The sequence below is a fragment of the Gardnerella sp. Marseille-Q9691 genome (genome assembly GCF_046507715.1).
GTDB classification, from domain to species: Bacteria; Actinomycetota; Actinomycetes; order Actinomycetales; family Bifidobacteriaceae; genus Bifidobacterium; species Bifidobacterium greenwoodii.
Genome location: NZ_JBKFXI010000001.1, coordinates 1 through 57671 on the forward strand (window position 1 = coordinate 1; position 57671 = coordinate 57671).

Annotated in this window: 65 protein-coding genes and 3 pseudogenes (1 of these 68 running past the window's edge); 64 read left to right on the forward strand and 4 right to left on the reverse strand. The window is 39.8% G+C overall.

The window, feature by feature from the left end:
- Nucleotides 1-25: 25 nt before the first annotated feature.
- The 3 genes and pseudogenes from ACLD6A_RS00005 to ACLD6A_RS00015 all read left to right on the forward strand — a co-directional run bounded on the left by ACLD6A_RS00005 (nt 26) and on the right by ACLD6A_RS00015 (nt 2691).
- Nucleotides 26-1638: pseudogene (locus tag ACLD6A_RS00005) on the forward strand (MFS transporter).
- Between the two features lie 230 nt (nt 1639-1868).
- On the forward strand, nt 1869-2432 hold the full coding sequence (locus ACLD6A_RS00010; protein ID WP_410313235.1) for a hypothetical protein: 564 nt from the start codon (nt 1869-1871) through the stop codon (nt 2430-2432).
- A gap of 13 nt (nt 2433-2445) precedes the next feature.
- The gene (locus tag ACLD6A_RS00015; RefSeq protein WP_410313236.1) at nt 2446-2691 is read left to right on the forward strand and encodes a hypothetical protein; all 246 of its coding nucleotides are present in this window, start codon (nt 2446-2448) and stop codon (nt 2689-2691) included.
- Between the two features lie 108 nt (nt 2692-2799).
- Here the strand turns inward: ACLD6A_RS00015 and ACLD6A_RS00020 are convergent, their stop codons facing one another.
- The gene (locus ACLD6A_RS00020; protein WP_410313237.1) at nt 2800-2922 is read right to left on the reverse strand and encodes an IS3 family transposase; all 123 of its coding nucleotides are present in this window, start codon (nt 2920-2922) and stop codon (nt 2800-2802) included.
- 183 nt (nt 2923-3105) lie between these two features.
- On the opposite strand from ACLD6A_RS00020, the pseudogene ACLD6A_RS00025 reads away from it, so the two are divergent.
- Nucleotides 3106-3907: pseudogene (locus ACLD6A_RS00025) on the forward strand (transposase); the annotation flags it as partial.
- A 129-nt stretch (nt 3908-4036) separates the two neighbouring features.
- Here the strand turns inward: ACLD6A_RS00025 and ACLD6A_RS00030 are convergent.
- Nucleotides 4037-5479, reverse strand: a complete 1443-nt coding sequence (locus ACLD6A_RS00030) for a hypothetical protein (RefSeq protein WP_410313238.1) — start codon at nt 5477-5479, stop codon at nt 4037-4039.
- 16 nt (nt 5480-5495) lie between these two features.
- A complete protein-coding gene (locus ACLD6A_RS00035) occupies nt 5496-6254 on the reverse strand; it encodes a hypothetical protein (protein ID WP_410313239.1) in 759 nt (252 codons plus the stop codon).
- Nucleotides 6255-7037: 783 nt separating this feature from the next.
- On the opposite strand from ACLD6A_RS00035, the gene ACLD6A_RS00040 reads away from it, so the two are divergent.
- The 52 genes from ACLD6A_RS00040 (at nt 7038) to ACLD6A_RS00295 (ending at nt 51168) form a co-directional block, all read left to right on the forward strand.
- On the forward strand, nt 7038-7682 hold the full coding sequence (locus tag ACLD6A_RS00040; RefSeq protein ID WP_410313240.1) for a sigma-70 family RNA polymerase sigma factor: 645 nt from the start codon (nt 7038-7040) through the stop codon (nt 7680-7682).
- Nucleotides 7683-7731: 49 nt separating this feature from the next.
- The gene (locus ACLD6A_RS00045) at nt 7732-7953 is read left to right on the forward strand and encodes a hypothetical protein (protein WP_016815920.1); all 222 of its coding nucleotides are present in this window, start codon (nt 7732-7734) and stop codon (nt 7951-7953) included.
- 11 nt (nt 7954-7964) lie between these two features.
- Complete coding sequence (locus ACLD6A_RS00050) at nt 7965-8273, forward strand: hypothetical protein (RefSeq protein ID WP_410313241.1); 309 nt, start codon at nt 7965-7967, stop codon at nt 8271-8273.
- On the forward strand, nt 8266-9396 hold the full coding sequence (locus ACLD6A_RS00055; protein ID WP_410313242.1) for a DUF2800 domain-containing protein: 1131 nt from the start codon (nt 8266-8268) through the stop codon (nt 9394-9396). The genes ACLD6A_RS00050 and ACLD6A_RS00055 overlap by 8 nt, the downstream gene beginning before the upstream one ends.
- Before the next feature lie 4 nt (nt 9397-9400).
- Nucleotides 9401-9949 carry a DUF2815 family protein gene (locus tag ACLD6A_RS00060; RefSeq protein ID WP_004105030.1) on the forward strand — a complete coding sequence of 183 codons (549 nt, stop codon included), beginning with the start codon at nt 9401-9403 and terminating at the stop codon, nt 9947-9949.
- Between the two features lie 225 nt (nt 9950-10174).
- The gene (locus tag ACLD6A_RS00065) at nt 10175-10708 is read left to right on the forward strand and encodes an NUMOD4 motif-containing HNH endonuclease (RefSeq protein WP_048730013.1); all 534 of its coding nucleotides are present in this window, start codon (nt 10175-10177) and stop codon (nt 10706-10708) included.
- Entirely contained in the window at nt 10705-13608 is a 2904-nt protein-coding gene (locus ACLD6A_RS00070) for a DNA polymerase (protein ID WP_410313598.1), read from the forward strand. The genes ACLD6A_RS00065 and ACLD6A_RS00070 overlap by 4 nt, the downstream gene beginning before the upstream one ends.
- Before the next feature lie 97 nt (nt 13609-13705).
- Nucleotides 13706-14497, forward strand: coding sequence for a phage antirepressor (locus tag ACLD6A_RS00075; RefSeq protein ID WP_410313243.1), 792 nt, complete (start codon nt 13706-13708; stop codon nt 14495-14497).
- Entirely contained in the window at nt 14490-14858 is a 369-nt protein-coding gene (locus ACLD6A_RS00080; protein ID WP_410313244.1) for a hypothetical protein, read from the forward strand. Before ACLD6A_RS00075 ends, ACLD6A_RS00080 begins: the two co-directional genes overlap by 8 nt.
- Nucleotides 14859-14995: 137 nt before the next feature.
- Nucleotides 14996-17185 (forward strand): VapE domain-containing protein, encoded by a 2190-nt coding sequence (locus ACLD6A_RS00085; protein WP_410313245.1) that lies wholly within the window; start codon nt 14996-14998, stop codon nt 17183-17185.
- A 230-nt stretch (nt 17186-17415) separates the two neighbouring features.
- Nucleotides 17416-17751: a hypothetical protein gene (locus ACLD6A_RS00090; RefSeq protein ID WP_410313246.1), complete on the forward strand. Its 336-nt coding sequence runs from the start codon at nt 17416-17418 to the stop codon at nt 17749-17751.
- Complete coding sequence (locus ACLD6A_RS00095; protein WP_410313247.1) at nt 17723-18013, forward strand: VRR-NUC domain-containing protein; 291 nt, start codon at nt 17723-17725, stop codon at nt 18011-18013. Before ACLD6A_RS00090 ends, ACLD6A_RS00095 begins: the two co-directional genes overlap by 29 nt.
- Entirely contained in the window at nt 17994-19433 is a 1440-nt protein-coding gene (locus ACLD6A_RS00100; protein ID WP_410313248.1) for an SNF2-related protein, read from the forward strand. The genes ACLD6A_RS00095 and ACLD6A_RS00100 overlap by 20 nt, the downstream gene beginning before the upstream one ends.
- The gene (locus tag ACLD6A_RS00105; protein WP_410310515.1) at nt 19393-19821 is read left to right on the forward strand and encodes an RNA polymerase subunit sigma-70; all 429 of its coding nucleotides are present in this window, start codon (nt 19393-19395) and stop codon (nt 19819-19821) included. Before ACLD6A_RS00100 ends, ACLD6A_RS00105 begins: the two co-directional genes overlap by 41 nt.
- 152 nt (nt 19822-19973) lie before the next feature.
- Nucleotides 19974-20333, forward strand: coding sequence for an HNH endonuclease (locus tag ACLD6A_RS00110; RefSeq protein WP_285085396.1), 360 nt, complete (start codon nt 19974-19976; stop codon nt 20331-20333).
- Between the two features lie 160 nt (nt 20334-20493).
- On the forward strand, nt 20494-21045 hold the full coding sequence (locus ACLD6A_RS00115; RefSeq protein WP_410313249.1) for a P27 family phage terminase small subunit: 552 nt from the start codon (nt 20494-20496) through the stop codon (nt 21043-21045).
- An 11-nt stretch (nt 21046-21056) separates the two neighbouring features.
- The gene (locus ACLD6A_RS00120) at nt 21057-21842 is read left to right on the forward strand and encodes an S-adenosylmethionine synthetase N-terminal domain-containing protein (RefSeq protein WP_076002719.1); all 786 of its coding nucleotides are present in this window, start codon (nt 21057-21059) and stop codon (nt 21840-21842) included.
- Nucleotides 21843-21856: 14 nt separating this feature from the next.
- Nucleotides 21857-23092, forward strand: a complete 1236-nt coding sequence (locus ACLD6A_RS00125; RefSeq protein WP_410313250.1) for a site-specific DNA-methyltransferase — start codon at nt 21857-21859, stop codon at nt 23090-23092.
- 98 nt (nt 23093-23190) lie between these two features.
- Nucleotides 23191-23841 (forward strand): hypothetical protein, encoded by a 651-nt coding sequence (locus tag ACLD6A_RS00130; protein ID WP_004125764.1) that lies wholly within the window; start codon nt 23191-23193, stop codon nt 23839-23841.
- A 16-nt stretch (nt 23842-23857) separates the two neighbouring features.
- Entirely contained in the window at nt 23858-23989 is a 132-nt protein-coding gene (locus tag ACLD6A_RS00135) for a hypothetical protein (protein ID WP_410313251.1), read from the forward strand.
- A gap of 164 nt (nt 23990-24153) precedes the next feature.
- On the forward strand, nt 24154-24438 hold the full coding sequence (locus ACLD6A_RS00140) for a transcriptional regulator (protein WP_410313252.1): 285 nt from the start codon (nt 24154-24156) through the stop codon (nt 24436-24438).
- A 151-nt stretch (nt 24439-24589) separates the two neighbouring features.
- Nucleotides 24590-24814, forward strand: a complete 225-nt coding sequence (locus ACLD6A_RS00145; protein ID WP_116712577.1) for a hypothetical protein — start codon at nt 24590-24592, stop codon at nt 24812-24814.
- A 127-nt stretch (nt 24815-24941) separates the two neighbouring features.
- Nucleotides 24942-26534, forward strand: a complete 1593-nt coding sequence (locus ACLD6A_RS00150; RefSeq protein WP_410313253.1) for a terminase large subunit — start codon at nt 24942-24944, stop codon at nt 26532-26534.
- 11 nt (nt 26535-26545) lie between these two features.
- Complete coding sequence (locus ACLD6A_RS00155) at nt 26546-27793, forward strand: phage portal protein (RefSeq protein ID WP_410313254.1); 1248 nt, start codon at nt 26546-26548, stop codon at nt 27791-27793.
- A 338-nt stretch (nt 27794-28131) separates the two neighbouring features.
- Nucleotides 28132-28614: a hypothetical protein gene (locus ACLD6A_RS00160; protein ID WP_016815963.1), complete on the forward strand. Its 483-nt coding sequence runs from the start codon at nt 28132-28134 to the stop codon at nt 28612-28614.
- Nucleotides 28615-28635: 21 nt separating this feature from the next.
- Nucleotides 28636-29403 (forward strand): hypothetical protein, encoded by a 768-nt coding sequence (locus ACLD6A_RS00165; RefSeq protein ID WP_004104990.1) that lies wholly within the window; start codon nt 28636-28638, stop codon nt 29401-29403.
- Between the two features lie 116 nt (nt 29404-29519).
- Nucleotides 29520-30263 carry a head maturation protease, ClpP-related gene (locus ACLD6A_RS00170; protein WP_103084279.1) on the forward strand — a complete coding sequence of 248 codons (744 nt, stop codon included), beginning with the start codon at nt 29520-29522 and terminating at the stop codon, nt 30261-30263.
- A gap of 2 nt (nt 30264-30265) precedes the next feature.
- The gene (locus ACLD6A_RS00175) at nt 30266-31450 is read left to right on the forward strand and encodes a phage major capsid protein (RefSeq protein ID WP_410313255.1); all 1185 of its coding nucleotides are present in this window, start codon (nt 30266-30268) and stop codon (nt 31448-31450) included.
- A 25-nt stretch (nt 31451-31475) separates the two neighbouring features.
- Nucleotides 31476-31754, forward strand: a complete 279-nt coding sequence (locus tag ACLD6A_RS00180; protein ID WP_076002724.1) for a head-tail connector protein — start codon at nt 31476-31478, stop codon at nt 31752-31754.
- Nucleotides 31755-32087: a phage head closure protein gene (locus tag ACLD6A_RS00185; RefSeq protein WP_410313256.1), complete on the forward strand. Its 333-nt coding sequence runs from the start codon at nt 31755-31757 to the stop codon at nt 32085-32087.
- Complete coding sequence (locus tag ACLD6A_RS00190) at nt 32084-32464, forward strand: HK97 gp10 family phage protein (RefSeq protein WP_410313257.1); 381 nt, start codon at nt 32084-32086, stop codon at nt 32462-32464. Before ACLD6A_RS00185 ends, ACLD6A_RS00190 begins: the two co-directional genes overlap by 4 nt.
- On the forward strand, nt 32457-32795 hold the full coding sequence (locus ACLD6A_RS00195; protein ID WP_116691949.1) for a hypothetical protein: 339 nt from the start codon (nt 32457-32459) through the stop codon (nt 32793-32795). The genes ACLD6A_RS00190 and ACLD6A_RS00195 overlap by 8 nt, the downstream gene beginning before the upstream one ends.
- The gene (locus ACLD6A_RS00200; protein WP_076002849.1) at nt 32779-33351 is read left to right on the forward strand and encodes a major tail protein; all 573 of its coding nucleotides are present in this window, start codon (nt 32779-32781) and stop codon (nt 33349-33351) included. Before ACLD6A_RS00195 ends, ACLD6A_RS00200 begins: the two co-directional genes overlap by 17 nt.
- 17 nt (nt 33352-33368) lie before the next feature.
- Nucleotides 33369-33734, forward strand: coding sequence for a hypothetical protein (locus ACLD6A_RS00205; RefSeq protein WP_076002850.1), 366 nt, complete (start codon nt 33369-33371; stop codon nt 33732-33734).
- Complete coding sequence (locus ACLD6A_RS00210) at nt 33731-33895, forward strand: hypothetical protein (RefSeq protein WP_020760689.1); 165 nt, start codon at nt 33731-33733, stop codon at nt 33893-33895. Before ACLD6A_RS00205 ends, ACLD6A_RS00210 begins: the two co-directional genes overlap by 4 nt.
- 127 nt (nt 33896-34022) lie before the next feature.
- A complete protein-coding gene (locus tag ACLD6A_RS00215) occupies nt 34023-34679 on the forward strand; it encodes a hypothetical protein (protein WP_032812428.1) in 657 nt (218 codons plus the stop codon).
- A gap of 491 nt (nt 34680-35170) precedes the next feature.
- On the forward strand, nt 35171-37738 hold the full coding sequence (locus ACLD6A_RS00220) for a hypothetical protein (protein ID WP_410313258.1): 2568 nt from the start codon (nt 35171-35173) through the stop codon (nt 37736-37738).
- 2 nt (nt 37739-37740) lie between these two features.
- Nucleotides 37741-38403, forward strand: a complete 663-nt coding sequence (locus tag ACLD6A_RS00225; RefSeq protein WP_410313599.1) for a hypothetical protein — start codon at nt 37741-37743, stop codon at nt 38401-38403.
- Between the two features lie 12 nt (nt 38404-38415).
- Nucleotides 38416-41223 (forward strand): phage tail spike protein, encoded by a 2808-nt coding sequence (locus tag ACLD6A_RS00230; protein WP_410313600.1) that lies wholly within the window; start codon nt 38416-38418, stop codon nt 41221-41223.
- Nucleotides 41224-41333: 110 nt separating this feature from the next.
- Nucleotides 41334-41516 carry a hypothetical protein gene (locus tag ACLD6A_RS00235; RefSeq protein WP_065189411.1) on the forward strand — a complete coding sequence of 61 codons (183 nt, stop codon included), beginning with the start codon at nt 41334-41336 and terminating at the stop codon, nt 41514-41516.
- Nucleotides 41497-41832, forward strand: coding sequence for a toxin (locus ACLD6A_RS00240; RefSeq protein ID WP_410313259.1), 336 nt, complete (start codon nt 41497-41499; stop codon nt 41830-41832). Before ACLD6A_RS00235 ends, ACLD6A_RS00240 begins: the two co-directional genes overlap by 20 nt.
- Before the next feature lie 176 nt (nt 41833-42008).
- On the forward strand, nt 42009-42428 hold the full coding sequence (locus tag ACLD6A_RS00245) for a holin family protein (RefSeq protein WP_004118368.1): 420 nt from the start codon (nt 42009-42011) through the stop codon (nt 42426-42428).
- Complete coding sequence (locus tag ACLD6A_RS00250) at nt 42421-43341, forward strand: GH25 family lysozyme (RefSeq protein ID WP_410313260.1); 921 nt, start codon at nt 42421-42423, stop codon at nt 43339-43341. Before ACLD6A_RS00245 ends, ACLD6A_RS00250 begins: the two co-directional genes overlap by 8 nt.
- Nucleotides 43342-43488: 147 nt before the next feature.
- Nucleotides 43489-43899, forward strand: a complete 411-nt coding sequence (locus tag ACLD6A_RS00255) for an RNA polymerase subunit sigma-70 (protein ID WP_410313261.1) — start codon at nt 43489-43491, stop codon at nt 43897-43899.
- A complete protein-coding gene (locus ACLD6A_RS00260; protein WP_004117908.1) occupies nt 43886-44098 on the forward strand; it encodes an SHOCT domain-containing protein in 213 nt (70 codons plus the stop codon). The genes ACLD6A_RS00255 and ACLD6A_RS00260 overlap by 14 nt, the downstream gene beginning before the upstream one ends.
- Before the next feature lie 61 nt (nt 44099-44159).
- Nucleotides 44160-45728: a recombinase family protein gene (locus tag ACLD6A_RS00265; RefSeq protein ID WP_410313262.1), complete on the forward strand. Its 1569-nt coding sequence runs from the start codon at nt 44160-44162 to the stop codon at nt 45726-45728.
- On the forward strand, nt 45725-46129 hold the full coding sequence (locus tag ACLD6A_RS00270; protein WP_410313263.1) for a recombinase family protein: 405 nt from the start codon (nt 45725-45727) through the stop codon (nt 46127-46129). Before ACLD6A_RS00265 ends, ACLD6A_RS00270 begins: the two co-directional genes overlap by 4 nt.
- A 1-nt stretch (nt 46130) precedes the next feature.
- Nucleotides 46131-47708, forward strand: a complete 1578-nt coding sequence (locus ACLD6A_RS00275) for a recombinase family protein (protein ID WP_410313264.1) — start codon at nt 46131-46133, stop codon at nt 47706-47708.
- 527 nt (nt 47709-48235) lie between these two features.
- Entirely contained in the window at nt 48236-48538 is a 303-nt protein-coding gene (locus ACLD6A_RS00280; RefSeq protein WP_410313265.1) for an LPXTG cell wall anchor domain-containing protein, read from the forward strand.
- Nucleotides 48539-48683: 145 nt separating this feature from the next.
- Nucleotides 48684-49013 carry a hypothetical protein gene (locus ACLD6A_RS00285; RefSeq protein WP_009993955.1) on the forward strand — a complete coding sequence of 110 codons (330 nt, stop codon included), beginning with the start codon at nt 48684-48686 and terminating at the stop codon, nt 49011-49013.
- A 390-nt stretch (nt 49014-49403) separates the two neighbouring features.
- A complete protein-coding gene (locus tag ACLD6A_RS00290; protein WP_226988337.1) occupies nt 49404-49892 on the forward strand; it encodes a hypothetical protein in 489 nt (162 codons plus the stop codon).
- A complete protein-coding gene (locus ACLD6A_RS00295) occupies nt 49876-51168 on the forward strand; it encodes an MFS transporter (protein WP_009993952.1) in 1293 nt (430 codons plus the stop codon). The genes ACLD6A_RS00290 and ACLD6A_RS00295 overlap by 17 nt, the downstream gene beginning before the upstream one ends.
- A gap of 361 nt (nt 51169-51529) precedes the next feature.
- On the opposite strand, the gene ACLD6A_RS00300 is transcribed toward ACLD6A_RS00295, so the two are convergent.
- Nucleotides 51530-51652, reverse strand: a complete 123-nt coding sequence (locus tag ACLD6A_RS00300) for a hypothetical protein (protein WP_255358933.1) — start codon at nt 51650-51652, stop codon at nt 51530-51532.
- 275 nt (nt 51653-51927) lie between these two features.
- On the opposite strand from ACLD6A_RS00300, the gene ACLD6A_RS00305 reads away from it, so the two are divergent.
- The 8 genes and pseudogenes from ACLD6A_RS00305 to ACLD6A_RS00340 all read left to right on the forward strand — a co-directional run.
- Nucleotides 51928-52398 carry a GNAT family N-acetyltransferase gene (locus ACLD6A_RS00305; RefSeq protein ID WP_004111719.1) on the forward strand — a complete coding sequence of 157 codons (471 nt, stop codon included), beginning with the start codon at nt 51928-51930 and terminating at the stop codon, nt 52396-52398.
- A 183-nt stretch (nt 52399-52581) separates the two neighbouring features.
- On the forward strand, nt 52582-52866 hold the full coding sequence (locus ACLD6A_RS00310) for a hypothetical protein (RefSeq protein ID WP_004114737.1): 285 nt from the start codon (nt 52582-52584) through the stop codon (nt 52864-52866).
- Nucleotides 52867-52973: 107 nt separating this feature from the next.
- On the forward strand, nt 52974-54452 hold the full coding sequence (locus ACLD6A_RS00315; RefSeq protein WP_285067865.1) for an Lsa family ABC-F type ribosomal protection protein: 1479 nt from the start codon (nt 52974-52976) through the stop codon (nt 54450-54452).
- A gap of 460 nt (nt 54453-54912) precedes the next feature.
- The gene (locus tag ACLD6A_RS00320) at nt 54913-55398 is read left to right on the forward strand and encodes an NUDIX hydrolase (RefSeq protein ID WP_020760513.1); all 486 of its coding nucleotides are present in this window, start codon (nt 54913-54915) and stop codon (nt 55396-55398) included.
- 31 nt (nt 55399-55429) lie between these two features.
- A pseudogene (locus tag ACLD6A_RS00325) lies at nt 55430-55546 on the forward strand (conjugal transfer protein TraG); the annotation flags it as partial.
- An 81-nt stretch (nt 55547-55627) separates the two neighbouring features.
- Nucleotides 55628-56065 carry a GNAT family N-acetyltransferase gene (locus ACLD6A_RS00330; RefSeq protein WP_009994773.1) on the forward strand — a complete coding sequence of 146 codons (438 nt, stop codon included), beginning with the start codon at nt 55628-55630 and terminating at the stop codon, nt 56063-56065.
- A 478-nt stretch (nt 56066-56543) separates the two neighbouring features.
- Complete coding sequence (locus tag ACLD6A_RS00335) at nt 56544-56840, forward strand: type II toxin-antitoxin system RelB/DinJ family antitoxin (protein ID WP_217431484.1); 297 nt, start codon at nt 56544-56546, stop codon at nt 56838-56840.
- Nucleotides 56841-56853: 13 nt separating this feature from the next.
- Nucleotides 56854-57671, forward strand: partial view of a hypothetical protein gene (locus tag ACLD6A_RS00340; RefSeq protein WP_004113312.1) — the 5' portion only. 466 nt of this gene lie beyond the right edge of the window; the window shows 818 of its 1284 coding nt (coding positions 1-818); the start codon lies at nt 56854-56856; the stop codon falls past the right edge of the window.

The window sequence follows — 57671 nt, forward strand, 5'->3', positions numbered from 1 at the left end:
AACTCAATAGTGTTTAATAGAACGTATGTTCGATAATATTGTGATGCTTGTTTTAATGGTGGTTGCTATTGTAATCACCGCCATTGTTGTGCTGGCTATTGTTAAGCACAACTCTGGAACGCAAGGCACTAATGGCGTAAACCAACGCGAATTTAACGAATTACGCTCGCAGTATGAACAAGCGCGCGCTCAAGCTCAAGAAAATGGCAATCGGCTATACGGTATCGCACACAAGCATAGCAGCTTGCTGAACGATTGAAATTTGTGGAGTCTGAGCTGTTAAAAGCGCAGCAAGCAGAACAAGTGCGAGTGAATCGCGAAGAACAATTGCGCGCAGAGCGAGAAGAACGCGAACGATTAAATCGTGAAAAAACTTTGAAAGAGCAAGGTAAAGTCTTGGAAGCGCTTGCTCCAGTAAAAGACAATTTTTCTATGCTTGGCAATCAGGCGTATGAAGGCTCGGTTTTGCCTTCGATTATTATTGTGGGTTTGCCGGCTTGGGTGATTGGTTTTCGTAAGACTTTTATGACGGTTGCCGATTTTCTTTCGCCATGCTCTGGTTGGCTTGTTGATAAGCTTGGCGGTTTTCGCGCTCTTGCAATGACTGAAGGCGTAGAAGGCGTTCTCAGTTTGTTGCCGCTTCTTATGTTTGGCTCTCCTGCGTGGAAGTGGTCGCTTGTGGCTCTTTCTTGCGCATTGTTGATTACTGGTCAAGTGATTGATATTGCTAGCGAAGTTTTTGAAGTTGATGCTGCTGGTGGCGATGACGGCATGATTGTAAACTACAGTGGCATTGTGAGCGTTTTGGCGAGTGTTACAGGAACGTTGCTTGGCTCGCCGCTTGGATCTTGGATTGCAAGCTGGTCGATTCCTGCGGTTTTGATTTTCTCGTCTGTGACTTCTTTTGCGGCTTGTGCTACGCGATTTATTATGAAGCAAGACATTGCGCAAGCGTCTAACGAAGTAGAGGAAGCGTTGCAAGATGTAGAGAATGAATCGTCAGAATCGCAAGAAAATCAAGAAAAGCAGACGGAACTGGAAAATAAAGCAGATTCCAAATCTACAGCTAAGCAATCTACGAATCCGTTACTCAAGAGTAAAATCATGCTTCTTTTGGGCTCTCTTTTGGTTGCTTTTATTCCTGCATGTTCTGTTTCTTATATTCTTCTCGGTATCGGTAAGCAATATAGCTCTCAATCTTTAACAATACTGTATATTTTCACTGGTGTAGGAAGCGTGCTTGCGTCCGTTTTATATGCGCATTCGTCTCAAAAACTCGGTTTAAGAAAAGTAGCGATTTTGGGAATTGCTGTGAGTGTGGTTGCTTATTGCTTTATGTTTATTAATCTTTTGCCGATGATGTGGTTTGCATTCTTCCTTGAATCGATTGGTGGAATGCTACTAGTAGAGCCGATTATTGTTGCGCGTCAGATTCTGTTTAAGGGGAGTACTCTCGCTAAGTTTTCTGGTTGGGTGCGCCTTGCGTTTGCGATTGGTGCTACTAGCGGATCTTGGATTGGATTTGTGTTCTCATCTTTGCTTCAATGGCAACTTTTGCCTATACTTGCGCTGATTTTTACTGCCGGTTTGCTTGTTGTTTTGCCACAGTTGCCAAACACTAGCTATGCTACAGACTAGGGATGTAGTTGTGATTTTGAGTATTCTAATTGTAGTCTATTTGCATAATTTAGTATTTTGGGGAATAACCCTATTTCTATTTGTTACAAGTAAAACTTAGAACACCTTATACATTTTATGTGTTATCAAAAATAACAACAACAATTGTATGGCAAAAAATCATGTAATAAGATGAGTACTAAACCTAATGATAGGTCTTTTATATATTGTAATTACAAAGGAGAATTTCTATGAAATGTCATATTTTTAAATCTATTGCTGTAGTTGTTGTAGCATTATCAACCTGTATTTCTCTGGTATCAACTGCTCAAGCTAGTGAGATAGTGGATAACGAACCAAGTGTTGTAGAAAGTAATGTCAGTGATGCGAATATAGATAATTATGCTAAGCGTCTTGAAATTATTTTTTCAAGGTATCTCAAGTTTAATGAAATTAATAAAAAATGGACTATAACACAAGCAGGGGAGTTTTCTCATGTTCCGAAAGAAGTGCTTGAGAATTTAATTCATAAGCTCAATGCAAATGCATCTGTTGATAAGATTTCGTCTAATGATAATCATGCAGTGCGTTCGAAGGATTATGCTAAATGTATAATTAATGCTACTGGGCTAGGCACCCTTGCTGGAATATTTCATGGTGCTTTAACAAGGTTACTTGAAAATCAGCTTTGGAAGCAAGCTGCTATGTATATTTTAAAGGCAGTTGGTCCAGCCGCATTTAGAGGTGGAGCTGTGGGTCTAGCTGCATTCTTAGCAGCTTCTGCTATTTGGTGTGCGACTCCGTGGAGTAAGTGAGGAGGATATTCTTATGTACAAGGTTCTTATGTTCGTGCTGAAGTTGGTTATGTTTACAGCTGTGAATTTTATGTTCCTTTACTTGTCGATGGTGGTATATGGCCATGATTTTGGTGTGATGTTCAAAACGTATGGGAATGCGCTCGGTCCGTTTACGTTCATGCTTGCTTTGATGACAACGATGTCGTTGCCTAATGAAGGAACTATTTTTGAGGGTAAGCGGCAAAAAAGTGTGTCTAAAAACCCGAGTTTTCGTTGAAATACCAAGGAAAACTTGCTGTAGTTAAGCTAAAAAGGCTTAACATTTAGTATTACTTGACATTGAAAACAAAAGGGGCTTAGGACAATTTTTAGACATTTTGTGCAATCATAGCACGATGTTCCATAATTGTCTTTTAAGCCCCATTTTAATTCTGTGGTTGTTGTAAGAATCAATATAAGTATGAATAGCTTGACGTAATTTTTCTGTACTATCCCAGTTATGTTGCAAGAAGGTTTTCTCTTGCCAGAATCAGGCTATCTTCTTGATATTAAAAACCATAAATAGATTCAAAAATGCATGTTTAGACCATTTGAGCCAGTCTGTTTCATTATAATTATTCTCTTTAACTACTCTAATCTTGCGCTCTAAAAGTCCAATACGTTGCTTAAGTGGAATTATTTTGCCAGTTGTTGCATTAGAGAAAATACTGAAGCATATAAGAGTTTACTTAATAATTTATTAGCTCCTACTGTTGTTATTACTGATGGGAACGCTGGCGCGTTGAGCGCTATTAAACAAGTTTGGTCAGAGACTCGAGTACAACGCTGTTTAGTACATGTTAAACGTAATATACGCGTATTAACTACAAGCAAGCCTAGGCTGCAATCACATAAGGCTTTGTGGGGTTTAGTTAAAAAGTTAGTTAAAATCAGAACGTTGAAAGAATCTGATTTATGGGTTAATTTACTACAGAAATCTTATAACCAGTGGAAAGATTGGCTTAATCAAAAAACGTTCCGTAGGAATGTTTCTGAAGAAAATATTCCTTCTTGGGTAAGAAGTAATCAACAATGGTGGTATACGCACCAGACAGCAAGAAAAGCTTATAATCTGCTTCTATACAAGTTAAAAATGGTACACACTATTTACCTTTCTTGATCCTTTACTATTAGAGAAAACGAGCGTTCCTATTCCTAGTACTACTAATGCTTTAGAAGGTGGTATAAATTCACAGATAAATAAATTGGTAAGTGTTCATAAAGGATTATCTGAAGATCACATGCGTAGAGCTATAGAATGGTGGTGTTACTTCAGTCGTGAAAATCCTTCAAATCCTAAACAATTTATAACTGCTGAATGTTTTAAACCAAAAAATAAAAAAATTATTATTGATGATAATCCAATTGGACCAGCTCATTTAGACACTGAATTTGACTTATATAAAGCTGACTATCGTCCAGATATTTCAATCAGAAAAGGGACTATGCGTTAACGACACACCGACTAATAGACACACTTTTTGCCGCTTACCCTTAGTTTCCCCTACACGCACGACAGAATAAATCGGGCTTGACACTGCAAAATCATTCACAAGCATCAAGCCCAATACGTCAATTGCCGATCATTGCAACCATTTTGGATTCACAGCTGGAATTCCCGGATATAAATTCGTATTTTTCTGAGCTGTCAAATAGAGAAAATCTTTATTAACTTTTATTTTTTTCAATAATTTTCCAGTCTTCCTATCAAATCGTTCGATAACAAAATCTTTCAAATCAGAGGTATCGATAATCGATGGTATACGAACTATTTCATGGTTTCCTACCAGCAAACGATAGTTGACGCCCGCTGACGACTCTTGACGCGTAGTTTTATCTAACAATCGGCGAAGAACACCTGTTTGCGTATCAAGAGTAAACACTCGTCCATTCTCGGTATCAACAATATGAAGAAGCTTTTCATCGTATGCCTGTGCGTTTATGTAGCCAGCAATCTCATAAGAGACCGTGGTCGGACCATACAACACTTGACCTTTGCTGTTCTTCAATGGAATTGTTGTTATTTTACCAGTTTTCACATCCCATCGCACAAGAAAATGTTCCTGAATAGCTTTAACATCATCGGCAGAATCGCTGTGTTCTACTGCCATATCCTTTGTGCGAGCAGACGATGGACCATACGAATATAAGAAAGTAATCACACCATTGTTGCATCGTGGGCTATAAGCAGCATCAATTACTCCTGTAGATTCATTTTCTCCTTGATATAATTGCTCGCCCACCATGTCTTTTTCATGGTGCCGCGATACCTCATTTAGGCCAACATTTGCTTCATTGACCATGCGATACAATACAACTTCATGCTTGTCTGTTTGAGCAATTGCATACGCTTGATTGCCACAGGTAGAACAAGTTTTAATAAATAGACTCTCTGAAAATTGTATTGTTTGCTGCTTACTCTCACCTTTAGAAGTCGTAGAAAGAATCTTATATGTTGTTTTACCTCTATGCTTCATCATGCTTTCGTCATACAGATCAACAAAACCGCCATTAGCAAGAGAAAATGCAAAATTCTGACGTTGCACCTTTTCTATAGAGTTTACTGTAGGTTTTTTAGCGTTCACTGGTATGAAATAACTATCATGGGAATCTGTATAGTGAAGCGCCTCAGTATTCCAAATTGGCGTTTGGCCTTCTATATTGCTCACCTTATGCAGCTTAAAACTGCCATCTTCATAAACAATTGACATAAATGCGCTGCCATTGGGAATAAGAGATGTCTGAGGGTTATGCAGCGGGATTGCGACAACCGCATGCTGCAACCGAAGATTTTCAAATTTCTCCGAATGAGCAGATATTGTATATTCTGTCGATAAAGCCCAATGAAAGAGACCTACAGTAACGGCTGCAATTACAGCAATTATACCTATGACCCCGAAAATCCAGACTACTACTCTATGAGTTTTATTCCCAGTTGTGAATGAAGATTGAGGTGCAGCATTACGCACATAATCATCATTCACTCTCTTGTGAGCTTCAGATTCATGAATAAATTTTTTCCACATAATGACCGCACCTCAACTACTGAACATATTGATATTCCCTAACATATCCAGAATTCTTAATATCATATGGCCACACATATTCACCACTACCAGTATCCAAATCAATACCAGCACCATAATAATATGCAGCCCACACTAATTGAGAACAGTTAAGACCTCCCCAATCATTTCTATTAGTATCAGTAATATCTGCATTGTAACCCCTACCAATATAACCAATTGCCCGACGCGCCGCTTTATCGCGGTTTCCCTGGGAAGTTTTTACTTCAAGAATAGAGGCACCGCCGGCTGCAACACTATTTTTCCTTGATACTCGATGAGCATTCTGGAACATCCCTACTGCTTCGACAATATCATCACGATTAACATAAATTCCAGTATGCCCATGCTTCCAAACGAACAATGTTGAATTATTAGAAACAAAAATATCTCCTGTATGACGAGCTCTTGGTAACTGTGTATTCCCACTTCTTACAGAGAACCTCGCAGTATCTAACACTGAATCACGAACCGATTTCTCCACCCTACTAGCAATCGAGTCAGGGCTCTCACCAGTGCGACGCGAGGTCTCCTTTATCTGCTCATCAATTTCTTTTTCACTGAGTGTGTGATTCAGATAAGTTGATATATCCCCCAGTCTTTGCTGATAATTCTCATTATTATCTTGTCCAAATGCCAATGGGGAAAAAGTAAATAAACAAGCAGCAGAAACAACTACAGATAGACTTCGCATTATTATATTTTTCATAATATCTCTTTCTCTATAAGAAGGCATACTATGCATCTTTACAATAGTAAAACACCTTGCTCTTATTGTACGCTTCTATGAAAAAATATGCAATACTCTTTCCCTGCAATCTCGTGTATGCGACCTCGTATATGTGCGTATTTGTCAGGTTTTTTTTGAAGAGCCTTTTTAGCATAATAATAACTTGAACGCTCTATCTGAAGTGTTTTAATCAGCAGCTCTAACGGTAACACTAAAAGTAGTTAGGCCTATAACACTTTTTGCGGAGTGAGGATTTCTGATATTAATACGATTGGGATTATATTAGATTTGTTGGGATTTTATTAGCCACGGTTGGGACTCTATTAGAGCGTGGCTAATGCTCGTTTTGTTTTCTAAAACGAGTGTTGTTTAACGAGAAGGGGGGTGAAAACATTGTTAACGTTTAAACCTCAAAGCACGTAGCTTTCAAGGCAAGTGTGGTTTTTACATGTCAAACTGTTATAAAAACGAGATTATTCCACTCTTTTTTACACTCATGATACGGGTTTTAAGAAAGAGCGGGTAAATGTTATAAGAATTTTTGGAACAATTAACAAGATTGTGGTTAATGATTAATCAATAAGACACTACTAATGAACAGTTAAAGCCTGATTAGCTATAGGGCGATGAGATACGTCAATAGGATCCTCATGGTTTTTTCATGACTCCTATGAAGTACCTCTATTCTACTATGGCTGTTTTTTCAGGTATTAGAGTCGGTGCTTCATAAAGTATCGGCTCTTTTTTGTATGTGTCTTCACCCTACCGCTGCAGGCGGGAAGGGTGAGCATGAGGACTCGCAAAACTAATAGCAACGATCGAGCAACATATAAGTATACAAGTTGTGTTCGTAATGAAGATGGTAGTTATAGTGAAGAAACTATCGAAATCAAGCCAGGCGAGAATGGTGTAACCGTTGCGGATATTAAGATGCTTCACTCAATGGACGACAGTGAGGTTTACTACAACAATAAGAACCTGCGTCCAGGTAGAACTGCTGAAGAAAAAGCTGAAATTAAGGCGTGGAAAGAGAAGTACGTCAAACGTTTCGAAGAAAGACACGGCTACAAACCCAACAAAGACGACGTTGACTACGCTGCTAACGAGCATTTCCTACCCAACTATAATTCCTCGATTGACTTTGATGCAGATGGCGAGCTTGAAGTAGATAAAAGTCATCTTGCTGAAGCTCTCAGTACTACTGATGATTATGGTTTTATTACCAACGATTATGGTTTTGAAATGTCAGAAGAAATGGAGAATGCGTTTTCAACGCTTACTGACAAGCAACGTCAGGTTATTCGTTTGATGTTTATTGAAGGATACACTCAGTCAGAGATTGCAAGCATGCTTGGTATCTCGTCTGCTGGCGTGAAAAAGCATCTCGATAGTGCCATCGTAAATCTTAAAAAAGTTTTACCAGAAAAATTCTAGAAATTTTATTTGGAGGAGGTTAAAAACTCCTCCTTTTTCTTTGCCTGTGATGTGTAAGGAAGAAACCCCTTACAGAAAGGAGGCAAAACTCGTGAAACACAAGATCGTTATTAACGTCACCGGTGAAAACGGTGAGAAGAAACAGGTTCTACGTGGAGCTGTGATGCGATTACCTCAACGGTTTATCCGCTGGCTGTTTGGTGATTACTCGCAAGTCTACCTATTAGATCCCGGGAAAAGCGTTCAGTCAGTTGATGTCAAAGAAGTTTAAGGAGGAAAACCGTGAACAAGGAAATATTGAGAGAAGTCATCAAAGACTTGGAAAACTTAACAGCTCATCTTAAAACGCTGTTTGATGATGCCGGTGCTTCTGGTGTTGGTTGTAAAGAAACAGCTCCTAATAATAAGGAGTCTGTTAAAAAGGTGAGTTTGGAGGATGTGCGAGCGGTTTTAGCAAAACTTAGCCAACATGGTAAAACCGCGGAAGTAAAAGCGCTTATCGTCAAGTTCGGAGCTAACAAGCTTTCAGAACTTGATGAAAGTAAGTACGCTGAGCTTCTTGAAGAGGCGAAAGGTATGACAAGTGACTAAGCATGCTTTACTTTCCCCATCTTCTGCTCACAGGTGGATTAAGTGTACTCCTAGCGCTGTTTTAGAAGAAAAGTTTGAAAACACTACTTCTGTGGCGGCTGAGGAAGGAACGGCGGCACACGCGTGGTGTGAGTACAAGCTGAATAAGCTTCTAAACCGTCCGTGTGAAAAACCGTCAACAGAGTATGACTCAAACGAGATGCAGGAATGCTCGGATGCTTACGTGGATTTCGTGTTGGAAAAGTATGAGCAGGCAAAACTCAACTGTCAAGATCCTATTCTTCTCATCGAACAGAAAGTTGATTTTTCAGCTTACGTGCCGGATGGGTTTGGTACAGCGGACTGCATTATTGTAGGCGAAAAAACGCTGCAGGTTATCGACTTTAAGTACGGTCAAGGCGTGCTGGTTGATGCTTACGAGAATCCTCAGATGAAATGCTACGCGCTTGGAGCTTTAACGCTTTTCGACAGCTTGTACGAGATTCAAAGCGTTGAGATGAGTATTTTTCAGCCAAGACGTGACAACGTATCAACTTTCACACTACCTGTCACAGAGCTTATCTGTTGGGCTGAAAGCGTGCTTAAACCTAAAGCGAAGCTTGCTATTAAAGGCGAAGGTGAATTTGAAGCCGGTGACTGGTGCAGGTTTTGCAGGGCAAAAGCCACGTGCCGTAAACGTGCCGAGGAAAATCTAAAGCTTGCAGAATTTGAGTTCAAACCGCCTTCTGTTTTAACGGATAGTGAGATTGAAGAAGTACTCACGCTTATACCTAAGCTCACGAAGTGGGCTGATGATGTTTTAGCGTACGCCACAGATTCCGCTATTAACCATGGTAAAGAGTGGTCTGGTTTCAAACTCGTGGAAGGACGTTCAGTTCGCAAGTTTAAGGATGAGACAGCTGTTATTGAGAAAGCGAAAGCTCATGGCTTTACCAACATTTTCAAAACTAGTCTTATCGGTTTAACGGAAATGCAAAAGCTGATGGGCAAGAAAAAATTTGAGGATATTCTGGGCGACCTCGTTATAAAACCGTCCGGAAAACTTACGCTCGTACCAGACTCGGATAAGCGGGCAAAAGTCAATGTAACAAATGTAAACCAAGAATTCAAAAAGGAGAATTAGTACTATGTCTAAATTAAATAACACGAAAGTTATCACAGGTAAGAACACGCGTCTTTCCTATTTCAATGGTTGGGAGCCAAAGTCTATTAACGGCGGCCCTGAAAAATATAGTGTTTCACTGCTTATCCCTAAAAGTGATGTTGAAACAGTAAACGCTATTGAGAAAGCTATTGATGCTGCGATTGAGGAAGGTGTCGGCAAGTTTGGTGGTAAAAAACCAAACAAGGCTGCTCTTAAAACACCACTCAGGGACGGGGATATTGAGCGTGATGATGAAGCGTATAAAGGACATTACTTCATTAACGCGAACTCAACCACGGCTCCGCAGATTGTAGACAAACAGGTAAAACCAATCATGGATCGCAGTGAAGTGTATTCAGGCTGCTATGCGAGGGTTTCCATCAACTTCTACGCGTTTAACTCTAACGGTAATAAGGGAGTTGCTTGCGGTCTTGGCAATATTCAAAAGATCCGAGACGGTGAACCACTCGGTGGACGTAGTCTCGCAACCGATGATTTTACGACTTTAGAAGATGATGACTTTCTAGCATAAGGAGCGTGAGTTAATTATGGAAATTGTTATAGCGGTTTTTATTTCAGTGTTTATAGGAGTATTACTTCTTGATTTCACGGTAAAGAAACTCGTGAGTCTTTACGTTGATATTAAACACATTCTAAATAGGAATTAGAAGATTCCTGAAAAACAGGATTTAGAAGATTCTATAAGTGGGGTGGCAGGTTTTCTGTCACCTCTTTTATTAACTTGGAGGTGAAATGAATGAAAAATAGATGCGAAATCTGGAAAGATATTCCAGGATATGAAGGTAAATATCAAGCAAGCACAGAAGGACGAATACGAAGTCTAAGTAGATACGTTCGTGGAAGGTGCCACTTTACTGGTCATTATTTCAAACGAAAAATTAAAGGGCGGATATTGAGGCCTGGGAAATTTTGCAAGACTGGTCATTTATCTGTTGTTTTAGGTCATGGAGAAAATGGAAGACCAGTTCATCAGCTAGTTCTTCTTACATTTAAAGGAAAACCTGATAAAGATCAAGAAGTACTTCATATCAACGGTGATCCGGCAGATAACAGATTATGCAACTTGAGATATGGGACTAGAACAGAAAATATATTAGACGTTTATAAACAGGGTGGAAAGTGGAGAAAGCTATCCATTGAAGACGTTTATATGATTAGGTTTTACCTGCTTTGCGGTTTTACAGGTTCTTCAATTGCAAAAAAATTTAATGTATCACCTTTCACAATAAGCTGTATAAAATTAAGGAGAACATACGGATGGCTAAAATAAGAGAATTGTCAGTGGATTTGGAGACGTTTTCCTCCGTTGACCTTAAAAAATGTGGTGTTTACAAGTACGCAGAATCGGATGATTTTGAGATACTGCTTTTTGGCTACAGTGTGGACGGTAGTGAAGTTAAAGTCGTTGACTTAGCGCAAGGTGAAACCATACCCGAGGTTGTGCTTTCTGCTTTAACGGATGAAACAGTGACCAAGTGGGCGTTTAACGCTCAGTTTGAAAGAGTCTGCTTATCACGCTACCTGCGAGATAAAGGCATCAATGTTAACCCCGGTCAGACAGTGAAAAGTGAAAGCTTGTTTTTAAACCCAAGCTCCTGGCATTGCACAATGATCTGGTCAGCCACCCTGGGGCTTCCCATGTCGCTTGAAAACGTGGGAACAGTACTGGGGCTTGATAAGCAGAAACTAACTTCGGGTAAGAATCTTATTAAATACTTCTGCCTGCCGTGTAATCCTACGAAAGTAAACGGTGGAAGAACAAGAAACAAGTATTTCCACGATAAGGAAAAATGGGAGCAGTTTAAATCGTATAACAAGCGTGATGTGGAAGTTGAGATGAGTATTCAAGAAAAGCTCTCACGCTTTCCCGTGCCAGACTTTTTATGGCAGGAGTTTTATCTCGACCAAGAGATTAACGACCGTGGGATAGGAATAGATTCTCTTTTCGTTGAGTCAGCTATAAAACTCGACTTAGAGGTGAAAACGCATCTCATGAGTGAGCTTAAGCATATTACAGGTTTAGAAAACCCGAACTCCGTGTTACAAATGCGCTCTTGGCTTAAAAAGCATGGTCTTGAAATGGAGTCGCTTGGTAAAAAAGAAGTCGCTAAAGAACTTAAAACAGTGGGTAAAGAGTTGGCGGAAGTTTTACGGCTTCGCCAGCAGCTTGCTAAATCCTCGGTGAAAAAGTATACGGCGATGAAAAACGCTGCATGCATGGATTATCGGGAGCGTGGCATGTTTCGCTTCTATGGTGCAAACCGTACAGGAAGATTTGCGGGAAGGCTCGTGCAATTACAAAACCTGCCGCAAAACCATTTGCCTGATCTAGCTGAGGCTAGAAGTCTTGTTAAACAGGGAAATGTTGAAGCGTTGGAAATGCTTTATGAGGATATTCCGGATACCTTATCCCAGCTTATTCGCACTGCTTTTATTCCACGCACGGGATTGAAGTTTATTGTCGCAGACTTTTCAGCGATCGAAGCGAGAGTCTTGGCTTGGCTTGCTGGTGAAAAATGGCGTATGCGAGTATTCGCGGAAGGTAAAGACATTTACTGCTCGTCAGCCTCTCAAATGTTTAGCGTGCCTGTTGAAAAACACGGAAAATATGGGCACCTGCGGCAGAAAGGTAAGATCGCGGAACTTGCTTGTATTGCTGAGGGTGAACTTGTACTCACAAATGAAGGGCTTGTTCCAATTGAAGAAGTCACTACAAAACAAAAAGTGTGGGACGGAGAAAACTGGGTCAACCATAACGGAGTTGTTTTTAAGGGTGTAAAGGATGTAATCGAGTATGAAGGACTTAGAGCAACACCAGACCATCTCGTCTGGGTTAAAGGGAAACCGAAGCCAATACGGTTTATTGAATCCGCCATCTGCAAAACACATCTCATACAAACCGGAGATGGTCGGAGAACAATACGGCTGGGTGAAAATCATCAGTGCAGAGAAACACTGGAATCAAAAGCAAAACCACTGTTATGTATTGACACAATGCGTAGGGTGCGGAAGCGTTCAATGGCAGGACTTAAACAGTCTAAAGTCGGGCAAATCAAAAGGGTGTCAAGCTTGCTCGCAGCCGAAACAAATACCAATATGGCTAGAAAAGCGGCTAAGTGCTGCAAAACAGCGATGCATCAATCCAAGAGATCCAAACTACAAAAACTATGGAGCAAGAGGGATAAAGTGGTGCTTCCATTCTGTTTTAGAAGCAGGCTTGTGGATTTTACAAGAGGTAGACAATGTGCAAAAAGACTGGGAATTAGATCGGATAAATACAAACGGCAACTACGAAAAAGGAAATATCCGCTTTGTTCCAAGAATAGTCAATCAAAACAACAAGCAGAACGCTATCCTAACACGGTGGGAGCAACAATATTGGCCATACGCAAGATCGGTAGTTACAAGAATGTTATCGAAAGGAATAGGCAGAGAAGAAATCATATCAAGAGCAAATACAGCTGTAGTGCAACACAGAAAAAACTGGCGTTTAATCGAAGCAAGGCTCGAGTTTATGACATACGAAATGCCGGACCAAATCATCGTTTTACCGTATCGGGAAAGCTCGTGCATAACTGTGGCTACGGTGGTGCAGTAGGAGCATTAAAGGCAATGGGTGCTCTTGATATGGGGGTTCGTGAAGATGATTTGCAACAGTTGGTTAATGATTGGAGATCTGCTAATCCACATATTGTTTCATTGTGGTGGGATGTGGACAGAGCTGTAAAACAGTGTGTACACGAACGCATTTCTGTTCGAACACACAATATAGTGTTCACTTACAAGAGTGGGTTTCTTATCATCAAACTGCCTTCGAAAAGATGCCTTTACTATGTGAAGCCACGTGTGGAAGAAAACAAGTATGGTGGCGAATCGGTCACCTATGAGGGTGTGGGGTCTACTAAAAAATGGGAGCGGCTGGAAAGTTATGGGCCTAAATTTGTGGAAAACATTACGCAAGCTATAGCTCGTGACATTCTACTTTACGCTATGCAAACGCTGAAAGAATATCGTATCGTCGCGCACGTGCATGATGAAGCCATTATCGAAACCGATAAGAATGTGAGTGTTCAAAGCGTGTGTGAGCTAATGGGAAGAACACCACCTTGGGCAGAAGGGCTTGTTTTACGAGCTGACGGCTACGAGTGCGAGTTTTACAAAAAAGATTAAAAAATTTTTGGGAGCAGGGTTAAAAACCTGCTCTTTTTCTTTGCCTGTGATTTAGAAGGTAATACCGCCTTCAGAAAAAATCATAGGAGGTAATTTTATGAATGAATTACAAGTTTTTAAGAATGTAGAGCTTGGCTCTGTTCGCACAACAGTAGTAGATGGTATCCCATATTTCGTGGGCAAGGACGTGGCTGAGATTCTTGGTTATCGTGATACGTCTGATGCTCTGAAAAGGCATGTAGATGAAGATGATAAGCTGACTCGGTGTTTCACCGACTCAGGTCAGAACCGAGAAATGTATGTTATTAATGAGTCTGGTTTATACAGTCTTATTCTTAGAAGTCAGCTCTCTAAAGCGTGTCAGTTTAAACGATGGGTTACATCACAGGTTCTTCCGAGTATCCGTAAGCACGGTATGTATGCGACAGATGAGCTTATCAACAATCCTGATATGGCTATCGCTGTTTTTAACGCGTTGAAAGAAGAGCGTGCTAAAAGAGAAGCGTTAGAGCTTACGACTGCTGTGCAAAAACAGCAGATAGCTGAGCTTAAACCGAAAGCCAGCTATTACGATGTTGTGCTTAAATGCAAAGACATAATCTCTATGCGTGTGATTGCAAAAGATTATGGCAAGTCAGCACAGTGGATGAATAATTTCTTGCATGACCTTGGCGTGCAATATAAGCAGTCTGATATTTGGCTTTTATATCAAAAGTATGCCAATCAGGAATATACGAAATCTCGCACAAATACCTACGAGGATTCTAATGGTGTTACACACTCAAAAATGCATACTTATTGGACTCAGAAAGGCAGGCTTTTCATCTATCACCTCATGACACAACACGGTATCTACCCGTTGATTGAACAGGAGGCTAAAGATGAGTAAGTCTTATAAAAAACATTTAGAAACGACACCGAATTTTAAGCCTATCGTCTACATTTGTGCTCCCTACCGTGGAGATAAGGAGAAAAACGTGCAACATGCTATCCGGTGTGCGGCTTACGCGTATTCACGCGGAGCAATCCCCGTTACTCCACACCTGCTTTTCCCGTTCATGGATGATGAGAATCAAAAGCATAGAGGGGATGCGATGTTTATGGACATTATCCTCTTAGGCAAATGCAACGAACTATGGGTGTTTGGAGAAAAAATCACAGGCGGCATGCAAGTAGAAATCAATTTGGCTGAAAAACGAAAACAGCCGATTAAGTATTTTACGGATAAGGATTTAGGGGGTGAATGTTGATGCGTAGTTTAGCTATCGCTTACGGTAACAACAGGCAGGCAAAGACGTGGGTTAATAAGACCATCACTTATGATGAGCTGAAAGATCGTCTTAAAGTGACGATTCGCACCTCAGAGTCAGTGGAAGAGTATGCAAAAATGAAGAAAACGGATCGTGATCTTGCAAAAGACCACGGTGGTTTCGTTGCAGGAGCGTTGGCTTATGGTAGACGAAAAGTCGACAGTGTTGAGTTTCGCTCCATGCTTGCCTTAGACGGGGATCATGTTGCTAAAGACTTTATTGCACTCTACGAGAGTGTTGCGCCTTACACGTCTTTTCTGTATACGACACACAGCCACACGCTTGATAATCCGAGGGTGAGAATTGTTTTTCCTTTAACGAGGAATGTAACGCCTGACGAGTTTGTAGCAGTATCAAGGTATTTGGCTGACATGCTGGGTATTGACCAGTTTGATGAGTGTTCTTACTTGCCTAACCAGCTCATGTATTGGCCGTCCACGCCACGAAACGGCGTGTATGAGTATAAAGAGGTTGAAAAAGACTGGCTTAATCCTGATGATATTTTATCCGCTCACCCTGAGTGGACAGATCCAACTAGGCTTCCGACCTCGTCTCGTGAGAGTAAAGCGAATCAGGTGCAAAAGCAGAAAGTGCAAGATCCACTCGCGAAAAATGGTGTGGTTGGATTGTTTAACCGCGTATTCTATCCGATAACTTTTGCTTTGGAAAAGTTTTTAAGCGACATATATGAGCCGACAGATAATGAAAACCGCTGGCATCTTATAGCCTCACACAGTGTGGCAGGAGTTGAGATTATCGAAGACAAGTTCGTTTACTCTCATCACGCTAAAGACCCGGCGTATTTGAAACTGTGTAACGCTTTTGATATTGTTCGCACGCACAAATTCGCTAGCTTAGACGAGAAAGAGTCGTTTAAGAAAATGAGCGAGTTTGCGATGAGTCTTGATGAAGTAAAACTTCAAGCGGCAAACGAGAGACTTTCGGAAGCGGAAGATGATTTTGTTGACAGTGAGGATTGGAAGAAAAAACTACGCTACACGTCTAAAGGCGCGGTTTTAGAAAACTCGCTTTATAATGCGAAACTCATTATTAAACATGATCCTTTGCTTAAAGGAATCGTTTTTAACCAGCTGGCTGATGGTCTTGAAATTAAAGGCGATGTGCCTTGGCAGCATCCTGCGAAGTTTTGGAGGGACGCGGACGACGCTCAGCTTATCTGCTACGTTGACGACCATTATGGCTCGTTTTCACAGAGAAACTATGATATTGCTGTCACGAAAGTATCAGATGATAGAAGTTATCATCCGATAAGACGCTATTTTGAGAGTCTTCCTAAATGGGATGGTGTGAAACGTGTAGACACGCTTTTTATTGACTATCTTGGTGCTGAAGACAACGCGTATATTCGTGCAGTGTGTAGAAAAACACTGTGTGCAGCATACATGCGTATCTACCATCCCGGTATTAAATTTGATTACCTTCCTGTTTTTAACGGTGCGCAAGGTATCGGCAAGTCAACGTTTATAGCAAACCTTGGCATGGAATGGTTTTCAGATAGTCTCACGCTTTCAGATATGAACGATAAGACGGCGGCTGAAAAACTCCAAGGATATTGGATTCATGAAATCAGCGAGCTTGCGGGCATGAAAAAAGCTGACCTTGATAAGGTAAAAGCTTTTGTTTCAAGACGTGACGATAAGTATCGTGCTTCTTTTGGTAAACGTGTCTCACCACACCCGAGGCAGTGCGTGTTCTTCGGTACAACGAATAGTGAAAACGGTTATTTAAGGGATGTTACGGGTAACCGGCGTTTTTGGAATGTGAAAGTGTCGGGAAACGGTAAGTATAAGCCTTGGGAAATGACGCGAGAACTGGTTGACCAAATATGGGCGGAAACCATGGTTATTTCCAAGGCGGGTGAAGAACTGTTCCTTGACAAGAGCTTGGAGGCTTTCGCTCAAGAAGAACAGCGTGAAGCCATGCAGCAAGACGACCGTGAAGGCATTGTCAGGGAGTATCTTAACATGCTTCTACCCGATACTTGGGATGAAATGGATATTTACAGGCGGCGAGATTATTTCCGTGACATGGAGGATCCGACACGGCCTAAAGGCGCGATTAAACGCATGGAAGTATCCAACATTGAAATATGGTGCGAATGCTTCGGGAAAGCCAAAGAAGATATTAAGCCTATCGACAGTTACGCAATATCGGCGATTATGAAACGTTTGAAAGACTGGCAAAGATCTGACAATCGTAGAACCATACCAATCTATGGAAGGCAAAGAATTTATACCAGAATTTGAGCGGACAAGCGGATAGAACAGGACAACTAAAAGTAGCTTGTCCTGACTTTGTCACTTGTCCCACCCATAACAACAAGCTTTGGACGAATAGGGACGGACAACACATGAAAATCTATATTAAATAAAATCTTTATTTATTACTTATAGCGTACACGTAACACGTGTATTCGCGCGTAAAGGGATTTTTAGCCATTTGTCCGTCCTTGTCCCGATAGAAAGGATAAAAAATTATGAGAAGTAAACAAGCAAGAACAATGGAAAGATACATGAAAGCAGGAGCTGAAATGAGACTGCTTAAGAGCCTTAGCGCAAGGCTTATCACAGATACAGGCTCTATCCTCTTAAAAACGCAGCAGGATAAATTGATGAGAGCCATGGATAAAGTCAGTCAGCTATGTTCAGTAGCAGAAGAAAACATGTTTAAAGACTATCCCGATTTAAGCAAAGACTATATTGACGTGTTTTACGGCGATGTTTCTGATGAGCCGAGAAACGAAGTGGATAAGAAAATCATTGAGATGGCAAAAGAGGTATCTGATGGGCTTTTTACGAGAAAAGGAAACTGAGCGAAAACTCGTCCGTGAAGTCAAAGCAATAGGAGGACTTTGTTTAAAGCTTACGAGTCCTTCCGTTGACGGGCTTCCTGACAGGCTGGTTTTACTTAACGGGGAAAAGATTGGTTTTGTCGAGCTTAAAGCACCAGGTAAAAAGCCTAGAGTTTTACAGGTGAAACGGATGAAGGATTTACAGGCTTTAGGTTTTAAGGTTTTCGTGGTTGATGACAAGAGTCAGATTGGAGGTGTTGTTGATGCGATACGAGCCACATGAGTATCAAAAGTATGCGACTGATTTTATTGTCACACACCCGGTTTCAGCGGTTTTGCTTGAAATGGGACTTGGTAAGAGTGTGATAAGTCTTACAGCGATTAACGACCTGATGCTTGACTTTTTTGATGTTTCCAGGACTCTGGTTATCGCTCCTCTTAGGGTTGCAAACACTACGTGGCCTTTAGAGTTAGAAAAGTGGGAGCATTTAAAACACTTGACTTATTCTGTGGTAACGGGTAGTGAGAAGGAGCGGATTCAAGCACTAAAAACGCCTGCTCATGTTTATATTATTAACCGTGAAAACGTGGAGTGGCTGATAATGAAAAGCAGCCTGCCGTTTAATTTCGACATGGTTGTGATAGATGAGCTTTCAAGTTTTAAATCATATCAGGCGAAACGTTTCAAAGCATTACTGAAGGCTAGGCCGAAAGTTAAAAGAATTGTAGGTCTTACAGGCACGCCTTCTTCTAACGGGCTAATGGATTTATGGGCTGAGTTTAGGCTGCTTGATATGGGTCAAAGGCTAGGCCGCTATATTACGTATTATCGGCAGAACTTTTTTAATCCTGATAAGCGTAACCAGCACATGATTTTTTCTTATAAGCCTAAAGATGGTGCTGAGAGTTTGATTTATAAGCAGATAGCTGATATTACGATTTCGATGAAGTCGAAAGACTATTTGAAAATGCCGGCGTGTGTGATAAACGAGGTGAAAGTAGAGTTATCCGGTAAGGAGCGAAAACTCTATGATGAGCTTAAAGCAGATATGGTGGTGTCGTTGGAGGGTAAAGAGATTGATGCGATTAACGCAGCGTCTCTTTCAAATAAGCTTCTTCAAATGGCAGGCGGCTCGGTTTATAACGAGAAAAAAGAAAGCGTTCATATTCATGATCGTAAGCTTGATGCTTTAGAGGATTTAATCGAGGCTGCTAACGGTAAACCAGTGCTTGTAGCTTACTGGTTTAAGCATGATCTTGAGCGGATTAAGAATCGTTTTAACGTGCGTGAGATTAAAACGAGTGCTGATATTGCTGACTGGAATGCCGGCATAATTCCTGTAGCGCTAATTCACCCGGCTTCCGCAGGTCATGGTCTTAACCTACAGGCTGGCGGCTCTACACTTATCTGGTTTTCCCTGACTTGGAGTTTAGAACTTTACCAGCAGACGAACGCTAGACTTAACCGTCAGGGTCAAACCGACGCGGTTGTAATCCATCACATCATCACTAAGAACACGATTGATGAGGATGTGATGAGGGCTTTAAGCATGAAGGCTAAAGTGCAGGATGCTTTAATCGAGTCGGTTAAAGCAAGACTATCAATTAACGAAGTGAGGGAAAGGGGTTCTAGAGAGAACTTACCTCAAAATGGAGGTAAGAATGAACAAAAAAGAATACTTACGGCAAGCCTATCTTCTTGATAAACGGATTAAGGCTGACATGGATGAGGTAGTAAGACTGCGTGAGCTTGCTACAAGTGTTTCTTCATTAAGATACGACCGAGAGTATGTGCAGACGACTCGAAGTATAGAAGCTCCGTTTGTGAAAGCTCTTATAAGGGTTATGGATTTAGAAGCCAAGATTAACATGGAGATTACGATGCTTATCAGTTTGAAAGAGCAGATTTTGGATGTGATTTCAAAGCTTGAAAGCGTGGATGAGCAGATGATTTTACGTTACCGTTACATGAGTAACATGACGTGGGAGGATATTGGTAAAGAACTCCATGCAGGTGTCAGAACAGTTATCAGATGGCATGGTAATGCGTTAGAGCATCTTGTTTTTCCTGAAAACCCTATTCGAATCTAAAAATTGAGAAAAGTTGGCATGCTTTGGCATGGTTTGGCATGAGATGGCACTGCCTTCTATATGGTATTATATAGTTAGCAAAAACTGTAAATACTAGGCCTTGGAAGAGTAATCTTTCAGGGCTTTTTTCATGCCTAAAGGGAGGATGAGTCTTGCCAAGAAAACCTAAAAGACCGTGTTCTTATCAAGGCTGTCCGAATCTAACTGACGGCAGGTTTTGTGAGGAACACTTAAAACAAGAGAACCGGCGCTACGAAAAATACGAGCGTCCTTATGATGCTCACAAGCGTTACGGCAGAGCATGGCAGAAAGTCAGGGATTCTTATGTGAGAGAGCATCCTTTCTGTGAGCTTTGCTTTAAGAACCATATGCTTGTACCTGTTGAGCAGGTTCATCATATTAAACCGATTGCTGAAGGCGGAACGCATGAGAGGAATAATCTTATTTCTCTTTGTAAAAGCTGTCACTCTAAAATTCACGCTAAGCGTGGAGATCGCTGGCATAACAAATAAAAACCACCCCAGGGGCGGTCAAAATCTCTAAAAACCTATTCCCTGGGGAACGGGCGCAGGGTATTTTGCGTAAAAACAGCGAAATCAAAAGGGCAATAGGGAAAATCAAACACGAAAATTTTTTAATAGTTAAAACTCATGTGGGAAGGAGGCGGAAAGTTTGCCTACAAAATCAAATAATATCGGCGGTCGTGGCGGCAGACGCGTGGGTGCCGGGCGGAAGAAGAAAGCGGTTGTTGAAAAAGCTAGTGAAGGAAACCCTGGTGGTAGGCCTTTAAGTGTGCTTGATATTCCGGAGCTTGAAGGTGCTGAAATGCCTCAGCCTCACGAGTTTTTATCCGCCACGCAAAAAGACGGTACTCAGCTTCAGGCTAGAGAAATTTTCGCTGAAACGTGGAAGTGGTTAAAAGACGTTGGTGTGAGCAGTAAAGTCCCGTCTCCTCTTATTGAACGGTATGCGATGAGTTGTGCTCGTTGGATTCAATGTGAGGAAGTAACCAGTAAACTCGGGTTTCTTTCCAAGCATCCGACCACGGGTAAACCGATACCATCGCCTTTTATAAATATTGGTATTAACTACATGAATCAGGCGGTCAGGCTTTGGAATGAGATTTTCCAGATTGTGAAAGAAAACTGTTCGACTGAGTTTGATGGTGTTTCACCTCAAAACGATTTAATGGAACGCCTGCTTATTACACGTAAAAACATATAAGGAGAAAAATTATGATAGAAAAAGTAAACCCGTCGCATGTCGACAAGATTGCGGATCGTATTGCTGGAGCAATTGTTGATCTTGCTTACAAGCTGGATGAGAATCCGAAGATTGCTGTTGAAGTGATGCTCGGGCATGGTAAGTGTGCCGTGTGTATTGAAAGCACGGTGATGTTTAAGTTTAAAGATATTAAAAATATTATCCACCGTTTAAGCCCTGGGAAAGTAAAGATTGACATTACGGTTGTGCCGCAGGATAAGCATTTAAGCCAAAACCAAAACGGCATGGTTCGCTGCGCTGATAACGGGATTTTTAAAGGCGTGCCATTAACAGCTGAGCAGAAGAAGCTTTCTACTATTGCCCGAAAGGTTTATGAAAAGTATCCGTATGACGGCAAGTATGTTCTTGATGGTGAAAAGCTTATCATCTGCCAGTCTCACGCTAAACGAGAAGACTTATTGAAAGACTATCCGACAGCGTTTGTTAATCCTTTAGGCGACTGGACGGGTGGTATCAGCGTGGATACGGGAGCGGTTAACCGAAAACTCGGGTCAGACATGGCTGATTCTGTCACGGGCGGCGGCTTGCATGGTAAGGATCTTACGAAAGCTGACGTGTCGGTTAATATTTACGCGTTTTTGAAAGCGCAGGAAACCGGTCGGGTGGTTGAGTTTTCTTGTGCTATCGGGGATGAAATGGTTGATGGTAAACCGTATTCGCAGATTGTGAAAATTGCGAAAGATTATATTGACTCGGTGGGTGGTTTTGAAAAGCTGGCTTGCTGGGGTCTTTTCTAACGGGAGGAAAGCTTATGGAAAAAGAAATGCAGTATTATTTGGCTGACGTAAGTGAGCTTATCCCGTATGTGAGAAACGCTCGCACACACTCTGAGGCACAAGTATCTCAAATAGCGGCAAGTATTCGCGAGTTTGGTTTTCTATCCCCAATTCTAGTAGCGGAAGATAATACGATTCTTGCAGGCCACGGCAGGCTTGCCGCGGCATTAAAACTGGGTCTTAAAAAAGTTCCGTGCGTGAAAGAAAACCATTTAACTGAAACACAAAAGCGTGCTTATATTATTGCGGATAATAAGCTTTCACTTAACGCAGGCTGGGACAATGAGCTATTAGCTGTTGAATTGTCGGAGCTTGAAGGAGCTGATTTTAATCTTGATCTTCTCGGGTTTGACGAGGCGGAGCTTTCCAGTATTTTTGATGCTGATAAAGACGTGATTGATGATGATTTTGATGTTGAAAAAGAATTGGAAGAACCGTGTTTTTCTAAAACAGGTGACATGTGGACGCTTGGCAGGCATCGTATTATTTGCGGTGATGCTACTAAGTTAGAAACATATAAGACGCTTCTTGAGGATACTAAAGTGAATCTGGTTGTTACTGATCCGCCTTATAACGTGAACTATGAGGGTGCTGCTGGGAAAATTAAAAACGATAATATGGAGAATGATAAGTTTTACCAGTTTCTTTTTAACTCGTTCGTGAACATGGAGCAGGCGATGGCGGATGATGCGTCTATCTACGTGTTTCATGCTGACACGGAGGGTTTGAATTTTAGAAAAGCATTCCAGGACGCGGGGTTTTATCTTTCAGGTTGTTGTATTTGGAAGAAACCGTCTCTGGTGTTGGGTAGAAGCCCTTACCAGTGGCAGCATGAGCCGTGTTTGTATGGGTGGAAGAAAAAAGGTAAACACAAGTGGTATGCGGGTAGGAAAGAAACTTCAGTTTGGGAGTTTGAAAAGTCTAAGAAAAACGCTGATCATCCAACCATGAAACCAATAGCTCTTTTAGCGTATCCGATTAAAAACTCGAGTATGACGAACTCGCTTGTGTTAGATCCGTTTGCTGGAAGTGGTAGCACGCTTATAGCTTGCGAGCAGACTGGTAGAGTCTGCTACGCTATCGAGCTTGACGAGAAATATTGTGACGTGATTGTGAAACGTTATATTGAGCAGGTTGGAAATGATAAGAGTGTGAAAGTTTTAAGAGGCGGTAAAGAATACTCGTTTACTGAAGTATTTACTAACGAGTAAGACTCGTATTTTATATGAAAAATAGTTTGCGACCGCTTGCTATAAACCTTCTTTAGAGTGATTTATATATGTACCCGAAAAAATCTAAAGGAGGCAAAATGGAATTAAAATACGGGTTAAAAGGAAAAGATAGGCAGCCGCTTATTAAAGCTATAGAGGATTCTACTGGAGTAAAGGCTGTTTACTTAAAAACTCCGAGTATGTCTTACAGGATAGGTGTTTTCAACATTAGTAAAGATGGTACGGTCACGTGTAGTAGTGAAGAGAACTTAGATGATTTAAAAAACATGTTAGATGCTGACTATGGTATAAGTCTTCCAGTCTGCGCGTGTGATGGTACGCAATGTTTTAGTGTTGAGTTTCCTAAAGATAAGGCTGATGTGGTAAAGCTTAGGAAAATTCTTGATAATAAGGGTGATCTTATTAAAAAAGCGTTAGGAGTGAACAGTCTTAATATTAAGGAAGAAGATGATAAGCTTATTTTTCCTTGGTTTGAGCAGGCTAACCAACCAGGCTTGGCATCCTATGCGAAGTTTATAAACAGTCTTTGTAAAATGAGCGTGGAAATTAAACGCGTAAATAATAGTAAGCGTGAGACGGTTAACGATAAGTATGCTTTCAGATGTTTTCTTCTTAGACTCGGGTTTATAGGAGACGAGTTTAAACAAGACAGGAAAATTATGCTTTCCCGTTTAGAAGGCTCCTGCGCTTTTAGAAACGGGGGTGAGCGTAATGCTGTATGCGAGTGAAGACCAGGCGTACGAGTTGAGTGAAGACTGTACTACAGGCTCTTTGGTTGAAGAAACCTTTACGATTTTAGAGCAAGAGAACGAGGTTTTTGTAAAAGCATGTTTTACTGTAGTAGATGATTTTTGGGTGATGATTATTTCCGCATGATTTTAGAAACGTTTAACGGTTTTTAAGAGTAAAAAAATTAGCGAAAACTGGTGGGGAAAAAACGTGTAAATACCCGGTGTTTCTTGGCTTAAAAGCTTGCTATTGCGCGCTTTTAGAGTGATATATAGTACTAGCAGAAAGCACAGAAACAAAGGAGAAACCTTATGAAAAAAGAAATTTTACAAAACCTCGCAAACGAAGTTAAAACATGCAGACGCTACGCATTAAACGCGGTCAAAAAAGCTGAAGAAGGGAAAATTAGTTCGGCTATCAGCATGCTCGATATCGCGCAAACAGCAAAAACCTGCGCCATGAAAGCCCACGAGGAGCTTTGGAAGGTAAGCGAAGGAAAACTAAACGATACGGAGTTTGAACTGTTTGCGGATGCTGAAACCTTGGACAAGGATATTCAAAAAGCTTATCAAGCGATTCAACAAGCAAGAAGCTAAAAGAAAGGGGGGATAGTCAGCCATAGGGTTGGAAGGCTGGAGAAAAATCGTGGAATTATCCGCGATTTTTTCTCGTTTACGGCTTGCTATTATGCGCTTTTAGAGTGATATATAGTACTAACAAAAAACACAGAAACAAAGGAGCAAAACCATGTGGGAACAAGATACGCTTAAAGTAGAAAATCAGGTTGTAAGCTACAGCATGAAGGTTTTTGAAGAGCCAAGCGAATATGGGATTAACCAGGGAAGAATTTCCAAGCTTACTTTGAAAAACAATAACAAGGTTATCGCAAACTACGATAGAGGCTGGGACATGATGCCAACAAGCAAGCTTGCAAACGAGGCTTTAGAAATGATCCTCGACGCTAGAAACTAAAAACTTTAAGTTTAGTTAAAAGCAGCAGGGCTTTTAGGCCCTGTTTCTCGTTAAGAAAAACTAAGAAATGATGTGGACGCAAGTAAGCGTCTTTTTTTTTTATGCCTAAAGAAAGGAGGAGCTTAAGTTGCAAGCATACGAGGTTACTAAGTTTAAAAAAGAAGATTCAACGTATAGTAAGGATTTAGCGGATTATGCCGTGAGTTTTATCGAATGTTTAACACACACGAAAGGAACGTGGGCTGGTAAGCCTTTTAAGCTCCTTGACTGGCAGGAGCAGATTATCAGGGACTTGTTTGGCGTGGTGAAACCGAATGGTTACCGCCAGTTTAATACCGCGTATATTGAAATACCTAAGAAAATGGGTAAAAGTGAATTGGCTGCTGCAGTAGCCTTGCTTTTATGCTGTGGGGATAATGAGGAGCGTGCCGAGGTTTATGGTTGTGCGGCGGACCGTCAGCAGGCAACGATCGTGTTTGATGTGGCGGCGGACATGGTTAGAATGTGTCCGGCTCTTAATCGTAGGGTTAAAATTTTAGCTTCGCAAAAACGTATTATTTTCCTACCAACTAACAGTTTCTACCAAGTGTTGTCGGCTGAAGCGTACTCTAAACACGGGTTTAACATTCACGGTGTCGTGTTTGATGAGCTTCACACGCAGCCAAACCGTAAACTTTTTGACGTGATGACTAAAGGCTCCGGGGATGCTCGCATGCAGCCACTATATTTTCTGATTACCACGGCTGGTACGGATACGCATTCTATCTGCTATGAGACGCATCAGAAAGCAGTTGATATTCTCGAGGGTAGGAAAATTGATCCAACTTTTTACCCAGTGATTTATGGTGCAAAAGATTCGGATGATTGGACTGATCCTAAGGTGTGGAAGAAAGCTAATCCTTCTCTTGGGGTGACGGTTCAAATGGAGAAAGTTAAGGCTGCTTTCGAGTCAGCCCGGCAAAATCCTGGTGAAGAGAATGCTTTCCGTCAGCTTCGTCTTAACCAGTGGGTGAAACAGTCTATTCGTTGGATGCCGATGGAAAAGTGGGATGCTTGCGGTTTTCAGGTGAATGAGGAAGAACTAGAGGGCAGGGTCTGCTACGGGGGTCTTGACCTTTCAAGCACTACCGACCTTACCTCCTTTGTTTTGGTCTTTCCACCAGAAGATGAGTCGGATAAGTTTCGTATCCTACCTTATTTTTGGGTGCCTGAAGAAACCTTGAGTTTGCGCGTGAAACGAGATCATGTGCCTTATGACGTGTGGGAAAAACAAGGGTTTATTAAAACTACGGAAGGAAACGTTGTTCACTATGGGTTTATTGAAAAATTCATCGAAACTTTAGGTGAACGTTTCAATATTCGTGAGATTGCTTTCGACCGTTGGGGCGCTGTGCAAATGGTGCAAAACCTTGAAAACATGGGGTTTACCGTGGTTCCCTTCGGACAAGGATTCAAGGATATGAGTCCGCCTACCAAGGAGCTTATGAAGCTTACACTCGAGCAGAAAATCGCACACTCCGCTCATCCGGTGCTTCGCTGGAACATGGATAACATTTTCATCCGCACTGATCCTGCAGGGAACATTAAAGCCGATAAGGAAAAATCAACCGAGAAAATCGATGGTGCTATCGCAACTATCATGGCGCTTGACCGTGCTATAAGGTGCGGTAACGCGAACACTCAAAGCGTGTATGACGCTCGAGGAATCCTATTCATGTAAAGAGGTGGGTCATGAGTATTTTTAGTAAGATTTTTAAGAGCAGAGATAAGCCGGAGAATCGTTTTAACTTGAATGCTCAAAGGTTTATTAGTGGCATGTCTTCTTCGGGTAAGAGGGTGAATGAGCGTTCGGCGATGCAGATGACGGCTGTCTACTCGTGTGTGCGTATCCTGTCTGAAGCGGTGGCGAGTCTGCCGCTTCACGTGTATGAGCGGACGAGTACGGGTACGGCTAAAGCGATTAAACATCCTTTATATAAGGTGCTTCATGATGAGCCGAATCTTGAAATGACAAGCTTCGTGTTTAGAGAAACCTTGATGACGCATCTACTGTTATGGGGTAATGCTTACGCGCAGATTATTCGAAACGGTAAAGGCGAAATATTAGGGCTTTATCCTTTAATGCCTGATCGTATGAGAGTTGACCGTGATGAGAGTGGCCAAATTTTTTACGAGTATACGTTAAATGATAGTGATGTTTTAGCGGGTAAAGAAACGAGTGTGAAACTTAAACCCTTTGACGTGCTTCATATTCCCGGTCTTGGTTTTGACGGGCTTGTTGGCTATTCGCCTATTGCGATGGCAAAAAACGCTATCGGTATGGCGATAGCTACGGAAGAGTATGGTGCATCGTTTTTCGCTAACGGTGCTACACCAAGCGGCATCTTGGAATACCCCGGTACAGTAAAAGATCCGTCTGGTATGAGGGATAGTTGGAATAAGGGGTTCTCGGGTTCTAACTCGCATAAGATAGCGATTTTAGAGGAAGGCATGAAGTATACGCCTATTTCTATTTCGCCTAACGAAGCACAGTTTCTTGAAACTCGTAAGTTTCAGATTAACGAGATTGCTCGTATTTTTAGAGTCCCACCACACATGGTTGGTGATTTAGAAAAGTCGAGTTTTTCTAATATTGAGCAGCAGTCGTTGGAGTTTGTTAAATACACGCTGGATCCTTGGGTGGCGCGTTTTGAACAGTCTATTACGAGGCGGCTTTTTACTGATAAGGAGAAAGAAACTTATTATGTGAAGTTTAACGTGGATGGTCTTCTTCGAGGAGACTATCAGAGTCGTATGAATGGTTATGCTACCGCTCGTCAAAACGGTTGGATGAGCGCAAACGATATTAGACAGTTAGAAAACTTGGATAAGATTCCCGCCTGTGAGGGTGGTGACTTGTATTTGATTAACGGTAACATGCTCCCGCTTAACCGTGCGGGAGCGTTCACTGTAATTGGTAGAAATAAGTTAGGTGATTAAGATAAATTTGTGTCTTGATAATATTAATATAACATATTATATTAACATTATTATAGTATAACTGTTTAGACAGTGGATGAATCATTTAGGCAACGAAGACATAACGAATTATCTTAACGTTAAGCGAAAAATAGAATTTAATCTCTATGGATACTTAGCTAAGATAATATCCTACACTATGAGAGTATACAACAAATTAATAATAGCAGAAAGAATGGAATAATTTATGTGACATTATAAAAAAATCATAAAATGTACAAGAATAGTGATTATTCGAGATAAAAGCTGATTAATCTCAATCTTAGTTAAAGATGTTGTTTTTAAGGAGGTGCTTACAAATGATTAGAAAAAGAAAGATGTTATCAGCAATAACCACTTATGTAATGGTTGTTGGAATGTTGTTTTTCACATCCAATTCTGTTGCTTATGCGTATACTTTATCTCAACCAAAATCGTTTTATGATAGTATTTCATGGACATGGTTTTATAGCGATAAGGCTACGCCAGCATATAATTGTCTAGGATTTGCAACTGGTAGTATGACGTACGAATGGCCTAGTGACTTTGGTGATGATGGTGCTACTAAAGCGCAATTGGATAATTATCTGGCAAAGAAAGGTTATAGACCTTATAAATATGATCCATTTATTCTAGCGTATGGTCATTCTCCTGATAAAATTGTTCATTTTGCAAAGGTTACTGGTCTTAAGTGGTGCCGTGCTAAATGGGGACAATTGGAGCTGTTTAACCATGGTAGTCATGATCCTTATTACCCTAATTCTGTTTATGGTTCTTTGCAACACAAATACACTGCGAATTAGAATTCTAGGAGGTGTAATACTATGTCTAAGAAAAAAATGTATATTTCGCTAGGAACTTTACTTTTATTGGTTCTATTTGTATTTACTGGAATTTTTATTATTGGAAATAATCCAGCATCAAAGAATAGTGGGAATATAGCTCATAAATTGATGCCAGTAAACGTAGCTTATGCTGAAACGTTAGATGATATAAAGGGATCCATGAATAAGTTGATGGTGGAATTAGAAACTGAGACGAAGACTAATCCACAAGTGGCTATGCAGGCACATCCAGGAAAGTTTATTAGGAATTCTAAAAACTATCAAAGAATATTGAAACTGGGACTGAAGGCAATTAAACCTCTTTACGATGCTATTTATGATAGTAGAGATGCTGGATGCTATGAATATATTCTAGCTATGGCTATTGAAGACATAACTGGCGAAAAGTTTGTTTACAATTCTGACTATGGTTGGAAAAATTCGTTAGAGTTTAGGATGGCTTATGACGAAAAAGTAAACAATACAAGGTTTAATGTTGAAAGAATCAGTAATAATGAAACTTTGAATGATCATGACCGAACTCAGAAATTTAAGGAATTAGGGATTTTTGCAGTTTCTGATTTAATTAAAGAGTATAGGAAAAGTGATTCCAAAGTTTCTAAACCATCGATATTAGAAGCTGTTAAGGGAATTACTAGTAAGTATAAAGAACTTGCAATAACGGAAAGAACTCCAACTGAGAGTATTCTAGATGAAACACAATTATTTGATTCTCTAGTTTCCTTAAATGGAAGAGCATACAAGTAAGGTGGATTATTTAACTGTAAAGCTAGTTCTTTAGGTATTATATGAGTGTTATACGAACATGAAGCGACCAAGAAAATCTTGGTCGCTTCTTTATATAAGAGAGGAGGAAAAAGGTAATGAGGAAGTTTTGGCAGTGGAAAAACCAAAAGGAAAACAATGAGACTAATGAGAATAATGAGATTTTTGAGAGGACACTGTTTCTTAACGGTACGATTGCTGAAGAATCATGGTTTGATGATGATATTACACCACAACTTTTTAAAGACGAGTTAAACGCTGGTAGTGGAAATATTACCGTGTGGATTAACTCACCTGGCGGCGATTGTGTGGCTGCGGCACAAATCTATAACATGCTCATGGATTACAAGGGTTGTGTGACGGTCAAGATTGATGGGATTGCAGCTTCGGCTGCATCAGTGATTGCTATGGCTGGGACAAAGGTTTATATGAGCCCGGTGTCAATGCTTATGATTCATAATCCTATGACTGTTGCTTTTGGAAACAGAAGCGAAATGGAAAAAGCAATATCAATGCTTGATGAGGTCAAAGAGTCCATTATTAACGCTTACGAGATTAAAACAGGGCTTAACCGTGTGAAACTCTCGCATTTAATGGATTCGGAAACGTGGATGGATGCTAACAAGGCGGTAGAACTCGGGTTCGCGGACGGTGTTTTAACTAGAGGTGAAACCACTGATATTGGCATACCACAAGTTTCAACATTGTATTCAAAATTAAGCGTGCAAAACACGTTATTGGAAAAAATATCTAAAGCCTGCCGGATAAGCGGTAAGGAAACAAACAATATTAGTGCAGACGATCTTATGGATCGTCTTTTTTTAATCAAAAATTGGAGGTAAACATGATGAACACTATTTCAAACATGGTTGAGAAACGTAATAAGGCTTGGCAGGGTGCAAAAGCTTTCCTTGAGTCTAAACGTGACAAGGACGGGCTTATTTCAGAAGAAGACGCGAAAACCTATGATGAGATGGAAGCGAAAGTGAAAGCTTACAGTAAGGAAATTGAACGCTTGGAACAGATGGAAAAAATGGATAAGGAGCTTTCAAAACCAACATCCGAGGCGATTGTTGCAAAACCTATGAAAACAGGTGTGAACCTTGAAAAACAAGGTCGTGCGCGTGACGAGTATAAGCAGGCAATGCTTACAGCTCTTAGAAGTAATTTTAAACGAGTCGATAACGTGTTGCAGGAAGGCGTGGACGCTGACGGCGGGTATCTTGTGCCGGAAGAATACGATAATCGTCTGATTGAAACGTTGAAAGAAGAAAACATTATTCGCTCTCTTGCTACCACGATTACCACTAGTGGAGAGCATAAGATTAATGTTGCGATGAGTGATCCTGCAGCAGCTTGGATTGAAGAAGGCGCAAGCCTTAACTTTGGGGATTCCAAGTTTGCGCAAATCCTGCTTGACGCTCATAAGCTTCACGTTGCGGTAAAAGTTACTGAAGAACTCTTGTATGATAATGCGTTTAACCTCGAGAATCATATTCTTACATCCTTCGGCATGGCGTTGGCTAACGCTGAGGAAGACGCTTTTCTTAACGGGGATGGTGTTGGAAAACCGACTGGTATTTTCAACAAGAAAGACGGCGGCACGTTCCTTAAAGAAACTACCAGTATTAAAACTGATGATCTGATTGATCTTGTTCACGCTTTGAGGCGACCATACCGTAAAAACGCGAGTTTTATTATGAACGATAAAACAGTCGCGAGCATACGAAAACTTAAAGACAATAACGGTGCGTACGTTTGGCAGCCTTCATACCAGGATGATGAGCCGAACAGGATTCTCGGATACCCGGTATACACGTCTGCTTACGCGCCTGAAAACATGGTGGCTTTTGGCGACTACTCGTACTACAACATTGGCGACCGTGGTTCACGCTCGTTTAAAGAGCTTACTGAGCTTTTCGCTGGAAACGGCATGATAGGTTTTGTTGCTAAAGAGCGTGTAGACGGCAAACTCGTGCTTAAAGAAGCAGTACAGATTCTGCCTGTTAAAACAAGCGTAGCAGCCTAAAAAGATGGTTTAAGGAGGGGTGTTGATGATAGTTACAGTTGAGGAAGCAAAAAACTATCTTAGGGTGGATAGTAGAGAAGATGATGAGCTTATCAACACCCTTATTCGTTCTGCTGAAAAACTCTGCCAGGGAGTGGCTCGTAAAAACGATACTAGTTTGATTAGTGAAAACTTTGACGAGTATCGGCTCGCAGTCTTATACGCTACAGGCTACTTGTATGAGCATCGGGAAGAAGCAGACCATCACGCGCTAACTCTCACCTTACGTTCGATGCTTTTTACTGTTAGAAAAACGGGGTTTTAAATGAGAATAGGCTTATTAAACGAGCGTATTGTGCTGCTTAAAAACAGTGTAGAGGTTGATGAGGTTGGTAATCATAAGATTAAGTGGAGTAAATATTACGAGTGTTACGCTACGGTGAGTGCTGAAAGCCCATCTGAGCAGACTAATGCAGGAAACGTGTGGGATGAGTCAAAAATAGATTTTACTATCCGATATTCGAAAGAAACCACTGTAATATCATCCACCAGGTATCGTGTTATTTTTCATGATACGGTTTATGAGATTTTAGGTGTTGACCACATGAATTATAAGAAGAAAAGCCTGAAACTTCACTGTAAGAGGTGTAAAAAGTGAGCAAAGTAAGTATTGGAAGCCTCTCTAAAGAAGTTATTAGAGAGCTTAAAACTTACGCGAAAGTTACAACCGGGAAAGTAAAAGAAGCAGTAAAAAACGCTGGTAAAACAGCAAAAGAAGAAATTAACGTGACAGCTCCTAAACGAACTGGCGCGTATGCGAAAAGTTGGGCTGTTAAAACATTAAACGAAACAGGCAGCAGACTAGTTCTCGTAGTGCATTCTAGAAACAAGTATCAGCTTACACACTTGTTAGAGTACGGTCATGCTAAACGAGGAGGCGGACGCGTGGAAGCTAGAGCACACATTGCTGAGGCTGAAAGTAAAGCAGTACGAAGTTTTGAAAAAGAAATAGAGGAGGCGGTTAAAAATGGGTAATCTTTTAAACATTATGAGGGAGATAGGTTTTCCTTTCGCTTATCACCATTTTGCTGAGGGAGAATCACCTAATCCGCCTTTTCTCCTGTTTTTAACGCCTGCGAGCAGTAATTTTGCGGCAGACGGGAAAACGTATTTTAAAGCAAACGAAGTTCATATTGAACTATACGCGGACTATAAGAACCCCGTACTGGAAGAACAAGTTGAGGCCGTGCTTGATAGGCACGGCATTTTTTATAACAAAACAGAAGCGTTCATAGAGTCGGAACAGCTTTATGAAACACTCTACATTTTTGAAATGGAGGTAACAATAAATGGGAAACAAGGTTAAATACAATCTGAAAAACGTGTACGCGGCAAAACTTAAAAAAGATTCGAGTGGTTTCTCCTACGATGAGCCTAAGCCGATTCCAGGGGCGGTGAGTATAAGCCTTGAGGCTGAGGGTGAATCCTCACCGTTTTACGCTGACGGGATTGTTTACTTCAGGTCGACTGCTAACAACGGTTACAGTGGCGACTTGGAAATTGCTCTTATACCTGAATGGTTTAGGACGGAAATACTGAGAGAAGAACTAGATAAAAACGGTGTGCTGGTTGAGAACGCGAAGATTAGTGAAACAGAAAAATTCGCGCTCCTGTTTGAGTTTGATGGTGACGTGAACGCGATCAGACACGTTTTATATAACTGTTCAGCAACACGACCGTCTATCGAGTCAGAAACTAAGGAAGACACTATAGAACCGGGTACGGAAACTTTGTCGCTTACGGCTGATCCTAGAGAAGATGGTTTGGTGAAATCTAGGAGTGGTGACACTACTTCAAAAGAAACCTATGAGAACTGGTATAAGAGCGTGTATGTTCCGCAGGCTAACGCGGAAAACAAATAAGTTTTAAAGGGGTAAACGTGTTAGAAAAAACAGTAAAAGTAAATGGTAAAGACGTGAAGTTTCGTTCTTCCGCAACTATTCCAAGACTGTATCGTATTAAATTCAAGCGTGATATTTTCAAAGACCTGTCAAAATTAGAGCAGTCGTTTAAAATCAACGAGGGTGTTTTTGAAATAGCAGATCTTGAAATTTTTGAAAACGTGGCTTATATCATGGCTTATCACGCGGATAATACTATTCCAGCGAGTATTGATGAGTGGCTTGACGAGTTTGAAATGTTTTCTATCTACGAGATTCTTCCTGAAATTCTAGAACTTTGGGGAGCAAACTTGGAAACTGAAGTAAAATCTAAAAAAAATTTAAAACAACAACACGGCAAATGACAACCGCGTTGTTTCTTCTTAGATGCACAGAAATCGGGATTAGTATTTGCGAACTGGATCTTTTAACCATTGGCATGGTTTTAGACATGTGGACGGAGAAAGCAAACGATAGTGTGAAATACGATAAGCTCGCAAGCCAAGCAGAGTTTGATAAGTTCTAATTTAAAGACTTGAGTATTTTTGGTATGATAATGATAAATATAGTAATAAGCACAAAAAATGGGAAAATATATTTACATTAATATCAGATTGATGTAAAATGAAAAGATTTACGAAAGGAGTATGAATATGATTTATTCAAATGAAAGAAAACTATATTTAAGTGGTTGGCTAAAGAATAATGACAATACATCATATGAGACCCCTTTAAAGTTGCAAAAATTTTTGCTGTTTTATGAAGCCTTTACGAAAGTATCTGGAGAAACACCTGATTTTAGTCATTTAAGAGGGTATAAAAAAGGTCCGGTATTTAGTAATGTTTGGGGAGATTATACTAAGGAAAGAGCAAGCTTTAATGTGGCGGCTCAGAATGCGTATGATAAAAATGTTGAAGCTATTAATGTTAAAAGGGCTGAAAAATGCGCTTTTATAGTTGGTACTATGACGGAAAAGGAATTATCTGATCTTACACATCAGATGAATCTTTGGAAATCAAAAGAAAATCGCATTGTGTCTGGTGAGTATCAAGTAGATTTAGATGAATCGGACTTCAATTATAATGATAAAAAACTGATCGATGCATTAGATGCAATGTATTCAACAAATATGGTAGAAAACTCAAAAATTATAAATTTAGATAAAAAATACTTTGTATTTTCAAAATCTGATTCGGAATTACTTACGGAGAAACATTTCGATATGATGCTTACTCTTGCGGAAAATGAAGAACTCCATAATCCAGTATTCGTCGATATTGACGAAGAAGGGAGGCTTCTGATTGATTAACGAAAAAGATGTTGTGAGGATGAAAGTGCCTTATCCGTCTATATCGGATGGGATGGCTGTGGCTTCACATATGTATATTTGTAATAAACATTCGGGTACAGTGTATGAGTATATTAAATGTCAAACACTAAAACCTTATATGCTTATTAGAAACCCAATGGTTCATTATCATGATGAGCAGCCAGATATATCTAGGAATCCATTTACGCGACCAACTAGAATAGATTGTGATAAGTTATTTCTGACAACTACAGTACATTATGATGATCGATTAAAAACATTAAATCGTCCAGATGTATGTGAGGATTTATTTAGATCTGTACGAGTAGAATTATTGAAAGACGGCTATACGAACATAAATATAAATGAAATAGAACTAAAGAACTTGAATAGATTGATTTACTGATAAATTAATCATGGAAGATTATTTCTAGCACTTACTAAATAGTAGGTGCTTTTTTCATGCCTATTTTTAGGAAGGAGGTGAAGTTATGGCAAACAGGATTAAAGGTATTACTGTTGAAATTGGTGGGGATACTACAGGCTTAGATAAGTCTTTACAACAGGTGAATTCGACTATTCGCTCAACCGAACAGTCGCTTCGTGATGTTAATAGGCTTTTGAAACTTGATCCGACTAGCACGCAGCTTTTAAGCCAAAAGCAGGCTTTTTTGCAGAAAGAAATCCAAGAAACGTCTAATAAGCTTAACGTTTTGAAACAGGCGGATAAGCAGGCTAAAGTACAGTTGGAAAACGGGGAGCTTGGCAGAGACAAGTATGATGCGTTGCAGCGTGAGATTGTTGAGACAGAAAATAATCTTGATAGTTTAAAAGAAAAATTAAAACAGGTAGGTAGTGTTAGTTTAACCAAGCTTAGTAGCCAGTTTGATAGTACGAGCAAAAAGATAAAGAAACTAGGAGATGGTATGTCATCTCTTGGTCAAAGTTTAAGCACGAAAGTTACGCTGCCGATTGCTGCTATTGGTACTGCTGGTTTTACTGCTGCAGCAGACTTACAGGATGCTATGGGGGCTACAGAGCAGATTTACGGTAAGTCTGCTAACAGAATGCTTAAATGGTCAGGAAGTTTGAAATCCTATTATGGTATTGCTCAAGGTCAAGCTTTAGAGTATGCGAATACTATGGGCGCGATGTTGAAAAATATTGGTGGGAAAAGTGATGCTGAAGCAGCCGAGATGAGTCAGAAGCTGGTTGCTCTTGCAGGCGACTTGTCTGCTATGTTTGGTGGCACAACCGAGTCTGCTGTTCTTGCTTTAACAGGCGCGCTTAAAGGTAATAATGCGATGCTTGACAATTATGGTATGGGTGTTAACGAGGCGACTATTAAAGCTAAAGCTCTTGCCATGGGTTTGCATGATGGTAGAGGCGCGATGAGCTTGCAAGCGAAACAGGCTGCTACTTTGGCTCTTATTATGGAGCAGACTGCTGACGCTCAAGGGCAGGCTGGGCGTGAAGCCGCGGGCGCTTCGGGTTCTATGAAGATTCTAAAAACAGAGTTGCAGAATATTGCTGCGACTATTGGTAATGTTTTACTTCCCGTCATAACACCATTAATGCAGAAAATTTCAGCATGGCTTTCTAAATTTAAACAGCTTTCTCCAGAAAGCCAAAAACTTATAGTTACACTTGGGCTGATTGCTGCGGCAGTCGGCCCTTTTTTAGTGGTTCTTGGAACGTGTATTTCTAAAATAGGTGTTGCTATACAAGGGTTTTCTAAACTAGCTTTGTTTATAGGTAAAATGTTCGCAAGTTTTACTTCCGGATCTAGTATTCTTGAAGGGTTAGGCGCTGTTTTAGGTGGAGTATCTGCGCCAATACTCGCGGTTGTTGCGGTTATTGGTGTTCTGGTAGCAGCTTTTGTAACCTTATGGAACACTAACGAAGAGTTTAGAAACAGTGTTATTGCTGTTTGGGAGAAAATTAAGGAAACTTTCACCGGTTTTGTTAATGGTGTTAAAGAAAAACTGTCAAGCCTTGGTATTGATTTTACGAGTATTGTTGAAGGGCTTAAAACAGTGTGGAATGGTTTGTGTGCTATTCTAGCTCCACTGTTTGAAGGCGCTTTAAATTTAAGTTTTACTAGTTTCAAAACCGTTCTTGATTTAATCACAGGCGTTTTAGACGTTTTTATAGGATTGTTTACCGGTAACTGGTCTCAGCTTTGGGATGGTGTAAAAGAAATTTTTACCGCTGTTTGGAACGCGGTTAAAAACACGTTCATAACAGTATTGAACACGTTAAAAAACGTTTTTAACGTGTTTTTGTCTTTCTTTGGCACTAGTTGGAACAAACTGTGGTCGAGTGTGAAAAACTTTTTCATGAACGTTTGGAATAGTATCGTATCGTTTTTCACTAACGTTTTAAACGGTATTAAAAACACTGCAACAAGTGTTTGGAATGGTATTAAAACCGCGATCATGAGCGTGGTAAACGGTATTAAAACAAGCATTTCAACAGTGTTTAATTCAGTAGCAAACATGGTTAAGTCTGTGTTTAACGGTATTAAAAACACGGTTGTGTCAGTTTGGAATGGTATTAAAAACGCTATCATCACTCCGATTGAAGCGGCGAAAAACAAGGTTAAAGCAGTAATCGACGCTATAACAGGGTTTTTCTCTGGCATAAAACTTAGTCTTCCTCATATTAAACTGCCGCATTTTAGTATTAAAGGACAATTCTCTCTTACGCCACCGTCTGTACCGTATCTTGCTATCGACTGGTATAAGAAAGCAATGAACAAGCCGATGCTGTTAAACGGGGCGACTATTTTCGGTGAGAAAAACGGGCGTATGCTTGGCGGCGGAGAGAAAGGCCCGGAAGTGATCATGGGGCTTGATACTTTGCAGAATATGAGCGCGGGAGCAAACACGCAAATGCTTAATGTTATGAACCAGATTCTAACGATTATGGACGCGTATTTCCCACAGTTTTCTAACCAGAGTATTGTGCTCGACACTGGTGAACTAGTGGGTGGTATTGCTAGCAGGATGGACAGTGAGCTTTTCAAGCTTCAAACAAGAAAAACAAGGGGGTGGTAGAAGTGTATGGGATGCTAATAAACGGGTTGCATAGTTTTAACGATCTAGGGCTGGTTGCTACAAGCCGTCCGCTCGTTCAGCTTCCAGAACCTAAATTAGAGTATTTGCAAATACCAGGCAGGCAGGAAAGTATTGATATTAGTGAAAGTCTTGCTGGTGAAGTGTTATACGAGATGCGTGAAGGCTGTTTCGAATTCATTGTTGCAAACAAAAACAAGTGGAGTGAAACATGCCATAGTGTTAAAACGTTAATCCACGGTAAGAGTGTGAAACTGTCTCTTGATGATGAACCATTGTTCTACTATCAGGGTCGAGTGTGGGTTAGTGGTTTTAAATCGGATAAAAACTATTCAACTCTCACACTCAACTATAAGCTGCAACCATATAAGTATAGTGTAGATGATTCGGATGGTGTTCACACAATATGGGGTGTGCAAGTAGATGATAAGCGTGAAATAACACTCGTTCACGATTTTGACATGACACTGATTCCAGAATTTAACAACCTGTCATCTAACAGCATGCTACTGGATTCTAATGGTAAAAAGTATGAGATTAAAACAGGTTTTAACCGTTTCCCACAGCTTCGTTCAAAAATAAGCATGCGCTTAACATTCGTTGGAAACGGGATGGTAAATATTTCCTATAAAAGGGGGTGGTTGTGAGTGTACAGGATCATGCTTGACGGTAATACGATTTACTATCCGAATGATGATAAAGCAGTACTTGATGATATTACGTTAAACTTGGAGCTTAACACTGCGGGAACGTTAACGTTTACTTGCCCTAGTCAAAACCCTTGCTATGAGCTTATTAAAAACCGGAAATCAATAGTAAGCGTGTGGCGTGACGATGAGGAGATTTTCTTCGGCGAGGTTAGAGAGCAAGTAAAAAACTTGTATGGTAGTAAGAAAGTAACTTGCGTAGGGTTGTTAACTTACTTAGCTGATAGTATTCAACCTCAGAAAGAATATCATGATCAGAGTTCCTACCAGCTTTTAGAAAAACTTTTACAAGCTCATAACAGTCAGGTAGATGATTATAAGAAAATAAGAATTGGTTTCGTCACAGTATCTGACTCGAATGATTCACTCTACAGGTTTACTAATTTTGAAACCACGCTTGAAGCGATCATGGGTAAAATGGTTGAAAAACTTGGCGGATATTTGCGTCTTAGAAAAGAAGACGGGAAACTTTACTTAGACTACCTACGTTTAGAAGAAATAGGTAAAGCTACAAGCCAGCATATTAGTTTCGGCTTGAACCTGCTTGAATACGCGGAAAACCTTTCAGCAGAGGATGTTACTACAGCGGTTATTCCTCTCGGCAAAGAGTTGGAAAACGAGAATGGTGAAAACGAGGTTCTTAAAAAGCATGTTGATATTACTTCAATAAACAATGGGAAAAACTATATAGTATCTCGTGAAGCGCAAAAAACATTCGGCTGGGTTTGTAAAGTTATTAATTTTAATAATGTGACAGTCCCAACTAATCTTATGCGTAAAGCTGTTAAATGGTTACAGGATAACCAGTTTGAGCATGTAGAAATAAGCCTTAGCGCGGTTGACTTATCCGCGTTAGGTTTACATTATGCGACGATTAAGTGTGGGGATAGGGTTCGTTGCCTCGCTCCACAGTTCGGCATGGACCGTGTGTTTCCTGTAGTAAAACAGACTATACCGATTCAAAAACCAGGCGAAATGAGAATCGTGCTTGCGAGCAGGATTTCTAAAGGGTATGTGCAAAACGTGTCGCATGCTGTTCAAACGTTAAAAGAAGAAGCGGTTGAAGCTAGAAAAATTGATAACGAGCGTGTTAAAGCTGCGATCGATAATATTAAAGCGCAAATGGGTAATTCTCAAAGCGGCTATAAGATAAGCGAATACGATAGTAAAGGCATGTGGGTTCGTGACCTTTACATGGATACGCCTGATAAGAACACTGCTACGAAAGTTTTACAGGTTAACATGAATGGTATTGCTGGAAGCCATAACGGTTTTTCAGGCCCTTACAGTACTGCGATGACTCTTGACGGCATGGTGTATGGTGACAGGATTATCGGGCATTCGATTGACGCGGAAAAACTTTCAGTTTCTTACACTTCGCAGGTAGAAAAGCAGATTAGTAAAGCAAAAAACGAGGCTATAAAAGACACTGGTAGGCGGCTTGAAAACTATTACACGATAAGTGAAATCAACACGAAACTGAATGTTACAGACGGTAAGATTGAGGCTGGTGTTGAAAGCGTTAACCATAGTCTTAAACAGAAAAACGGTAACTATTACGGCTCGTATACTCCAAGCCAGTTTAACGCTCCTATGAGCTTGTGGCTGACTGATAGTGAAAAAATGCAGCATGTTGGTGATTTTTTCTACGACACGTCAACCGGCTACGCTTACCGGCTTATTGTTAAGCAGGAAAGTTTAGCCGTAAAATTTAATGAGAAGTCGCATACGGAATCAGCTTTTGACGATTTTGTAGACATTTTTTACAAGTATGAGGATAAAATTTACGCTATACCGGGTTTAACTGGTGAAAAAATTTCTGGCGCAACAGTGTTTGTTCCATCAAGTGAGTTTTGGCTACATTTTAGAACTAACTGGTCTCCGTTTGACAATTATGGTTTTAAGATTGATAGCATTACAAAAGAGTATTCAGGAGAAATTTCAGGATACGTGTCTAAACTGCCTGAAGATATTAACATTATTGAGGTTGAAGGTGAAAATTATCCTGAGTCTGAACACCCGTATAAAGGTGGAACAAGCAAACTGTGGCATTACGTTTCCGCTGACAGTATAAGTAGTTTTAGAACGTTCGATTGGCTGAGAGTTAAAGATAAAGACATTGAGGCTGCTAAATCCACGGCTGATAAGGCTATTTCTAAACTAACCATAGTAGAAGATTCCATATCTTCAATGGTTAAAAAAGGTGATTTTGGTAGTTTCATGCAGCAAAACTATAACAGTTTCCTTCTCGGGTTTAACCATTCGAGTAAATACGTGCAAATAACACCCGGGCAGATAGAGCTTTACGATGGTGAAGTTGATGAGGATCATAAAAGAGCTGTTTTTGATAAAAATGGGAACAACTTCTACCGTAACGGCGTGTATATTGGCTATGTTGGAACCGGCGAGTGGGAAGAAGATAATTCTCACAAGGGTCTAGTTTTTCATCTTACTAACGACGGAAAGTATATGGCTTTCGCGCAGCGTAAATCAGCTGATGAAGAAACATACGCTACTATGCTGTGTTTTTCACGTTCACAAAGCATTTATAAAGAGTATGGTATTCACGCTGGATGCAACTTTTACATGCACGGTAACAAGATTATAGATCCTGTTTGGCAAGACGGTGCAGGAGTAGACGCGGATATTAACTATGTGCAGATTATTGAAATGAACCAGGATGGTAAAGCTTCAAAATGGGGTTCTAACGCTCACATGGTGTTTAAAAACGGGATACTCATGAAAGTTAAATACTATTAAAAACGCGGAAGTAAAGCGCGGAAGTAAACGTTGGCGGAAGCGTTGATGGAAGCGTGGAAGTGAACGTTGGCGGAGAATTTGTTATAGGGAGAATAAAGGGAGAATTTGTTATGGAGAAACTCATTATTCCCACAAACAAAATAGTGGCTAATAAGGGTACGCGCTTAAAAGATGTGACAGAAAGTATTACAACACCTGTAGTTGATAATACGAAAATTTTATGCGAAATCAGCCACAAGCTGGATATTATTCTAAAAAGATTGGAGGAGAGTAGTGGTAAAACCGACAATTAGCTACGCGGTAGCTGTGCAAAAATATAAGGCTGAGTTAAACGAAAAAATAGTCGAGTTGAATAAGCAAATACCAATACCTACTTACATGATAGAAGGCATTGTTGCAAGCGTATTATCTGATATGCGTTCGGCGGTGATCGCGGAAAACTCGATGGAATATGAAGCGTATGTGAAACAGTTAGAAGACTATTTTAATTCTAGAGAACGCGAACTTAACGACGAAATTTTGAAAATAAAAGCCGAAAAAGACGAAAAAACTGAAAAAGATGAAGCGGCTGGGAAAAGTGAAGATGCTGAAGAATGTGTTAAGGAGTAGTCATGTGTTGAAAAATAATATCAGTTGAAATACTGAAATGTTGAAATGTTGAAATGCTGAAATGTTAGGGCAGGTGTGGGTTAAACCATGCCTGCCCTTTTTTATTACTTTCTACTTTTTGTTTTTTGTTTTTATAAGAGTACTGACAAATGTTAGGAAAACTTGTAAGGAGAATTATGAGAGGATTTTGGAATATTGCTCAACTGGCTTTCACACTGGTAGGCGGCTGGCTGGGATACTTTTTAGGCGGATGCGACGGGCTGATCCTCGCGCTCGTTTTATTTGTGGTTGCGGATTATATTACAGGCGTGATGTGTGCTGTTACGGATAAGAAACTGTCTAGCAGCATTGGTTTTAAGGGCATTTTTAGAAAGGTGCTCATTTTTATGCTTGTTGGTATAGCAAACATTATAGATTTTCATGTTTTGAAGCAAGGAAGCGTGATTAGAACCGCGGTAATTTTCTTCTACCTATCTAACGAAGGATTATCTTTAACCGAAAACGCGGCTCACCTGGGGCTTCCCGTGCCTGAGAAATTAAAAAACGTTTTAGAACAATTACACGACAAGAACAGGAAGGACAATACTCATGAGTAAAAAAGGAATAGACGTGTCAGAATGGCAGGGTGACATTGATTTCAACGCGGTGAAAGCATCCGGCGTTGAGTTTGTGATCATTCGAGCAGGATACGGTATCGGATGCAAAGACAAGTGGTTTGAACAGAACTATCGTAAAGCAAAAACAGCTGGTCTTGACGTGGGAGCCTACTGGTATTCGTACGCAAACTCTGGTTTTGAGGCGGCTGAGGAAGCTCAAAGCTGTGTGAACATGCTTTCAGGTAAGAGTTTTGAGTATCCTGTTTACTTTGATTTGGAAGAGAAAAGCCAGCTTAACCGTGGGCGAGCTTTCTGCGATTCGCTGATTACCAGTTTTTGCAATAAGCTGGAAGCTTGCGGGTATTATGCAGGTTTTTACACTTCGCTTTCAGTGGCTAATAATCTTGTGTCATCTCATGTTAGAAACCGTTACGCTTTGTGGATTGCACAGTGGAACACGCACTGCAATTATCAGGGTTCGTGTGGTCTTTGGCAATACTCGTCAAGTGGCAGTGTGCCTGGAGTAGCTGGCAGAGTTGATATGGATTATGCTTACGTGGATTATCCGAGCATTATTAAAAACGCTGGCCTAAACGGGTGTAAAAACGGCGGCTCTGACCAAGCTGCGCGCACGTCAAGTATTGATGAGGTGGCGCGAGAAGTTATTAACGGCGCTTGGGGTAACGGAAATGAGCGTAAACAGCGTTTAACTTCTGCCGGATACGATTATGCGAGCGTGCAAAATAAGGTTAATGAGCTTCTCGGTGTTAAAGCTTATAGAAAGTCGGTTGATGAGCTTGCCCGTGAAGTAATCCGAGGCGCTTGGGGTAACGGTAGCACTCGTAAACAGCGTTTAACTTCTGCCGGATACGATTATGCTACGGTACAAAAACGAGTAAACGAACTCTTGTAAAACAGTTTGAAACATGTAAAGCCCGAGGCTTGTTCCTACATTGGAGCAATCCTCGGGCTTTTTTTATTTTTTAAGGTTAAATTGTCAAGTCAATAGGTTAAAAAACACTGTTTTTTCTTTGCCTGTGATGTAAGGAGGCACAGGCAAATGAATATAAAAGAAAAACAGCAAGTCAAATTACTAAGAGATGAAGGCCTTAGCTATACGCAGATTGCAAACCGTATGGATGTTTCCGTTAATACGATTAAAAGCTACTGCAAACGTAATAGTCTAGGCGTAATCCAGTCTATGAAAACACAGACGGAATTATGTGAATCTTGTTCAAAACCAATTAAGCAAAACACAGGAAGAAAAGTTAAACGTTTCTGCTCTGACGCGTGTAGAAACACGTGGTGGAACAAGCATACACAGTTGGTAAAAAGACAGGCAAACTATGAGTGTGCTTGTCTTAACTGCAAAAATTCTTTTATCTCTTACGGTAATAAAACCAGAAAATACTGCTGCCACGCCTGCTATATAGAACATCGTTTTGGAGGTGAGCATCATGCAGATAAGTAATGATGCTCACGGGCTAAAGGATGTTAAAGCTAGAGCTTGGACAAAAGAGAGTATGCAGGCGGATTTTCGTTTTGAAATAGCCGAAAAACTTACCGTTTCACTCTTTAAAAAAGGGCTTATCAGCGAGCAAGAAAAAGAAAAAATAAGCCGTCTTAACAGGGAAAAATTTCACCCGTTTTACAAGGAATTATTGGGTTAAAAGCTTGATAAACACTGCTTTTAGAGTGATGAATAGTATTAGCTGAAAGTGAGGGGAAATAGTGAAAGAAATAATAAAAATAGACTCTACAATGCGAAAAACTGGTTTTGAGAAAAAGACGCGGGTTGCAGCGTATGCGAGAGTTTCTAGTGATAGTGATGAGCAGCTTCTCAGTCTAGAGGTACAAAAGGAGCATTACGAAAACTATATTAAGTCTAATCCCTGCTGGGAGTATGCGGGGCTTTACTTTGACGAGGGTATTAGCGGCACGAAAATCGATAAGCGTGAAAGTCTTAAACAACTGCTTAAAGACTGTGAGAGCGGTCAGATAGATAGGATTGTTACAAAGTCTATTAGTAGGCTTGCAAGAAACACGGTTGACTGTCTTGAAATAGTTAGAAAACTTACCGGTCTTGGTATTTATTTGTATTTTGAGAAAGAAAACATTGATACCGAGCATATGAGTTCGGAGCTTATGCTTTCTATCCTGAGTTCTATTGCACAAAGCGAGTCAAGATCCATCTCGGAAAACAACACGTGGGCAATTCAGAAACGGTTTGAAAACGGAAGCTTCGTCATTTCTTGCCCTGCGTATGGGTATAAAAACGAGAATAAGAAAATGATTATAGTTCCCGAGCAAGCCAGGGTAGTAAAAGAAATTTTCAACATGGCTCTTTCCGGCATGGGCGGAAAAGCAATAGCACGAGTATTGGCCGATAAAAAGATTCCAACTAAAAAGGGCGGAAACTGGACTTCAACTACCGTGAACGCTGTTTTGACTAATAAAACATACACAGGTGATGTGATTTTTCAGAAAACATTTACGGATGATAGTTTTAACCGTCATAAAAACTGTGGCGAGAAAAAACAGTATGTTATTGAAAACCATCACGAGGCTATCATCAGTCATGAAACTTTTAATCTTGTGCATGAGCTGAGACAGAAGAGAAAATTAAAACTAAATATTACCAGCGGTAGTAATAAATACCTTGCTAGATATGTGTTTTCAGGGAAACTTTACTGCGGTAATTGTCATAGTAGGTTAAAGAAACACGACCGGCATAAAAAAGATGGAGCCTATGTTGTTTGGTGTTGTACCAAGCATATACGTGAAATTAAATGCTGCCCTATGAAAGCTGTAAAAGAGGAGTATGTTAAATTAGCTTTTCTTCAAATGCTTAACAAGCTCAAAGCAACATCCGCTCAAATATTAACGCCTTTCATAAAAAGCTTAAGAAACGTGAATAATAAAGACGGATTAAACAAGGTTATCGAACTTGAAGAAAAAATAGCTAAATTGCAAGAACAAGAGCAAGTACTCAGTAAGCTTTTCGCCGGTGGCTACATTGAGATGGATTCCTACTATCTGGAAAGCAATCAGCTTAAAACGGAAATGGATACTTGTTATAAGGAAAAACTTCAGCTTTCCAACAGTTTAAACGGTAACTTAACGCACTTAAACGAGGCACAAAAACTTCAACGGTTCGTAAGCGTCACAGAAGTATTTAGCGAGTTTAAGGACGAGGATTTTCTGGATTTCGTAGACGATATCGTAGTTAAAAGCAGAACAGAATTTATTTTTCATTTGAAATGCGGATTGGAATTAGAAGAAGAGGTGAAAGAAACATGACACACATCCCATATGGTTACAGAATAGCAGACGGTAAAGCGGTTATAGACGAAAAAGAAGCTCTGAAAGTGAGAGAACTTTTCCGTAAATTCTTAGAATTTGGAACGATTTCTGAAACGGCTCGAGCGGTGAACATTAATAAAACACATTCTGTAATTAGCAATATTTTGAAAAATAAAACGTACTTAGGAACATCGCTTTACCCGAGTCTTTTAGATGAAGAAACTTTTTATAAAGTTCAGCAGTTAAGAGCCAACAATTTTAGAAAAAGACCTCGTATAACAGAGCTAAAACCTTTAATTACAACAGATTTCGTGTACGAAATAGGTGTTATAGAAAAGAAATACGATGATCCTTATCGGCAAGCAGTATACGCGTACAGTCAAATCAAGGAGGTGTAAAATGAATGCCAACGTTACAATTATTCCACCAAGAAAAATAGCGGGGAATACGGTAGATAAGCATAAAGATAAGCCGAAGTTAAGAGTAGTAGCGTATTGTCGTGTCAGTACTGACAGTGAAGAACAGGCAACAAGTTATGATACGCAAGTTCAGCATTATACGGATTATATTTCAAGAAATCCTCTCTGGGAGTTTGCTGGCATCTACGCTGATGACGGTATTTCAGGAACTAGCACGAAAAAACGTGTCGGTTTCAACGACATGATCCACGATTGCATGAGTGGCAAAGTAGACATGGTTATCACTAAGTCGATTAGCCGTTTTGCGAGAAACACTATCGACTGTTTAAAGTTTGTTAGACAGTTGAAAGACAAAAACATTCCGATCATTTTTGAAAAAGAAAACATCAACACCATGGAAGCAAGCGGAGAACTATTGCTTACTATCATGGCTTCTTTAGCTCAACAGGAATCAGCGTCGCTTTCTCAGAATGTGAAGCTTGGACTTAAGTTTCGCTACCAGGAAGGCAAAGTGCAAATCAACCATAACTGGTTTTTAGGATACACAAAAGACGATGAAGGGAATCTTGTAATTCTTGAACAGGAAGCAAAAGTCGTAAGAAGAATTTATAGAGAATATTTAGAAGGAGCAAGCCTTAGAGACATAGCGGAGGGCCTTGAAAAAGACGGCATTAAAAACGGTGCCGGGCATTTAAAATGGAATTTATCTAATATTAAAGGCATCTTGCAAAACGAAAAATATATTGGTGATGCTCTTTTACAAAAAACCATCACGACAGATTTTATTAACCATGTTCGTATAAAAAATGATGGAACAGAACCACAGTATTATGTAAAAGATAGCCACACGCCTATTATTCCAAGAGATATTTTCTTTAAAGTTCAAGAAGAAATGTTAAGACGAGCCAACATGTTTAGCGGTGAGGAGAATAAAAAAAGGAGAGTTTATTCCAGTAAGTACGCTCTATCCAGCCTGTGTGTTTGTTCTAAATGCGGGGATGTTTACAGAAGAATTGCTTGGAACAACCGAGGAGTGCATTCTGTTGTCTGGCGTTGTTGCACCAGAGTGGAAAACGGTCCTAGTGCTTGCGATGCTCCGACAGTACAAGAGAACGAACTGCAATCTGCCATAGTGAAAGCCATAAACAAGGTGTTTAGTATATCGGATGAAGTATTGGATACGTTGAATAACAGTATTAGAGAAATTATCGCGGGCAATAACTTAAACGAGATTGAAACGGTTGATAAAAAAATTGCAGACAAACAGGCGATACTGCTAACCTTGCTTAAAGCTAAAAAAGACTACACGAAAATAGCTGATGAGATTGATGAGCTTAAAGGTAAGAAACAGCAGCTTCTTATAGAAAAAGCAGGTCAAGAAGATGCTAAAAGACGAATCAGAGAAATGGAAGATTTTCTGAAAAGTGAGCGTCACGATATTAGTGAATATGACGAGAAGCTGGTAAGAAAGTACATCAAGAAAATAAAAGTTTATGAGGACAGGTTCAGTATAACTTTTAAATCAGAGATTAGTGTGGATATTGAAAGGGCATCGTAAAAGCCAAAAGAATGTGAGCGTTTGAAATGTTACAAAAGTCAGCCTAGGGGGAATCATCTCTAGGCTGTTTTTTTGTTTTTATGCTAAAATCAAGCTATTAAGCCAATCTTAAACCTTTTAACGATAGCTTTTCCTATCGTTAAAAAGTGCACCCACTATCCATAGTGTGCACTCAAAAAAGTGTAGCTATACTTGGAGTTCTCTCAATCCACGTCGAGAGTGTCGTATTGATGTCAAAGGCTTAATAGGTGGGTGCAAATTTGCCCTTGTGTAGCAGGGGTTTGCAAGGGCTATCGTTAAAAGGTTTAGCGTGCGGTGGATTTAGGCTGGCTTGGCGTGGTTTTTGAGTGTGTTTTGGCTGTTTGAGGAAACATGTCGACGCTCTGGGGTTGAGTGCACAGGATGTTAACGTTAAAAAGTGCACACACTTTGCACCCACCTTGTGGAGTGGGGAATGTCAATCAAACTGGTCTAACCTGGTATTAAAGCCTGGCGAATACGTAGAAGTCAAGGGCACGTTGACTGGTATGAACACGATGAATCATACCGACCGTGGTCACACGACTGGTACACCTATCGTGCCATGCGCATCCCATAACGATCACCCATTCGACCCAAACGGTGGAGATAATGGTAATGGTGGTAATACGGGTGTGTGCTATGACACTCCAGTCGAAGATTCTGATGATTGGAACGGTGTTACTGCTGCACCATTGGCTCAGACTGGTAGCGCGGTCGTGTCTATCGCTATCGCTGCTCTTGCAGCCCTGGGCGCAGGAGCAAGCATCATGATCACTAAGCGTAACAAGGAAAATGCTCGTAAGCATTAACCCGTAAACACGCTTAGTATTAACTGGCGAGGGGTCGCACATGCACACGGGACTATCTCCGTGCAATGGTGTGGCCCCTCACTCTATATTTTCTTCTTCCTCTATTGATTTCTTATTAATCTTTCACACGTAACGGTTCATACTCATGAGTAGAAAAGACACAGCCTTTACCCCTAGTCAACGTGCTTATCTCAACAGTCTTCCAGCTATCAAACACGCGACAGCCACACGAATCTACTACACAAGCCAATTCCACAAAGACGCTGTCCAGCAATACGATAACGGTGTCAGACCGTCTGTTATTTTTGCACAGGCTGGAATGCCGTCCACCCTCATCGGGCGCAAAAGGATTGAACGCTGCATCAACAGGCGGGAAAACACCGACTACACACAGTCCGGCATGCCAGAACAAGTACACAAGCAAGTCAGCATATTCCTCGACCAGATGGCGAGCAGAGTTGAGGGTTTTGATTGAAGCCAAGCGTTACACCTTATCCACCAATTCCACAGAAAGAATCCTGACATACGAATAGCCGGACTCTGCCAAACAGTAGGGATATCAGAAAACACGTACTACGAGCTGAGACTGGTAAATAGTTAAGGTCTAATAATGTACTACTAATTTTTATATAAAATTATTCCACAATAAGAGACACACTTGGAAAGAATGCGAATCCTGTATTAGGATTATTTGTATCTTCATAGATTAAGATGCAAATAAGATACAGCATTGTTCTTATGAAAGGAGGCAAAGATGAACAAGAATAGCAAGCGCGGCGGAATCAACCCACGACCTCGACCATATCCTCATATGATTTAGGCATAATTTATCCGCACATATTCACACCAAAGGTTAATAATGAACATGACTTCGTACGAAGAAATGTTTGATGAGTATGTGAAATCAAGTGCAGCATATTGCGCTTCTCTATTTGAAGCAACAGAATATTTTTTCAAAGCAAATGCTGCACTTGAAGCCACTATCGTCAGTACAAACACAGCGAAAACATCCACCATCCATTCAATACAAGAATATTTCGAGACATGTAAAATATCGCTTATTAAAACAATTGATTTGCTACGGACATTCCAAGAAATACATACGACTATCCCTGGAGAGCAAGTAGAAGTCGATTTCGCACAACAATACTTCTATATAAAGAAAACATTATCTTGCGTCGAGCAGATTATTCAACTCTTTAGCACAGTGCGTGATGACAAGAACCTACAGCAACAGATTTGGGATAACGACGACTTTACAACATACTTCACTACTAGTGCCGATAGCATCTCTCAAGCAATAATTTGGCAATGTAATTTCGCGAAACGAGCAAACCTTGACGAATCTATTTAAACCTTACCGCGGATATCTGCGTTTAGCAGCTAGTGATTTTCTTTCTAACTATGCAACTACACTAGCCTCAACTACTATTCAATTATGGCTATTGAACTCACTTTTTATCGGTTTTCAGCAGTCAAGCCATTATTTATCGCTTTACCTCACCCTCACTGCAATAAGTGAATTAGTAGCAGGCCTTTTCTCAGGAGCACTAGCTGAGCATGTAGGAATTTTCAGGACAACAGTTGCTGCATGCTTAGCAAGAATGATTGCGGGATTATGTATTATCGCAATTGTATCGGTATCCTTCTCAACCCCATCTGCTAACAAGTTGCTCCTATTTTGGTGTGTTTGTATACTTGTAATGGTTACGACAGCATGTGATACTTTCTATTTTCCTGCTATTACTTCCTTTGTTAATCGTGTAACAAAAAATGATGATCTTATTAATGTTCTTTCACTTCTTCGCTTTACAAGCCTCATGGGTACATTAGTAGGACCAGCAGTTGCAGGTTTTGCGAGTAGTAAATATTTATACATTCCAATTCTATTTACAGAAACTATCGCATTAGCAGGAATAATAATTTTTATTTATTTTATTTACAAGCATGCAGTTAGAACCGGAATTTATACTTCAGACGTCGCAGATGAAAATCCAGAATATTCTCAAGGCTTTTTGGCAACTTGGGCTAGGGGAATGGCAACATTTGTAAAAAACCAAACGTACAGGACTTTAGCTCCATTTGCAATACTCGAAGCTATCGCATCTACTGGCATAAGCTTTGCTGGAGTCCTCTTATTCTCAATGGTTCTACATAGTGCAGAAGGATATGGCTGGTATTTAAGCGCAATGTCACTTGGGTATGCCCTCAGCTATCTCATCGCGCCAAAAGTGTCCAGCAAAATGTCCTTCTCTATGCTACTCACTCTTTCACATATACTAGTGACTCTTTCTATAATAGGACTGGCATTAGCGCCTAACGCTATAGCAGCAGTCGTGTTTGGTTTCCTTTTTGCTTTCTTCCAAGGAGTAGTAAATCCACCATTCCAAACAGTATTTATTCATGCAGTAGATGATAATCTCGTTGGACAGGTAATGTCTGTATTCATCTCAGTTGTTGCCGCTATAGGAGCAGTAAGCTATCCGCTATGGGATTACGCTTATTCCCACATGACCATTCCATCTCTACATGCAGAGTCAGGAATAATTGTCATAGCTGCTCTTATCCACTTTATACTGGTGCTTATCTGCATATTCGATAAGCGATTGCGTTCAATTAAAGCAGAATAAGATGCAATAAATATTGTAAATACGAGCGCAGCTTATTTTTAAATTAGAACGCTTTCAATTCAGATATCTAAGTTAACCGAGTGAACCATACTTTATCTGTCATAGAGTGTTCATTTGTGCCGTGAGCAAATAGCACCAACATCTATATCTAGGATATTTATAACTGATGTCCCGTCTGTAAATTCTTTTGACTAACATCATGAGAATTAAAAGAAATATCAGCACCATACCCGGATCCACTAAAAAGTCTGGGCGGCTATTGTCTCCACGAGTTTCACTCGTGGAGACTGTACTGTTGTGGCGCAGCAAGAATGCTGCCACCGGTCGCCGCCCCCACTTTCTCGTGTTGGTAGCCCAGAGGCTAGCACACCCAGTCCAAAGACCACACGCCAGCCTTGTCACGCCACCCAACAAGCTCACCCCTGCCAGCCCATTCCACAACATGTTCCACGGGCTGACCGGAGTCGAGCCTGGAGCGTCGCACAAGGACTGGGAGTGTTCTTGTGGGTTTACGGGTGTGCCTGCCCTGGAACTACCAACACACAAGGAAAGGATAAAAAAAAATGGTTACCATCAACGTTGAAGCTCTAACCCTGCTATCGCGCGATTAGCAAAGCTAATCGATGCGAAGCAGAGGTAGGTCTCATGTCAAGAATCTCCAAGAGAAGCGACCGAATAGGAAGCTTCGATTGGAAAGATTCGACGGCGGAGGCTCTAGTATTGATGACAAGAATAAATTAGAGTTTGTGGAGGACTGGATTGAATATAAAAGTAAAAGAAATTGAGAATAAACTAGAAAAGGAATCTGTATCGAGAGAAGTATTGTATGATCTTCAAGAATGGTTTGGAATGCCAGAAAGTACAGAAGAATATATTCAAGATTCACAGGAAAAGCCTTTTCTTGCTTGTTATATTAATGATAAACTTGTTGGGTTTATTGTGTTAAACGCAACCAGCAAGGATTGTGCAGAGATTTTTGTGATGGGTATAAAAAAGAAATTCCATAGAATGGGAGTTGGCTCGGTACTTAACAAAGCATACGAAGCTATGGCAAGGAAGATGGGTTACACATACTCACAGGTAAAAACTGTTCAGATGGGACACTACAAAGAATATGATATTACAAATCATTTTTATATCGCGATGGGATATAAAGAATTGGAATGTTTTCCAACTTTATGGGATGAGTGGAATCCGTGTCAAATATATATTAAATATCTAGGAGTGTGAGAACTCTAAGTTTATTTGCTTGAAACCTTTTAACGATAGGCAGAGATAATTGTTAAAAGGTTCATAGATATGTTTCTGCATACGAACATGTCGATAAGACATACCTAGTGTTTACTCGTTTAAACTTGATATAAGTTGGAATTAGAGCGTATATAGACATACCGATAAAGGAGGAAGCCGTATATGCTCTATGTAAAATTTGATGATTTCGAAGATGTTAGCGTCATGGGAAATGAGAAAGATCATGGAATGTTTATTCCGATTAAGGATGGGAATGTGTATGCTGAGTGCGAACGGTGCGGTGTAGTTGAAAGGATCACCTCACCATGCGAATTCATTGCTAGCACATTTAGGTCAAGAGTGAACTTCAATGAAGGTTATGAACTTTGCGAGAAGTGCTTGCAAGAGGTTGAGTTTGTTACTGTCGCTTTGAGAACTGGAAAATTACCTAATCGAGAATTGAAATGACTGAAAAGCAAAGCAGTGATAACCGTAGTAATACATGAAAAACTAAACGTTAAAAGGTGCACACACTTTGCACCCGGGCGGTAAATGATAATTTAGGGAGGCGTTTTATGTCAGTAATTAAAATTGAAAACCTCACTTTCTCATATTATGGATATGTAAAACCCATATTTAAAAATGTATCGTTTTCCTTTGATACAAACTGGAAAACGGGATTGATAGGAAGAAATGGAATCGGTAAATCAACTCTATTTAAGTTACTTTTAAATCAAGAAACTTATCAAGGTAAAATAAGCAAGAATGTTGAATTTATTAAATTTCCACCAAATATAAGCGATACTTCAAAATTAGGAATTGAGTTATATAAAGAACTAATATCAGATGATGAAGAATGGAAGTTATTTAGAGAACTCAGTTTGCTAAATGTAGATGAGAACCTTGTTTACAGAGAGTTTGAAACGCTTTCTAAAGGGGAACAAACAAAAATCCTTTTAGCTATTTTGTTTACAAGAGAAGATGGCTTTTTACTTATTGATGAACCAACAAACCATTTAGATATGGACGGAAGAAAAATTGTAAGTGAATATCTGAAAAGTAAAAAAGGATTTTTGCTTATATCTCATGATAGAGATTTTTTAGATGGTTGTATCAATCATGTTATTTCTATTAACAGGAATTCTATTGATGTCCAATCGGGAAATTTTACATCATGGTATGAAAACAAAGTGATGAAAGACCAATTTGAAATTAGTCAAAATGAGAGATTAAGAAAAGATATTAAACGATTAAAAGAGTCTGCAAGACAAAGTCAAATTTGGTCTGATAAAATTGAAAATACTAAAAATGGTGTAAAAGTATCAGGTGTAAAACCAGACAAAGGACATATAGGTCATCAATCAGCCAAGATGATGAAAAAATCTAAGAATTTGGAGAATAGACAAAACAAGGCAATAGAAGAAAAACAGAGTTTACTAAAAGATATCGAAACAAAGGAAAGTCTATTATTGCATCCATTACATCATCATAAAAATCCTCTAATATCGGTTAGCAATTTATCATCATGCTATGGAGAGAGACAGATCCTAAATAATGTAAGTTTCGAGATAAAGCAAGGCGACATAGTGGCTATATATGGGGGTAATGGTAGCGGAAAATCAACCTTGATTAAAATTTTATTAGGTATAAATCACGAGTATACAGGTGAGATAAAATTAGCAGGTAATTTAAAAATCTCGTATATTCCTCAAGACACATCTAATTTAACAGGTAGCCTAAATGAATATATTCACAAGCAAGATGTTGATGAAACATTGTGTAAAACAATTCTAAGAAAATTAGATTTTTCAAGAGAATTATTTGAAATGGATATGAAGAATTATAGTGATGGACAAAAAAAGAAAGTTTTAATTGCTGTAAGTTTCTCAAAGCCAGCTCATATATTTGTTTGGGACGAACCACTGAATTATATAGATGTAATATCAAGAATACAGATTGAGGAAATTATAAAAGAAGCAAAGCCTACACTCATATTTGTGGAACACGATAAGCGATTTGTAGAAGATATCGCTAATAAAATAATACAATTTTAAGTAAAATCCAAATCCCAGTTTGTAGTGCCTTAGACTTTTATCATCATACGACATTCCCCTTGTCAGCTTCTTTCCTGCAACGAACGTTAAGGCTCTTTTTTGATGCATGGTTATCATCAGGGTAGTCTTGAAACATGTGAGACTGTCGTATTGATGTCAAGGGCTGATTAGGTGGGTGCAAATTTGCCCTTGTATAGCAGGGTTTAGCGAGGGCTTATCGTTAAAAGGTTTAATGCGTGGCGGATTTAAGCTGGGCTCTTGCGGTTTTTGAACGTATTTTGGCTGTTTGAGGGAAGATATCAACGCTCTAGGGTTAAGTGCAATAAGTTCAATGACTGTTGCTTGTGAACAATGTGATATATAAATGTATCAATCACTTGGATTTTCAATTCAGATTGGGAACTTGTTTGCATTTGAACCATAAGTCACAGTCATTAGATAAAAAATAAAGGAGTAAACTATGGAACATAATTGCGGATTTATTAACGATAAAAAAGCATTTAGATATAGAGCAGCAGCCATCATAGTCGAAGAAGGTTGTGTGCTATTCGCAAGAAATGATGAGGACGACTATTTCTACTCAGTTGGCGGAGCGGTTCACATGGGCGAGACATCAGAAGAAGCCGTTAAGAGAGAAGTATTTGAAGAGACAGGTCTTAATTATGAAGTAGATCACCTTGCCGTCATACACGAGAACTTATTCATCGGTAGCTCCGGCTTAGATGGAGTAGACTTCCATGAGCTTACACTCTACTACATGATGAAGCCCATGGGCAAAAGAGATTTTACGAGCCAAAGCACTACAGAGTCAGGTGCTAAAGAGACAATGCATTGGTTACCTATAGATGAGCTTGATAAGTTTAAGGCTTACCCGACATTTATGAAAGAATATCTTAAATCGGAGCATAGTGGAATAGAGCATATAATTTCAGATGAAAGATATTAATGAATCCCGCTATTATGGCAAGAGATAGTTACATAAACATTATTTCTTAGAAGATTATGACAAGAAGAATGTGTTTGATATTGAAGAATATATAAAGAGAAAAGGCAAGGTTAAGCTTAATAGAAATACGGTAATTACAAGATTGTAAGATTTACTGTTATAACTATATGGTCGAGGGTATATCTGAAATAATAGAGCTAGATAAATTTGAAGTTGTGAAGGTAATGAAATGATTAGAAAAATAAAAAAAGAAGATGCTCAATCTATACGAGAAATATGTGATATTTCTTTAAGATATACTGTTTCTACAGAGTTAGTAGAGAATCAAATCACAAAACTATCAGCTGATAAAAAGCATCATGTGATTTATGTTTATGAGGATGAGGATTTACATAAAGTTGTTGGATTTGTACATGCTGAAATGTATGAGAGTCTTTATTCAGATTGTGGATTAAATATTCTAGGATTAGCTGTCTTACCAGAGTTTCAAGGAAGAGGCATTGGAAAAAAATTGATGAATCATTTAGAAATGGATTCTCGACAAAAATTACTTAAGTTTATCAGGTTAAACTCAGCAGAAGCAAGAACAGAAGCACATAAATTCTATGAAAATATAGGATATGTATGTGATAAGACGCAAAAGAGATTTATTAAAATTTTCGAATAAGTCAATTCTAGTTTGTTGAACTGAAAAATTGAATACTAAATGTGTAAGACGATAGAAAAAAGAAAAAATCTATCGTCTTTTTTCTTGCCTAATTTCCCTATGTTTTGCTATCAATAAATAGGGAAAATTCACTAAGAAGCTAAGAAAGTATTTCAAATGCTTCTCACTAATATATACACGACAAAATGTTAGTTCCATTAAATATGTTACAGAAAGTAAAGGAGATAAGATGATAAGAATCGGTCAAACCCTCACTTTGGTGTAAATTCATTTCCTTCCCTTTATCTGCTATTTTTATGTTCAAACTCAAACGAGAAAAATAAGTGGTGCTTCCCACCGTCACGGCGCTTGATTGTGCTATCAGATGCAGTAATGCGAACATAAAAATCGTGTATGACAGTCAAAAAATCCCATTCGTGCAAATGTGTTGCAATATGCGATACAGTATTTTATGATGAGTGTATGGAGGTTGATTGATATGGCAGTTACTAAAACAGCGAATGTGAATGTGAGAATACAAGAAAATATTAAGCAGCAGGCGGAGCAGATTCTGGAAACTATTGGAATTCCTAGGGCTACTGCTATTGACATGTTTTATCGTCAAATCATTCTTAATAAGGGTATTCCGTTTTCGCTTACTATTCCAAAGTCACTTCCGGCACAAGATGATATGGACGAGAAAACGTTTAACGCGTTGATGGTTAAAGGTTATGATCAGGCGGTTTGTGGCGATAGTTATCCGATAGATGATGTTTTTGAAGAGCTTGAACGATGATAGGGATAGAAAAATGTCAGATTCATCGATGAAAGAGAAGGAAAAGCAGGAACATACTCCCACAGATGAGAAAAATCCACTATATTGTGAATCACATGAGCAAATATGTGAGAACCTTAACAGTGCAAATAAGGAATTGTCCAAGTATAAGGTTTTACAACTGAGTGCGGAAATCTTTTCCATCTTAATGATTATTGGAACTGTTTTTATGGCGTCCAATAAGCTACAGCTTTTTGGATGGATCACCTATTGTTTTGCAATTCTTCTTCTTGTTGTAGTGTCTCTTATTTGGGTTATTTGTGTTATTGGGCAGCGCAATATACATAGTCGTTTTAGGAGTGCAAATGTAGAGCGTAACAAATCTTTTCTTAGCTATGATAATCAACAGGGGAAGGGTAGACTCTCACTGGTTCTTTGTTGCTTTTTTGTGTTAAGTGGTATTCTAACTGCATTTTTTGAAATAACTGCGTTGCATCTTCCAAATCGGTGGCTTTTGCAGACTTGGGTATATGTTATATGCGCGGCAATGCCAGTTGTTTGGATGATTACGATTGCTCTTGAATGTGTTTTCTATAATCTCTATCTTATTTCGCGTATACGGAAAATAGGTATAAGAATTGTACTTCGTTATCTATCTGTTCTACTTTGCGTATTGATTATCTTAGGTCTTGGATTTTTTGACGTTTTATTTATTGTTGGAAGATATTCTGTGAAACAAAATGATAATGGTACATACACAGAGCACGTGGATGATATGTATGCTCCTTTTGAGTATTATCTTTATCGGTCTGAAGGTCCGTTTTTCCTTAAGTATCTTCGACCAATGACAGA

Bases quoted from the DNA above. Each gene is read 5' to 3' on its own strand.
- ACLD6A_RS00145 (WP_116712577.1), top strand. From the start codon at position 24,590: ATGTGGGAACAAGATACGCTTAAAGTAGAAAATCAGGTTGTAAGCTAC.
- ACLD6A_RS00035 (WP_410313239.1), bottom strand. From the start codon at position 6,254: ATGCCTTCTTATAGAGAAAGAGATATTATGAAAAATATAATAATGCGA.
- ACLD6A_RS00105 (WP_410310515.1), top strand. From the start codon at position 19,393: ATGAACAAAAAAGAATACTTACGGCAAGCCTATCTTCTTGATAAACGG.
- ACLD6A_RS00270 (WP_410313263.1), top strand. From the start codon at position 45,725: ATGACACACATCCCATATGGTTACAGAATAGCAGACGGTAAAGCGGTT.
- ACLD6A_RS00170 (WP_103084279.1), top strand. From the start codon at position 29,520: ATGAGGAAGTTTTGGCAGTGGAAAAACCAAAAGGAAAACAATGAGACT.
- ACLD6A_RS00235 (WP_065189411.1), top strand. From the start codon at position 41,334: ATGGAGAAACTCATTATTCCCACAAACAAAATAGTGGCTAATAAGGGT.
- ACLD6A_RS00215 (WP_032812428.1), top strand. From the start codon at position 34,023: ATGATTTATTCAAATGAAAGAAAACTATATTTAAGTGGTTGGCTAAAG.
- ACLD6A_RS00195 (WP_116691949.1), top strand. From the start codon at position 32,457: ATGGGTAATCTTTTAAACATTATGAGGGAGATAGGTTTTCCTTTCGCT.
- ACLD6A_RS00040 (WP_410313240.1), top strand. From the start codon at position 7,038: ATGAGGACTCGCAAAACTAATAGCAACGATCGAGCAACATATAAGTAT.
- ACLD6A_RS00130 (WP_004125764.1), top strand. From the start codon at position 23,191: ATGGAATTAAAATACGGGTTAAAAGGAAAAGATAGGCAGCCGCTTATT.
- ACLD6A_RS00275 (WP_410313264.1), top strand. From the start codon at position 46,131: ATGAATGCCAACGTTACAATTATTCCACCAAGAAAAATAGCGGGGAAT.
- ACLD6A_RS00310 (WP_004114737.1), top strand. From the start codon at position 52,582: ATGCTCTATGTAAAATTTGATGATTTCGAAGATGTTAGCGTCATGGGA.
- ACLD6A_RS00085 (WP_410313245.1), top strand. From the start codon at position 14,996: ATGAAGAAAACGGATCGTGATCTTGCAAAAGACCACGGTGGTTTCGTT.
- ACLD6A_RS00285 (WP_009993955.1), top strand. From the start codon at position 48,684: ATGAGTAGAAAAGACACAGCCTTTACCCCTAGTCAACGTGCTTATCTC.
- ACLD6A_RS00245 (WP_004118368.1), top strand. From the start codon at position 42,009: ATGAGAGGATTTTGGAATATTGCTCAACTGGCTTTCACACTGGTAGGC.
- ACLD6A_RS00015 (WP_410313236.1), top strand. From the start codon at position 2,446: ATGTACAAGGTTCTTATGTTCGTGCTGAAGTTGGTTATGTTTACAGCT.
- ACLD6A_RS00140 (WP_410313252.1), top strand. From the start codon at position 24,154: ATGAAAAAAGAAATTTTACAAAACCTCGCAAACGAAGTTAAAACATGC.
- ACLD6A_RS00220 (WP_410313258.1), top strand. From the start codon at position 35,171: ATGGCAAACAGGATTAAAGGTATTACTGTTGAAATTGGTGGGGATACT.
- ACLD6A_RS00280 (WP_410313265.1), top strand. From the start codon at position 48,236: ATGAACACGATGAATCATACCGACCGTGGTCACACGACTGGTACACCT.
- ACLD6A_RS00060 (WP_004105030.1), top strand. From the start codon at position 9,401: ATGTCTAAATTAAATAACACGAAAGTTATCACAGGTAAGAACACGCGT.
- ACLD6A_RS00045 (WP_016815920.1), top strand. From the start codon at position 7,732: ATGTGTAAGGAAGAAACCCCTTACAGAAAGGAGGCAAAACTCGTGAAA.
- ACLD6A_RS00250 (WP_410313260.1), top strand. From the start codon at position 42,421: ATGAGTAAAAAAGGAATAGACGTGTCAGAATGGCAGGGTGACATTGAT.
- ACLD6A_RS00090 (WP_410313246.1), top strand. From the start codon at position 17,416: ATGAGAAGTAAACAAGCAAGAACAATGGAAAGATACATGAAAGCAGGA.
- ACLD6A_RS00125 (WP_410313250.1), top strand. From the start codon at position 21,857: ATGGAAAAAGAAATGCAGTATTATTTGGCTGACGTAAGTGAGCTTATC.
- ACLD6A_RS00010 (WP_410313235.1), top strand. From the start codon at position 1,869: ATGAAATGTCATATTTTTAAATCTATTGCTGTAGTTGTTGTAGCATTA.
- ACLD6A_RS00075 (WP_410313243.1), top strand. From the start codon at position 13,706: ATGAATGAATTACAAGTTTTTAAGAATGTAGAGCTTGGCTCTGTTCGC.
- ACLD6A_RS00160 (WP_016815963.1), top strand. From the start codon at position 28,132: ATGATTAGAAAAAGAAAGATGTTATCAGCAATAACCACTTATGTAATG.
- ACLD6A_RS00095 (WP_410313247.1), top strand. From the start codon at position 17,723: ATGGGCTTTTTACGAGAAAAGGAAACTGAGCGAAAACTCGTCCGTGAA.
- ACLD6A_RS00290 (WP_226988337.1), top strand. From the start codon at position 49,404: ATGACTTCGTACGAAGAAATGTTTGATGAGTATGTGAAATCAAGTGCA.
- ACLD6A_RS00065 (WP_048730013.1), top strand. From the start codon at position 10,175: ATGAAAAATAGATGCGAAATCTGGAAAGATATTCCAGGATATGAAGGT.
- ACLD6A_RS00315 (WP_285067865.1), top strand. From the start codon at position 52,974: ATGTCAGTAATTAAAATTGAAAACCTCACTTTCTCATATTATGGATAT.
- ACLD6A_RS00165 (WP_004104990.1), top strand. From the start codon at position 28,636: ATGTCTAAGAAAAAAATGTATATTTCGCTAGGAACTTTACTTTTATTG.
- ACLD6A_RS00335 (WP_217431484.1), top strand. From the start codon at position 56,544: ATGGCAGTTACTAAAACAGCGAATGTGAATGTGAGAATACAAGAAAAT.
- ACLD6A_RS00080 (WP_410313244.1), top strand. From the start codon at position 14,490: ATGAGTAAGTCTTATAAAAAACATTTAGAAACGACACCGAATTTTAAG.
- ACLD6A_RS00155 (WP_410313254.1), top strand. From the start codon at position 26,546: ATGAGTATTTTTAGTAAGATTTTTAAGAGCAGAGATAAGCCGGAGAAT.
- ACLD6A_RS00200 (WP_076002849.1), top strand. From the start codon at position 32,779: ATGGGAAACAAGGTTAAATACAATCTGAAAAACGTGTACGCGGCAAAA.
- ACLD6A_RS00230 (WP_410313600.1), top strand. From the start codon at position 38,416: ATGCTTGACGGTAATACGATTTACTATCCGAATGATGATAAAGCAGTA.
- ACLD6A_RS00180 (WP_076002724.1), top strand. From the start codon at position 31,476: ATGATAGTTACAGTTGAGGAAGCAAAAAACTATCTTAGGGTGGATAGT.
- ACLD6A_RS00185 (WP_410313256.1), top strand. From the start codon at position 31,755: ATGAGAATAGGCTTATTAAACGAGCGTATTGTGCTGCTTAAAAACAGT.
- ACLD6A_RS00030 (WP_410313238.1), bottom strand. From the start codon at position 5,479: ATGTGGAAAAAATTTATTCATGAATCTGAAGCTCACAAGAGAGTGAAT.
- ACLD6A_RS00100 (WP_410313248.1), top strand. From the start codon at position 17,994: ATGCGATACGAGCCACATGAGTATCAAAAGTATGCGACTGATTTTATT.
- ACLD6A_RS00260 (WP_004117908.1), top strand. From the start codon at position 43,886: ATGCAGATAAGTAATGATGCTCACGGGCTAAAGGATGTTAAAGCTAGA.
- ACLD6A_RS00120 (WP_076002719.1), top strand. From the start codon at position 21,057: ATGATAGAAAAAGTAAACCCGTCGCATGTCGACAAGATTGCGGATCGT.
- ACLD6A_RS00320 (WP_020760513.1), top strand. From the start codon at position 54,913: ATGGAACATAATTGCGGATTTATTAACGATAAAAAAGCATTTAGATAT.
- ACLD6A_RS00330 (WP_009994773.1), top strand. From the start codon at position 55,628: ATGATTAGAAAAATAAAAAAAGAAGATGCTCAATCTATACGAGAAATA.
- ACLD6A_RS00210 (WP_020760689.1), top strand. From the start codon at position 33,731: ATGACAACCGCGTTGTTTCTTCTTAGATGCACAGAAATCGGGATTAGT.
- ACLD6A_RS00255 (WP_410313261.1), top strand. From the start codon at position 43,489: ATGAATATAAAAGAAAAACAGCAAGTCAAATTACTAAGAGATGAAGGC.
- ACLD6A_RS00175 (WP_410313255.1), top strand. From the start codon at position 30,266: ATGATGAACACTATTTCAAACATGGTTGAGAAACGTAATAAGGCTTGG.